Source organism: Isoptericola sp. NPDC057653 (genome assembly GCF_042799955.1).
GTDB lineage: Bacteria > Actinomycetota > Actinomycetes > Actinomycetales > Cellulomonadaceae > Isoptericola.
Genome location: NZ_JBHVHP010000002.1, coordinates 946,529 through 999,924, shown reverse-complemented (window position 1 = coordinate 999,924; position 53,396 = coordinate 946,529). Strand labels below are relative to the sequence as shown.

55 protein-coding genes and 1 pseudogene (1 of these 56 cut by a window edge) are annotated in these 53,396 nt (G+C 76.2%); 29 read left to right on the top strand and 27 right to left on the bottom strand.

The annotated features are described in order from the left end of the window. Both ACFU9A_RS15795 and ACFU9A_RS15790 read right to left on the bottom strand, forming a co-directional pair. On the bottom strand, window positions 1-531 hold the 5' portion of the coding sequence (locus tag ACFU9A_RS15795; protein ID WP_430576229.1) for a hypothetical protein. It extends 21 nt beyond the left edge of the window; the window shows 531 of its 552 coding nt (coding positions 1-531); the start codon lies at window positions 529-531; its stop codon lies off the left edge, out of view. 58 nt (window positions 532-589) lie between these two features. Continuing rightward, window positions 590-1,402, bottom strand: a complete 813-nt coding sequence (locus ACFU9A_RS15790; RefSeq protein WP_430576228.1) for an HAD hydrolase family protein — start codon at window positions 1,400-1,402, stop codon at window positions 590-592. Window positions 1,403-1,497: 95 nt separating this feature from the next. Between ACFU9A_RS15790 and ACFU9A_RS15785 the strand changes: the two genes are divergently transcribed. Then, entirely contained in the window at window positions 1,498-2,136 is a 639-nt protein-coding gene (locus ACFU9A_RS15785; protein WP_430576227.1) for a maleylpyruvate isomerase family mycothiol-dependent enzyme, read from the top strand. Here ACFU9A_RS15785 and ACFU9A_RS15780 read toward each other — a convergent pair. After that, complete coding sequence (locus ACFU9A_RS15780) at window positions 2,133-2,582, bottom strand: VOC family protein (RefSeq protein ID WP_430576226.1); 450 nt, start codon at window positions 2,580-2,582, stop codon at window positions 2,133-2,135. The two genes, ACFU9A_RS15785 and ACFU9A_RS15780, sit on opposite strands and share 4 nt — an antisense overlap. Window positions 2,583-2,674: 92 nt before the next feature. On the opposite strand from ACFU9A_RS15780, the gene ACFU9A_RS15775 reads away from it, so the two are divergent. After that, the gene (locus ACFU9A_RS15775; RefSeq protein WP_430576225.1) at window positions 2,675-3,262 is read left to right on the top strand and encodes a TetR/AcrR family transcriptional regulator; all 588 of its coding nucleotides are present in this window, start codon (window positions 2,675-2,677) and stop codon (window positions 3,260-3,262) included. Window positions 3,263-3,290: 28 nt separating this feature from the next. On the opposite strand, the gene ACFU9A_RS15770 is transcribed toward ACFU9A_RS15775, so the two are convergent. Together ACFU9A_RS15770 and ACFU9A_RS15765 are read right to left on the bottom strand one after the other, a co-directional pair. Further along, complete coding sequence (locus tag ACFU9A_RS15770; RefSeq protein ID WP_430576224.1) at window positions 3,291-4,901, bottom strand: UxaA family hydrolase; 1,611 nt, start codon at window positions 4,899-4,901, stop codon at window positions 3,291-3,293. Beyond that, the gene (locus tag ACFU9A_RS15765) at window positions 4,898-5,941 is read right to left on the bottom strand and encodes a LacI family DNA-binding transcriptional regulator (RefSeq protein WP_430576223.1); all 1,044 of its coding nucleotides are present in this window, start codon (window positions 5,939-5,941) and stop codon (window positions 4,898-4,900) included. Before ACFU9A_RS15765 ends, ACFU9A_RS15770 begins: the two co-directional genes overlap by 4 nt. 153 nt (window positions 5,942-6,094) lie before the next feature. Between ACFU9A_RS15765 and sigJ the strand changes: the two genes are divergently transcribed. Continuing rightward, window positions 6,095-7,018, top strand: a complete 924-nt coding sequence (gene sigJ, locus ACFU9A_RS15760; protein ID WP_430576222.1) for an RNA polymerase sigma factor SigJ — start codon at window positions 6,095-6,097, stop codon at window positions 7,016-7,018. Between the two features lie 58 nt (window positions 7,019-7,076). After that, on the top strand, window positions 7,077-7,994 hold the full coding sequence (locus tag ACFU9A_RS15755; protein ID WP_430576221.1) for an NADP-dependent oxidoreductase: 918 nt from the start codon (window positions 7,077-7,079) through the stop codon (window positions 7,992-7,994). A gap of 2 nt (window positions 7,995-7,996) precedes the next feature. Here ACFU9A_RS15755 and ACFU9A_RS15750 read toward each other — a convergent pair whose 3' ends face one another. Further along, window positions 7,997-8,707, bottom strand: a complete 711-nt coding sequence (locus tag ACFU9A_RS15750) for a rhamnogalacturonan acetylesterase (RefSeq protein ID WP_430576220.1) — start codon at window positions 8,705-8,707, stop codon at window positions 7,997-7,999. 175 nt (window positions 8,708-8,882) lie between these two features. Here ACFU9A_RS15750 and ACFU9A_RS15745 point away from each other — a divergent pair, with 175 nt between their 5' ends. The 3 genes from ACFU9A_RS15745 to pntB are packed head-to-tail and all read left to right on the top strand — an operon-like array spanning window position 8,883 to window position 12,269. After that, entirely contained in the window at window positions 8,883-9,305 is a 423-nt protein-coding gene (locus ACFU9A_RS15745; protein WP_430576219.1) for a pyridoxamine 5'-phosphate oxidase family protein, read from the top strand. A 10-nt stretch (window positions 9,306-9,315) separates the two neighbouring features. Continuing rightward, window positions 9,316-10,869: a Re/Si-specific NAD(P)(+) transhydrogenase subunit alpha gene (locus ACFU9A_RS15740; protein WP_430576218.1), complete on the top strand. Its 1,554-nt coding sequence runs from the start codon at window positions 9,316-9,318 to the stop codon at window positions 10,867-10,869. Next, window positions 10,866-12,269, top strand: coding sequence for a Re/Si-specific NAD(P)(+) transhydrogenase subunit beta (gene pntB / locus ACFU9A_RS15735; protein WP_430576217.1), 1,404 nt, complete (start codon window positions 10,866-10,868; stop codon window positions 12,267-12,269). The genes ACFU9A_RS15740 and pntB overlap by 4 nt, the downstream gene beginning before the upstream one ends. A gap of 31 nt (window positions 12,270-12,300) precedes the next feature. Here pntB and mqo read toward each other — a convergent pair. From mqo to eis, 5 genes and pseudogenes are all read right to left on the bottom strand, one after another. Beyond that, window positions 12,301-13,869: pseudogene (gene mqo, locus ACFU9A_RS15730) on the bottom strand (malate dehydrogenase (quinone)); the annotation flags it as partial. A 106-nt stretch (window positions 13,870-13,975) separates the two neighbouring features. Then, window positions 13,976-14,704, bottom strand: coding sequence for a maleylpyruvate isomerase family mycothiol-dependent enzyme (locus tag ACFU9A_RS15725; protein WP_430576216.1), 729 nt, complete (start codon window positions 14,702-14,704; stop codon window positions 13,976-13,978). Next, window positions 14,695-15,378, bottom strand: a complete 684-nt coding sequence (locus ACFU9A_RS15720; protein WP_430576215.1) for a pyridoxal 5'-phosphate synthase — start codon at window positions 15,376-15,378, stop codon at window positions 14,695-14,697. Before ACFU9A_RS15720 ends, ACFU9A_RS15725 begins: the two co-directional genes overlap by 10 nt. Beyond that, the gene (locus tag ACFU9A_RS15715) at window positions 15,375-15,971 is read right to left on the bottom strand and encodes a TetR/AcrR family transcriptional regulator (protein ID WP_430576214.1); all 597 of its coding nucleotides are present in this window, start codon (window positions 15,969-15,971) and stop codon (window positions 15,375-15,377) included. Before ACFU9A_RS15715 ends, ACFU9A_RS15720 begins: the two co-directional genes overlap by 4 nt. A gap of 94 nt (window positions 15,972-16,065) precedes the next feature. Then, entirely contained in the window at window positions 16,066-17,304 is a 1,239-nt protein-coding gene (gene eis / locus ACFU9A_RS15710; protein WP_430576213.1) for an enhanced intracellular survival protein Eis, read from the bottom strand. Between the two features lie 61 nt (window positions 17,305-17,365). On the opposite strand from eis, the gene ACFU9A_RS15705 reads away from it, so the two are divergent. Then, window positions 17,366-18,778 carry an MFS transporter gene (locus ACFU9A_RS15705; protein WP_430576212.1) on the top strand — a complete coding sequence of 471 codons (1,413 nt, stop codon included), beginning with the start codon at window positions 17,366-17,368 and terminating at the stop codon, window positions 18,776-18,778. On the opposite strand, the gene ACFU9A_RS15700 is transcribed toward ACFU9A_RS15705, so the two are convergent. After that, window positions 18,762-19,226 carry a GNAT family N-acetyltransferase gene (locus ACFU9A_RS15700; RefSeq protein ID WP_430576211.1) on the bottom strand — a complete coding sequence of 155 codons (465 nt, stop codon included), beginning with the start codon at window positions 19,224-19,226 and terminating at the stop codon, window positions 18,762-18,764. The two genes, ACFU9A_RS15705 and ACFU9A_RS15700, sit on opposite strands and share 17 nt — an antisense overlap. Window positions 19,227-19,261: 35 nt before the next feature. Here ACFU9A_RS15700 and ACFU9A_RS15695 point away from each other — a divergent pair, with 35 nt between their 5' ends. From ACFU9A_RS15695 to ACFU9A_RS15685, 3 genes are all read left to right on the top strand, one after another. After that, window positions 19,262-20,290, top strand: a complete 1,029-nt coding sequence (locus ACFU9A_RS15695; protein ID WP_430576210.1) for a DUF2804 domain-containing protein — start codon at window positions 19,262-19,264, stop codon at window positions 20,288-20,290. 66 nt (window positions 20,291-20,356) lie between these two features. After that, window positions 20,357-21,352 carry an NAD-dependent epimerase/dehydratase family protein gene (locus tag ACFU9A_RS15690; protein ID WP_430576209.1) on the top strand — a complete coding sequence of 332 codons (996 nt, stop codon included), beginning with the start codon at window positions 20,357-20,359 and terminating at the stop codon, window positions 21,350-21,352. 202 nt (window positions 21,353-21,554) lie between these two features. Next, complete coding sequence (locus ACFU9A_RS15685; RefSeq protein WP_430576208.1) at window positions 21,555-22,322, top strand: SDR family NAD(P)-dependent oxidoreductase; 768 nt, start codon at window positions 21,555-21,557, stop codon at window positions 22,320-22,322. 86 nt (window positions 22,323-22,408) lie between these two features. On the opposite strand, the gene ACFU9A_RS15680 is transcribed toward ACFU9A_RS15685, so the two are convergent. From ACFU9A_RS15680 to ACFU9A_RS15670, 3 genes are read right to left on the bottom strand one after another with little or no spacing between them, the layout of a single operon-like run. Beyond that, a complete protein-coding gene (locus ACFU9A_RS15680) occupies window positions 22,409-22,918 on the bottom strand; it encodes an SRPBCC family protein (protein ID WP_430576207.1) in 510 nt (169 codons plus the stop codon). Beyond that, window positions 22,915-23,295: an ArsR/SmtB family transcription factor gene (locus ACFU9A_RS15675; RefSeq protein ID WP_430576206.1), complete on the bottom strand. Its 381-nt coding sequence runs from the start codon at window positions 23,293-23,295 to the stop codon at window positions 22,915-22,917. The genes ACFU9A_RS15680 and ACFU9A_RS15675 overlap by 4 nt, the downstream gene beginning before the upstream one ends. Before the next feature lie 30 nt (window positions 23,296-23,325). Continuing rightward, complete coding sequence (locus ACFU9A_RS15670) at window positions 23,326-24,126, bottom strand: DUF2599 domain-containing protein (protein ID WP_430576205.1); 801 nt, start codon at window positions 24,124-24,126, stop codon at window positions 23,326-23,328. 74 nt (window positions 24,127-24,200) lie between these two features. Between ACFU9A_RS15670 and ACFU9A_RS15665 the strand changes: the two genes are divergently transcribed. Then, the gene (locus ACFU9A_RS15665; RefSeq protein WP_430576204.1) at window positions 24,201-25,058 is read left to right on the top strand and encodes a siderophore-interacting protein; all 858 of its coding nucleotides are present in this window, start codon (window positions 24,201-24,203) and stop codon (window positions 25,056-25,058) included. Between the two features lie 23 nt (window positions 25,059-25,081). Here ACFU9A_RS15665 and ACFU9A_RS15660 read toward each other — a convergent pair whose 3' ends face one another. The 3 genes from ACFU9A_RS15660 to ACFU9A_RS15650 form a co-directional block, all read right to left on the bottom strand. After that, entirely contained in the window at window positions 25,082-26,224 is a 1,143-nt protein-coding gene (locus ACFU9A_RS15660) for a M24 family metallopeptidase (protein WP_430576203.1), read from the bottom strand. A gap of 62 nt (window positions 26,225-26,286) precedes the next feature. Beyond that, on the bottom strand, window positions 26,287-27,210 hold the full coding sequence (locus ACFU9A_RS15655; protein ID WP_430576202.1) for an NADP-dependent oxidoreductase: 924 nt from the start codon (window positions 27,208-27,210) through the stop codon (window positions 26,287-26,289). 68 nt (window positions 27,211-27,278) lie between these two features. After that, window positions 27,279-27,989: a DUF981 domain-containing protein gene (locus tag ACFU9A_RS15650; protein WP_430576201.1), complete on the bottom strand. Its 711-nt coding sequence runs from the start codon at window positions 27,987-27,989 to the stop codon at window positions 27,279-27,281. Window positions 27,990-28,103: 114 nt separating this feature from the next. Here ACFU9A_RS15650 and ACFU9A_RS15645 point away from each other — a divergent pair, with 114 nt between their 5' ends. Continuing rightward, window positions 28,104-28,745, top strand: a complete 642-nt coding sequence (locus ACFU9A_RS15645) for a TetR/AcrR family transcriptional regulator (protein WP_430576200.1) — start codon at window positions 28,104-28,106, stop codon at window positions 28,743-28,745. A gap of 28 nt (window positions 28,746-28,773) precedes the next feature. Here the strand turns inward: ACFU9A_RS15645 and ACFU9A_RS15640 are convergent, their stop codons facing one another. Beyond that, complete coding sequence (locus ACFU9A_RS15640) at window positions 28,774-29,781, bottom strand: GlxA family transcriptional regulator (protein WP_430576199.1); 1,008 nt, start codon at window positions 29,779-29,781, stop codon at window positions 28,774-28,776. Window positions 29,782-29,862: 81 nt separating this feature from the next. Between ACFU9A_RS15640 and ACFU9A_RS15635 the strand changes: the two genes are divergently transcribed. Further along, entirely contained in the window at window positions 29,863-30,480 is a 618-nt protein-coding gene (locus ACFU9A_RS15635) for an isochorismatase family protein (protein WP_430576198.1), read from the top strand. Window positions 30,481-30,489: 9 nt separating this feature from the next. On the opposite strand, the gene ACFU9A_RS15630 is transcribed toward ACFU9A_RS15635, so the two are convergent. Both ACFU9A_RS15630 and ACFU9A_RS15625 read right to left on the bottom strand, forming a co-directional pair. Further along, window positions 30,490-31,701, bottom strand: coding sequence for an amidohydrolase (locus ACFU9A_RS15630; RefSeq protein ID WP_430576197.1), 1,212 nt, complete (start codon window positions 31,699-31,701; stop codon window positions 30,490-30,492). Then, window positions 31,698-32,933: a hypothetical protein gene (locus ACFU9A_RS15625; RefSeq protein WP_430576196.1), complete on the bottom strand. Its 1,236-nt coding sequence runs from the start codon at window positions 32,931-32,933 to the stop codon at window positions 31,698-31,700. The genes ACFU9A_RS15630 and ACFU9A_RS15625 overlap by 4 nt, the downstream gene beginning before the upstream one ends. 50 nt (window positions 32,934-32,983) lie before the next feature. Between ACFU9A_RS15625 and ACFU9A_RS15620 the strand changes: the two genes are divergently transcribed. The 3 genes from ACFU9A_RS15620 to ACFU9A_RS15610 all read left to right on the top strand — a co-directional run bounded on the left by ACFU9A_RS15620 (window position 32,984) and on the right by ACFU9A_RS15610 (window position 35,556). Then, the gene (locus tag ACFU9A_RS15620) at window positions 32,984-33,628 is read left to right on the top strand and encodes a GntR family transcriptional regulator (RefSeq protein ID WP_430576195.1); all 645 of its coding nucleotides are present in this window, start codon (window positions 32,984-32,986) and stop codon (window positions 33,626-33,628) included. A 117-nt stretch (window positions 33,629-33,745) separates the two neighbouring features. After that, window positions 33,746-34,930: a sensor histidine kinase gene (locus ACFU9A_RS15615; RefSeq protein WP_430576194.1), complete on the top strand. Its 1,185-nt coding sequence runs from the start codon at window positions 33,746-33,748 to the stop codon at window positions 34,928-34,930. Continuing rightward, a complete protein-coding gene (locus ACFU9A_RS15610) occupies window positions 34,927-35,556 on the top strand; it encodes a response regulator (protein ID WP_430576193.1) in 630 nt (209 codons plus the stop codon). The genes ACFU9A_RS15615 and ACFU9A_RS15610 overlap by 4 nt, the downstream gene beginning before the upstream one ends. Before the next feature lie 15 nt (window positions 35,557-35,571). Here the strand turns inward: ACFU9A_RS15610 and ACFU9A_RS15605 are convergent, their stop codons facing one another. Then, the gene (locus ACFU9A_RS15605) at window positions 35,572-38,196 is read right to left on the bottom strand and encodes an ATP-dependent DNA ligase (protein ID WP_430576192.1); all 2,625 of its coding nucleotides are present in this window, start codon (window positions 38,194-38,196) and stop codon (window positions 35,572-35,574) included. 154 nt (window positions 38,197-38,350) lie between these two features. Then, complete coding sequence (locus tag ACFU9A_RS15600) at window positions 38,351-38,905, bottom strand: DUF402 domain-containing protein (RefSeq protein WP_430576191.1); 555 nt, start codon at window positions 38,903-38,905, stop codon at window positions 38,351-38,353. A gap of 131 nt (window positions 38,906-39,036) precedes the next feature. On the opposite strand from ACFU9A_RS15600, the gene ACFU9A_RS15595 reads away from it, so the two are divergent. Genes ACFU9A_RS15595 through ACFU9A_RS15570 form a run of 6 tightly spaced genes read left to right on the top strand, consistent with a single transcriptional unit; the run spans window position 39,037 to window position 43,769 of the window. Then, entirely contained in the window at window positions 39,037-39,951 is a 915-nt protein-coding gene (locus ACFU9A_RS15595) for an ABC transporter ATP-binding protein (protein ID WP_430576190.1), read from the top strand. Then, on the top strand, window positions 39,951-40,724 hold the full coding sequence (locus tag ACFU9A_RS15590; RefSeq protein ID WP_430576189.1) for a hypothetical protein: 774 nt from the start codon (window positions 39,951-39,953) through the stop codon (window positions 40,722-40,724). Before ACFU9A_RS15595 ends, ACFU9A_RS15590 begins: the two co-directional genes overlap by 1 nt. A gap of 10 nt (window positions 40,725-40,734) precedes the next feature. Then, entirely contained in the window at window positions 40,735-41,952 is a 1,218-nt protein-coding gene (locus tag ACFU9A_RS15585; RefSeq protein WP_430576188.1) for a sensor histidine kinase, read from the top strand. 5 nt (window positions 41,953-41,957) lie between these two features. Next, window positions 41,958-42,653, top strand: a complete 696-nt coding sequence (locus ACFU9A_RS15580) for a response regulator (RefSeq protein ID WP_430576187.1) — start codon at window positions 41,958-41,960, stop codon at window positions 42,651-42,653. Window positions 42,654-42,701: 48 nt separating this feature from the next. Then, on the top strand, window positions 42,702-43,478 hold the full coding sequence (locus tag ACFU9A_RS15575; RefSeq protein WP_430576186.1) for an SDR family NAD(P)-dependent oxidoreductase: 777 nt from the start codon (window positions 42,702-42,704) through the stop codon (window positions 43,476-43,478). A 24-nt stretch (window positions 43,479-43,502) separates the two neighbouring features. Continuing rightward, window positions 43,503-43,769, top strand: a complete 267-nt coding sequence (locus ACFU9A_RS15570; protein ID WP_430576185.1) for a glutaredoxin family protein — start codon at window positions 43,503-43,505, stop codon at window positions 43,767-43,769. 42 nt (window positions 43,770-43,811) lie between these two features. Here ACFU9A_RS15570 and ACFU9A_RS15565 read toward each other — a convergent pair whose 3' ends face one another. Both ACFU9A_RS15565 and ACFU9A_RS15560 read right to left on the bottom strand, forming a co-directional pair. Then, the gene (locus ACFU9A_RS15565; RefSeq protein ID WP_430576184.1) at window positions 43,812-44,660 is read right to left on the bottom strand and encodes an ABC transporter permease; all 849 of its coding nucleotides are present in this window, start codon (window positions 44,658-44,660) and stop codon (window positions 43,812-43,814) included. Beyond that, window positions 44,657-45,631 (bottom strand): ABC transporter ATP-binding protein, encoded by a 975-nt coding sequence (locus ACFU9A_RS15560; RefSeq protein WP_430576183.1) that lies wholly within the window; start codon window positions 45,629-45,631, stop codon window positions 44,657-44,659. Before ACFU9A_RS15560 ends, ACFU9A_RS15565 begins: the two co-directional genes overlap by 4 nt. Before the next feature lie 112 nt (window positions 45,632-45,743). Between ACFU9A_RS15560 and ACFU9A_RS15555 the strand changes: the two genes are divergently transcribed. Genes ACFU9A_RS15555 through ACFU9A_RS15545 form a run of 3 tightly spaced genes read left to right on the top strand, consistent with a single transcriptional unit; the run spans window position 45,744 to window position 47,775 of the window. Continuing rightward, on the top strand, window positions 45,744-46,874 hold the full coding sequence (locus tag ACFU9A_RS15555; RefSeq protein ID WP_430576182.1) for a sensor histidine kinase: 1,131 nt from the start codon (window positions 45,744-45,746) through the stop codon (window positions 46,872-46,874). Beyond that, on the top strand, window positions 46,871-47,527 hold the full coding sequence (locus ACFU9A_RS15550; RefSeq protein ID WP_430576181.1) for a response regulator: 657 nt from the start codon (window positions 46,871-46,873) through the stop codon (window positions 47,525-47,527). Before ACFU9A_RS15555 ends, ACFU9A_RS15550 begins: the two co-directional genes overlap by 4 nt. Before the next feature lie 26 nt (window positions 47,528-47,553). Beyond that, on the top strand, window positions 47,554-47,775 hold the full coding sequence (locus ACFU9A_RS15545) for an SCO4848 family membrane protein (protein WP_430576180.1): 222 nt from the start codon (window positions 47,554-47,556) through the stop codon (window positions 47,773-47,775). Between the two features lie 23 nt (window positions 47,776-47,798). Here ACFU9A_RS15545 and ACFU9A_RS15540 read toward each other — a convergent pair whose 3' ends face one another. After that, window positions 47,799-48,188: a nuclear transport factor 2 family protein gene (locus ACFU9A_RS15540; RefSeq protein WP_430576179.1), complete on the bottom strand. Its 390-nt coding sequence runs from the start codon at window positions 48,186-48,188 to the stop codon at window positions 47,799-47,801. A gap of 89 nt (window positions 48,189-48,277) precedes the next feature. Here ACFU9A_RS15540 and ACFU9A_RS15535 point away from each other — a divergent pair, with 89 nt between their 5' ends. After that, window positions 48,278-49,207 (top strand): Ku protein, encoded by a 930-nt coding sequence (locus tag ACFU9A_RS15535; RefSeq protein WP_430576178.1) that lies wholly within the window; start codon window positions 48,278-48,280, stop codon window positions 49,205-49,207. Between the two features lie 7 nt (window positions 49,208-49,214). On the opposite strand, the gene ACFU9A_RS15530 is transcribed toward ACFU9A_RS15535, so the two are convergent. Beyond that, complete coding sequence (locus tag ACFU9A_RS15530) at window positions 49,215-49,766, bottom strand: TetR/AcrR family transcriptional regulator (protein WP_430576177.1); 552 nt, start codon at window positions 49,764-49,766, stop codon at window positions 49,215-49,217. A gap of 103 nt (window positions 49,767-49,869) precedes the next feature. Between ACFU9A_RS15530 and ACFU9A_RS15525 the strand changes: the two genes are divergently transcribed. Then, on the top strand, window positions 49,870-51,438 hold the full coding sequence (locus tag ACFU9A_RS15525; protein ID WP_430576176.1) for an MFS transporter: 1,569 nt from the start codon (window positions 49,870-49,872) through the stop codon (window positions 51,436-51,438). Window positions 51,439-51,510: 72 nt separating this feature from the next. After that, window positions 51,511-53,256: a metallophosphoesterase family protein gene (locus ACFU9A_RS15520; protein ID WP_430576175.1), complete on the top strand. Its 1,746-nt coding sequence runs from the start codon at window positions 51,511-51,513 to the stop codon at window positions 53,254-53,256. Window positions 53,257-53,396: the final 140 nt, after the last annotated feature.

Here is a 53,396-nt window from a genome sequence, read left to right as displayed (position 1 = left end):
GACGTCGGCGATCATGTCCCCGGCTCCGTCGCCGCCGGTGAAGAGGCTCAGCCGGTGCTCCCCGGGCGGGCCGTCGACGCGGACCTGCCACCAGCCGTCGCCGAGGCGCTCGGTCGCCGCCTCGACCTCGGTGGCGGTGCTCCCGTCGGGCTCGACCACGTCGGCGAGGTCCGCGGGGACCTCGGTGACGGTCAGCTCGGCGTCGCCGTCGAGCGGGACGTGCACGAACAGCTCGGAGACGTCGCCCACGGACGGCGGGTGGTCGTCGAACCCGTCGGCGCAGCCCTGGTCGGCGCAGAACGTGAACGGGTAGAGCACCAGCGCCCGGTCGTCGTACCGCACCTCGTACGGGCGGGGCTGCTCGATCCCCTCGGCGTCGGGGGGCCACAGGCCGTGCGTCGCCGTCGCGGTGGGGGACGGGACCCCCGGCGGTGGGCCGGCCGCCCCGGCCGGCGCGCACGCCGCCAGCCCGCCGGTCAGCGCGGCGGAGAGTGCGGCGAGCGCCAGGGCGCGCGGTGCGGTGCTCCTCATGCCCTTCCCGTGTCGCGGGGCGGCGCCGGCTTGCAGCTCCGGGCCGACGGGCCTCCGGTCAGCCGCGGGCGGGGACCATCCCGAGCCGGGCGAACGCCTCGGCGACGCCGCCGCCGGCCGGGCCGGGCACGACGAGGTCGGCCTCGGCGAGCACGGCGGGCGGCGCGCCCTCGACGGCGACCGCGGTGCCCGCGTAGGCGAGCATCTCGACGTCGTTGTACCCGTCGCCGATCCCGACCACCTGCGCGGGCGTGATGCCCAGGTGCTCCACGACGGCCGCCATCCCGACGGCCTTGTGCACGCCGGCCAGGTGGATCTCGCCGGCGTTGTCGCCCGTGTTCGCGTACGAGGACGGGAGGATGCCGACCTCCGGGCCCAGCTCCTCGCGCAGCGCCGCGATGGGCACGCGGGAGTCGAAGTAGCTGATCTTCGCGTAGCGGACGCCGGCGAGGTCGCCGGGCATCCGCAGCACGTCGAGGATCTCGTGGGGCGCCGCGTCGCCGCGGACGCCGAGCCGGGCGTCGAGCCCCACCGGGCCGTAGACGGCGTCCGGGGTCTCCAGCAGGTAGGCGACGTCGTGCGCGTCGAGCACGTGCCGCACGCGGTCGGCCAGGTCCTCGGGGAAGCGCAGGTCGGAGACGACCTCGCCGTCGAGCCGGACGAACGCGCCGGCGGCCGCGACCACGCCGTCGAACCCTGCCGCCAGCAGCGACGGCGGGAGCATCGACTCGGGCCGGCCCGTGCACAGCAGCACGCGGTGCCCCGCGCTCCGGGCCGCGCGGACCGCCTCCGCGTGGACCTCCGGCACGGAGCCGTGGTCGGCGTACGTGCCGTCCACGTCCAGGAACGCCACCCGCGCCCCGTCATTCATCGAACCCGACACGTGGGCAGACCTCCAGCACTCGGCGTCGTCGTGGGCACCGTCGAGCCTAACCGCGCGTCGGTGCCCCGTGGTTGGCTGCGCACGTGACGACGAGCACCCCGCGCGCCGAGACCTGGTCCATGATCCACGCCGAGCGGGAGGCCCTGGCGGGCGAGCTCGCCGGCCTCGACGACGCGGCGTGGGCCACTCCGTCGCTGTGCGGGGAGTGGGCGGTGCAGGACGTCGTCGCCCACCTCACGGCGGGCGCGAGCACCGGCCGCTGGGCGTGGCTGCGCAGCATCGTCGGGGCGCGGTTCGACGCCGACCTGCACAACGCGCGCCGCCTGGCCGAGCACCGTGGCGCGACGCCCGCCGAGACGCTGGAGCGCTTCCGCGCGGTCGCGACCAGCACCGTCGCGCCCAGCGGGCACACCGCCGCATGGCTGGGCGAGGTCGTGGTGCACGGGCAGGACGTGCGCACCCCGCTCGGCCTCCCGCGCGTCCCGCCCGTGGCCACGACCACCGAGGTGGCGCGCTTCTTCGCCGCCCGGGACTTCACCGTCTCCGGCCGGACGGTCGCGCGCGGCCTGCGCCTGGAGGCGACCGACGGGCCGTTCGTCCACGGCGACGGGCCGGCGGTGCGCGGCTCCACCCTGGCGCTCGTCATGGTGCTGGCGGGCCGGCCGGTGTTCTGCGACGAGCTCGCCGGCGACGGCGTGGCCCGGGTGCGCGAGCGCGTCTAGGCCCCGGCGTCCGTGCCCGTCGTCGCGCCGGTCGTCGCGCCCGGCCCGGCATAGAGGGCGGCGAACTCCGCGGACGGCGGGATCGGGGTGACCACGTCGACCAGCGCGCCGTCCGGCCCGGCGACGATGAAGTGCCGCTGGCCGAACTCCTCGTCGCGCAGCGGCAGCAGCACGTCGTGGGCGCCGTCGGCGAGCACGCGGGCGTGCACGGCGTCGACGTCCTCCACCTCGACGGTCACGAGGACGCCGGCCGCCCGGGCCCCGCGGGCGGCCTCGGGGATCGTGGCGTGGTCGGCGTCGAGGACGGCGAGCTCCGCCGTGCCCGCGCGCAGGCTGACGTACCAGTCGGAGGTGAACGTGGGCGCCATGCCCAGCAGCCCGGTGAAGAACCGGGCGGCGGTCGGGACGTCGGAGACGGCGAGGACGGGGTAGAGGCTCGTGATCATCGTGGCTCCCGGTCGGTGACGGCCTGCGGGTGCAGGTGATACATACAGCGTGTACGTAACTATACATTCACGGTGTCGGTAACCTGTCGACCATGCCCCGGAGGACGAAGGCCCAGAGCGAGGCGACGGCGGCCGCGATCCTGGCCGCCGCGCGCGACCTCTACGCGCGGCGCGGCTACGCGGCGGTGTCGGTGGAGGAGGTGGCGGCGGCCTGCGGCGTCACCCGCGGCGCCGTCTACCACCACTTCGGCAGCGGCCCCGGGCTGTTCGCGGCCGTGCACGCGGACGTGACCGCGGCCGTCGGCGCCGAGATCGAGCGTGCCACGGACGGCGTGGTGGACCCGTGGGAGAGCCTCGAGTCGGGGTGCCGCGCGTTCCTCGCGGCCGTCGTCGCCGACGACGCCCGGCAGGTGGTGCTGGTCGACGGGCCCGCCGTGCTCGGCTGGGCCCGCTGGCGCGAGGACGACGCGCGCAGCTCGGGGCGGCTGCTGGACGACGTGCTCGCCGAGCTCGCCGAGGCCGGGAGGGTCCGCGCGGAGGACGTCGCGGCGACGTCCGCCCTGCTGTCGGGCGCGATGAACGAGGCCGCCCTGTGGGTCGCGGCGGCGCCGGACCGCGACCGCGCCCTCGCGCAGGCGTGGGAGGCGCTGCGCCGCCTGTTGCGGGGGATCGCGGCCTGACGGGCCCGAGCGGCCCCGCGTCAGCGCGTCAGGTGACCGCGCCCAGCTGCCAGGGCACGAACTCGTCCGCGCCGAGGTCCAGCTCCTCGGAGACGGTCTGCTCGCCGGAGGCGACGGCGAGGATCTTCTCGAACAGCTCGTCGCCCACCTCTTCCACGGACAGGCCCGTCTCCACGATCCGCCCGGCGTCGAGGTCCATGTCCTCGCGCATGCGGCGGTAGGTGTCGGAGTTGGTGGCCACCTTGATCGACGGCGCCGGCTTGCACCCCAGCACGGACCCGCGGCCCGTGGTGAAGACCACCACGGTGGCGCCGCCCGCCACGATCCCGGTCACGGACACGGGGTCGTAGCCGGGGGTGTCCATGAAGGTCATGCCGCGCTCGGTGACCGGCTCGGCGTACTCGTGCACGGCGACGAGGTCCGCGGTGCCCGCCTTGGCGACGGCGCCGAGGGACTTCTCGAGGATGGTCGTGAGGCCGCCGGCCTTGTTGCCGGGCGACGGGTTGTTGTCGAGGGTGCCGCCGCCGGCCGCCGCGTACCCCTGCCACCAGTCGAGGCGGTCCAGCAGGCGCCGGCCCACCTCCTCGGAGACGGCCCGGCGCAGCAGCAGGTGCTCGGCGCCGAAGACCTCGGGCGTCTCGGCGAGGATCGACGTGCCCCCCTGGGCGACGAGCCGGTCGGACGCGTGCCCGAGAGCGGGGTTGGCGGTGATCCCGGAGAAGCCGTCGGACCCCCCGCAGTTGAGGCCGAGCACCAGCGCGGACGCGGGCGCCTCCTCGCGCCGCAGCGCGTCGATCTCGGGCAGCATCGCGGTGATCGCCGCGACGCCGGCGCGCACGGTGGCACGGATGCCGCCGGTGTCCTGGATGGTCAGGGTGCGCACGGGCAGGTCGTCGCGCAGCTCCAGCCCGTCGAGGACGGACTCGGCGGGCAGCATCTCGCAGCCCAGCCCGACCACCAGCAGCCCGGCCATGTTGGCGTGCGACGCGTACCCGCGCAGCGTGCGCAGCGTGACCTGCGCGCCCTCGGAGGTGGGGACCAGCCCGCAGCCGGTGTCGTGGGTGAGCGCGACGACGCCGTCGACGTGCGGGTGGGCGTCGAGCACCGGGCCGCGGAACTGGTCCGCGATCATCCGCGCCGTCGACGCCGAGCAGTTCACGGAGGTGAGGATGCCGACGTAGTTGCGGGTGCCCCAGCGGCCGTCCGAGCGGCGGTAGCCCTGGAACGTGCGCCGCGCGGCGGGGGCGGGCAGCGTGGTGCGCGCGGTGCCGAACTCGTGGGCGCGGGCGCCGTCGTCCATGCCGAGGTTGTGCGTGTGCACGTGGTCGCCCGGCGCGACGTCGCGCGTCGCCCGCCCGATGGACTGACCGTACTTGCGCACCTCCGTGCCCGCCCCGACCGCCCGGACGGCGAGCTTGTGGCCGCGGGGGAGCGTCGAGCGGGTGGTCGCCTCGTGCCCGCCGGGCAGCCGCACCGTAGTGCCCGCGGGGACCTGCCGGGTCGTCACGGCGACGTCGTCCGCCGGGCGCAGCAGCAGCGCGACGTCGGCGAGGTCGACCACGTCGGGGAGCGGCGGCTCGGCGGCGGCCGACGGCGCGGCAGCGAGCGGCAGCAGGGGGTGGTGCGGGGCGGTGCTCATCGGATCACGACCTCGGGATCGGTGCTGGTGGTGGGGGTGCTCGTGGGGGCGACGGCGCGGGCGGCGGTGCCGAGTGGCGCCGTGGACGCGCGGACGACGAGCTCGACGGGCAGGCGCCGGTGTTCGGGGGAGCCGCCGGCGGGGTCGGGCGCGAGCAGGTCGACCGCCTCCCGGCCGGCGCGCGCCAGCGGGACGGCGACCGTGGTGAGCGCGGGCGTCACGAGCGAGGCGGCGGGGACGTCGTCGAACCCGACCACGGAGACGTCGTCGGGGGCGGCGACGCCGCGCGCGTGCAGGCGGGCGAGGACGCCGAGGGCGACGAGGTCGTTGAAGCACAGCACGGCCGTGCTGCCGGCCGCGAGCGCGAGGTCGGCGGCCTGGACGCCGCCGCCGTGGGTGGGGCGGAAGGCGCCCAGGTCGGTGACCGGCGGAACGCCGTGGGCGGCCGCGCCCCCGGCCAGCGCCCGGCGGCGCTCGCCGTCGGACCAGGAGGTGGCCGGGCCGCCCACGTAGGCGACGCGCTCGTGCCCGAGGGCGCGCAGGTGGTCGAGCGCCTGCCGCACGCCGTCGGCGAGGTCGAACGACACCGAGGGCGCGAACGGCGTCTCGCGGTTGACCAGCGCCACCCGGCCGCCGCCGACGAGCGCGCCGAGGTCGTCCACGGGCATGCGGGGCGAGCAGAGCACGAGGCCGTCCACGCGGTCGCCGAGGCGGGTGATGACGTCCGGCTCGGCGGTGACGTCCTCGTCGGTGTCGGCGACCAGCACGTCGCGCCCGGTCTCGTGCGCCCGCGCCTGCACGCCCTTGGCGACGGCGGCGAAGAACGGGTTGGCGAGGTCGGGCACCACCAGGCCCAGGGTGCCGGTGCTGCCGGTGGTCAGGGCGCGGGCCGCGGGGTGCGGGCGGTACCCGAGCGACGCCGCTGCCCGGGCCACCTGCTCGCGGTTGGCGGGCGAGACGTGCGGCGCGTCGCTGAGGGCGCGCGACGCGGTGGCGGGGGAGACGCCCGCCGCACGCGCGACGTCGCGGAGCGTGACCACGCGGACCTCCAGGGCTGGTGTCGACGCTGGAATCGGTTCCAGCGTGTTTCAGCCTACCGCGTGACGCCGTGCCCTCCTGACGATGCACCGGAGCCGGACGTGGGGCGAGGCGCCCGGGCATAGGCTCGCGGTGCCGAAGCGGGAGGGGTCGCGGTGGAGGAACGAGTTCCGACGGGCGACGTGCGCGACGGCGCGGCCCTCGAGGGCGAGCGGGGCCGGCTCGTCGGGCTGGCGTACCGGATGCTGGGCACGACGGCCGAGGCCGAGGACGCGGTCCAGGAGGCGTTCGTCCGCTGGTACCGGCTCGACGACGCCGCACGGTCGGCGATCACGAACCCGGCCGGCTGGCTGACCCGGGTCACCAGCCGCGTGTGCCTGGACGTGCTGGGCAGCGCGCGGGTGCGCCGCGAGCGGTACGTGGGCCCCTGGCTCCCCGAGCCGGTGCCCGGCGACCTCTTCGCCCGGGACGGCGGGGCGGACGTCGCCGACCCCGCGGACCGGGTCGTGCGCGACGAGTCGGTGAGCACCGCGCTCCTGGTGGTGCTGGAGGCGATGACGCCCGCCGAGCGCGTGGCCTTCGTGCTCCACGACGTGTTCGGGCACACCTTCGCCGACGTCGCCGAGGTGCTGGGCCGCACGCCGGCCGCGGCACGCCAGCTGGCCAGCTCCGCGCGGGCGCACGCGCGGGCCGGCCGGTCGGGGGAGGTGGCCGCCGGGGAGCACGACCGCGTGGTCGCGGCGTTCGCGCGGGCCGCCGGCGGGGACGACCTGGCCGCCCTCACGGCGCTGCTCGACCCGTCCGTCGAGCTGCGGTCGGACGGCGGAGGCGTGGCACGCGCCGCCCTCAACCCGGTCCACGGGGCGTCGAAGGTGGCGCGGTTCCTGCTCGGCGTGCTGCACCGGCAGGCGGACGCCCGGCTGGAGCCCCGCAGCACGGCGGACGGGGCGGCGCTCGCGTTCGTCCGCGGCGGGCGGGTCACGGGCGTGGTGAACGTCGCCGTCGTCGCGGGGCGCGTCACCGCGGTCTGGGTGCAGTGGAACCCCGACAAGCTCACCCGCTGGAACCCGCCGGTCTGACGTTCCGCGGGGCTGCGTCGTCGACCTACCGACAACCCGTCGACCGAAGGAGCAGACCATGCAGGCTGTCGTCGTGGAGGACCAGGAGGCCGGCGTCGCCGGGATGAGGCTCGCGGAGCGACCCGCGCCGCACGCCGCGGAGAACGACGTCGTCGTCCAGGTGCACGCCTCCGGGTTCACGCCCGGGGAGCTCACCTGGCCCGGGACGTGGACCGACCGGGCCGGCCGGGACCGCACCCCGAGCGTCCCCGGGCACGAGCTGTCCGGTGTCGTCGCGGAGCTCGGCTACGGCACCACCGGGCTGACGGTGGGGCAGCGCGTGTTCGGCCTGGCGGACTGGACCCGCGACGGCACCCTCGCCGAGCAGGTCGCGGTCGAGGCGCGCAACCTGGCCCCCCTGCCGGCCGACGTCGAGCACACCGTGGCGGCGAGCCTGCCCGTCTCCGGCCTCACCGCCTGGCAGGGCCTGTTCGTGCACGGGAACCTCCAGGCCGGGCAGAGCGTGCTGGTGCACGGGGCGGCCGGGGGCGTGGGCTCCGTCGTCACGCAGCTCGCCCGCGAGGCCGGCGCGCACGTCGTCGGCACCGGCCGCGCCCGCGACCGGGACGCCGCGTTCGAGCTCGGCGCGCACGAGTTCCTCGACCTCGAGCGGGAGGACCTCGCGGCCGTCGGCGGGGTCGACCTCGTCTTCGACGTGATCGGCGGGGACGTCGCGGTCCGCTCCGCCGCGCTCGTGCGCGCGGGCGGCACCCTGGTGACCATCGCGGGGCCGCCCGAGGCGCGGCCGGCCGACGGGCGCGCCGTGTTCTTCGTCGTCGAGCCCGACCGGGGGCAGCTGGCACACCTCGCCCAGCGCGTGCGGGAGGGCCGGCTGCGGACCGTCATCGGCACGGTCGTGCCGCTGACGGAGGCCCCGGCGGCGTTCGGGGCGCCGCGCCTGGCCCCCGGCAAGACGATCGTGCGGGTCGTCGACTGAGCTTACGCCGGCTCGTCGTCGAGCCAGCGGAACCAGGCGTCGGGCACGTCCTCGTCCAGGCGCCGCACCTCGTGGTCGGCGAGGACCCCGGCCTCGAGGAGGCCGGCGGCGACGAGGCGCGCGACGGCGGCCGCGCCGGGCGGGTTGAAGTGCGTGTCGTCGCGGCGGCCGTCGTCGGCGTGGAAGAAGTAGTGCAGCGTGCGCTCGGGCCCGAGGTCCTGCCACAGGGCCAGGGACGCGCGCTGCACGTCGACGAGCGGCACGCCCTCCTGCTCGGCGAGGGCGCGCATCGCAGCGGGGTAGTCGCCGTGGCCCGCGACGGCGTCGCCCGCGTCGTCGAAACGGCGCCGCTCGACGGAGGTCGCGAGGACCGGCCGCGCGCCCGCGGTGCGGGCGGCGTCGAGGTAGCGGCGCAGGTGCTCGGTGTAGCTGGTCCAGGGCTCGGTGTGCCGCTCGGGGTCGTCGACCTTCGCGTCGTTGTGGCCGAACTGCACGAGCAGCAGGTCGCCGGGCCGCAGGTCGCGCGCCACGTCTTCGAGGCGCCCCTGGACGACGAAGCTGCGCGTGCTGCGCCCGTTGCGCGCGTGGTTCGCGACCGCGACGTCGTCGGCGAGGTAGTAGGGCAGGGCCATGCCCCAGCCGGTCTCGGGGGCGGCGGCGCGGGACTTCGGCCCCGCGGTCGAGTCGCCGGCGAGGTGGACGGTGCGGGGCATGCGGACCTCCGGGAGGGCGCGGGCGGGGTCGGGGCGCGCTCGGCGAGCGCAGGCGTCACCCTAGCGAGCGCCCTTCCGCCGCGCCGCGCCGGAATCGCGTGCGTCCCTGCACGTCCAGGGCGTAGCGTCGGCGCCGAGCGACCGCACACCCGCCCGTCCCCCGGAGGAGTCAGCGATGCCCCGTCCGCCGTTCCCGGCCCCCGTGCTCGACCTGCTGCGTGGCCCCCAGGTCGCCGTGATCGGGGTGGTGCGCCCCGACGGCAGCCCCGTGACCGCGGCGACGTGGTACCTGCTCGAGGAGGACGGCGCCGGGGGGTGGCACGTGCTCGTCAACCTCGACGCCACGCGCAAGCGGGTGCAGCACCTGCGCGCGAACCCGCAGGTGAGCCTCACCGTGCTGGGCGACAGCTGGTACACGCACGTCACGCTGCTCGGTCGCGTCGCCGCGTGGCGCGACGACCCGGACCTCGCCGACACCGACCGGATCTCCCGGCACTACAACGGCGACCCGTACCCGGTGCGGGACAGGGCCCGGGTGACCGCCGTCGTCGAGGTCGACCGCTGGACGGCCTGGGGCGCCCTGCGCGACGCCCGCTGAGGAGACGGTCATGCGCATCGGTGCCCCCCGCACGGCCGGCGCGGACCCGCGCCTCGTCGCCGTCACCCCCGACGCGGCGCGCCGCCTCGCCGACCTGGGCCACGACGTCGTCGTGGAGCCCGGCGTCGGCGACGGCGCGCGGCTGCCCGCGCACGACTACGTCGCCGCGGGCGCCCGCGTGGCCGACCGCGCCGACGTGTGGGCGGCGGACGTCGTGGTCACGCTGCACCCGCCGGGCCCCGCGGAGCTCGGCCTGCTGCGCCCCGGCGCGGTCCTGGTGTCCCAGCTCGCGCCCGCGACGAGCCCCGGCCTGCTCGAGGAGCTCGCCGCGCGCGGCGTGACGGCCCTGGCCCTCGACGCGGTGCCGCGGATCTCCCGCGCCCAGTCCCTCGACGTGCTCTCGGCGCTGTCGAACGTGGCGGGCTACCGCGCGGTGGTCGAGGCGGCCGAGGAGTTCGGCGGCATGTTCGCCGGGCAGGTGACGGCCGCGGGCAGCACGCCCCCGGCGCGCGTGTTCGTCATCGGCGCCGGCGTGGCCGGGCTCGCCGCGATCGGCACGGCCGTGAGCCTCGGCGCGGAGGTCTACGCCTTCGACGTGCGGCCCGAGGCGGCCGAGCAGATCGAGTCGCTCGGCGCGCGCGTGGTGCGGGCCGACGACGCGGTGCAGCAGGTCAGCGCCGACGGGTACGCGAGCGCGCAGAGCGCCGACCAGGAGGCCGCCGCCCTGCGCGCGTACGCGGAGCAGTCCGCGCAGGCCGACGTCGTGGTGACCACGGCCCTCGTACGCGGCACCGCCCCGACGACCATCACCCGCGCGATGGTGGACGCGATGCGCCCCGGCTCGGTGGTGGTCGACCTCGCCGCGCCGGGCGGCGGCAACTGCGAGGCCACGGTGCCCGGGCAGCGGGTGGTCACCGGCCGCGGCGTCGTGGTCCTCGGCTGGACCGACCTGGCCGCGCGCCTGCCGCAGCACAGCTCGCGCCTGCTGGGCACGGTGGTGGTCAACCTCCTCACGCTGCTCACGCCCGGCAAGGACGGGCGCCTGGTGCTCGACCTCGACGACGCGGTGGTCCGCGGCATGACCGTGACCCACGGGTCCGAGGTGACCTGGCCGCCCCCGCCCGTGCCGGTGTCGGCCGCGCCGCCCCCGCCCGAGCCGGAGCCCGTCGCGGCCCCGGTCGTCGACCCCGCGGCCGAGCGCCGCCGGCGCTCGATGCGGCGGACGGTGCTGGGCGCGCTCGGCGCCGTCGCGTTCGGGCTGCTGATCGCGGCGTCCCCGCCCGACGCCGTCGCGCACCTCACCGTCTTCGCGCTCGCGGTGGTGGTGGGCTTCTACGTGATCTCGAACGTCACGCACGCCCTGCACACGCCGCTCATGGCCCAGACCAACGCGATCAGCGGCATCATCATGGTCGGCGCGCTGCTGCAGATCGGCGACGCGTCGCCCCTGGTCACGACGCTCGCCGTCGTCGCCGCGGCGCTGGCGAGCGTCAACGTGTTCGGCGGCTTCCTCGTGACCCGGCGCATGCTCGGCATGTTCCGCCGCGACGGAGGTGTCTCGTGAGCGTGGAGTCCGTGGCGCAGGCCGCGTACGTCGTGGCGGGGCTGCTGTTCGTGCTGTCGCTGGCGGGGCTGTCCGCCCAGGAGTCCGCCCGGCGGGGCACCGTGCTCGGCATGGTGGGGATGGGGCTCGCGATCGTCGCGACGATCGCGCTGGCCCTCTCCCGCTCGGAGCGCCCGTGGCCGGTGACGGCCGGGCTGATCCTGCTGGTGCTCGTGGTCGGCGCCGCCGTCGGGTCGTGGCGGGCCCGCCGCGTCGAGATGACGCAGATGCCGGAGCTCATCGCGCTGCTGCACTCGTTCGTGGGGCTGTCCGCGGTGCTGGTGGGCTACGGCTCGTTCCTCGCGGCCCCCGCCGCGGGCGGGGACACCGTGCACCGCGTGGAGGTGTTCCTCGGCGTGCTCATCGGGGCGGTGACGTTCACCGGGTCCGTGGTGGCGTTCGGCAAGCTGTCGGGCCGCCTGGCGTCCGCGCCGCTGACGCTGCCGGGCCGGCACCTGCTCAACCTCCTGGCACTGGTCGCGTGCGCCGCGCTGCTCGCCTGGTTCCTGGCGGGCGGGGGCGTGGTGGCCCTGGCGCTCATGACGCTCGTCGCCCTCGCCCTGGGCTGGCACCTCGTGGCCGCGATCGGCGGCGGCGACATGCCCGTCGTGGTGTCGATGCTCAACTCTTACTCCGGCTGGGCCGCGGCCGCCGCGGGCTTCACCCTCGGCAACGACCTGCTCATCGTCACCGGGGCGCTCGTCGGCGCGTCCGGCGCCATCCTCAGCTACCTCATGTGCCGCGCCATGAACCGGTCGTTCTGGTCCGTCGTCCTCGGCGGGTTCGGCGCCGGGGCGTCCGGCGGCCCGGCGGGCGGGGCCTGGGCGGCGGAGGCGGGGGAGGTCCACGAGACGTCGCCGGACGAGGTGGCGGCGCTGCTCGCCGCCGCGCGGTCGGTCGTCGTCGTGCCCGGCTACGGGATGGCGGTCGCGAAGGCGCAGCACCCCGTCGCGGACCTGGCCGAGCGGCTGCGGGCCCGGGGCGTCACGGTCCGGTTCGGCGTGCACCCGGTGGCCGGACGCCTTCCGGGGCACATGAACGTGCTCCTCGCGGAGGCGCGCGTGCCCTACGACCTGGTGCTCGAGATGGACGAGGTCAACCGCGACCTCCCCGACACCGACGTCGTGCTCGTCATCGGCGCGAACGACACGGTGAACCCGGCCGCGCAGGACGACCCGTCCTCGCCGATCGCGGGGATGCCGGTGATCGAGGCGTGGCAGGCGCGCGACGTCGTGGTCTTCAAGCGCTCGCTCGCCACGGGCTACGCGGGCGTGCAGAACCCGCTGTTCTTCCGCGACAACACCCGGATGCTCTTCGGCGACGCCAGGGAGCAGGTGGACAAGATCGTCCAGGCTCTCTGACGCCGCCGTCGAGGGGGTCGTGCGCGCGGGCTCAGATCCGGGAGTCGGCCTGCGACTCGTAGACCGCCGCGTCCAGGACGCCGTCCGCGTGCAGGTACGCGGGGCGCTCCGGGATCGCGGTGCCGGCGGCGTCGATCGTGCTGGCGTCGGCGGGCACCCCGTCGAGGCTCGGCATGACCGAGGCGAGCTCGGGGCGCCACTTGGTGAACCGGAACGGGAAGCACTGCTCCAGCAGGTCCACCATCGCGGAGGCGGCCGTCGAGGCGCCCGGGGAGGCGCCGAGCAGGCCGGCGATGGAGCCCTCGGCGCCGGTGACGATCTCGGTGCCGAACTGCAGCACGCCCTTGCCGTCGGCGTCGCGCTTGATGACCTGCACCCGCTGTCCGGCGGTGATCCGGTCCCAGTCCTTGGGGTGCGCGGTCGGCATGAACTGCTGCAGCGCCTGGAACTTGGTCTCCGGCGCGGCCATGAGCTGGCCGACGAGGTACTGGGTCAGGTCGAGGTTCTTCAGGCCCGCGCCGAGCATCGACGTGACGTTGTTCGCCCGCAGGGAGGTGATCAGGCCCAGGTACTTGCCCTTCTTGAGGTACTTGGGGCTGAACCCGGCGTAGGGGCCGAACATGAGGTACGTCTTGCCGTCGACCACGCGGGTGTCCAGGTGCGGCACCGACATCGGCGGGGCGCCGACGTCGGCCTTGCCGTAGACCTTGGCCTGGTGCTGCGCGACGAGCTCCGGGTCGGAGGTGCGCAGGAACTCGCCCGAGATCGGGAAGCCGCCGAAGCCCTTGATCTCCGGGATGCCGGCCGACTGGAGCAGGGGGAGCGCGCCGCCGCCCGCGCCGACGAAGACGAACTTCGCGGTCACGGTGCTGGTGCGGTTCCGCGCGTTCCAGGAGCGGTCCTTGACGCGCAGGCGCCAGCGGCCGTCCTTGGTGCGCTTGAGGCTCTTCACCTCGTGCTGCAGCTTGAGCTCGGCGCCGTTCGCGACGAGGCCGTCGACGAGCTGGCGGGTGAGGTTGCCGAAGTCGACGTCGGTGCCCGAGGTCGCGCGGGTGGCGGCGATCGGCTCGTCGGCGTCGCGCTCGGTGGTCAGCAGCGGGGCCCAGCGGCCGATGGCGGCGCGGTCGGTGCTGTACTCGAGGTCGCGGAACAGGGGGTGCACGCGCAGCGTCTCGTAGCGGCGGCGCAGGTAGTCCACGTTCTTGGCGCCGCGCACGAACGTCATGTGCGGGGTGTTGCTGAGGAACGAGTCGTCCTGGAGCCGGCCGGTGGCCAGCAGGTGCTGCCACAGCTCGCGCGAGATCTCGAACTGCTCGTTGATCGCCACCGCCTTGGTGATGTCGATCGAGCCGTCCTTGCGCTCGGGCGTGTAGTTCAGCTCGCAGAGCGCCGCGTGGCCGGTGCCCGCGTTGTTCCACGGGTTCGACGACTCCTGCGCCACGTCGTCGAGCCGCTCGTAGATCCGGATGGACCACGACGGCTCGAGCTGCTGGAGCAGCGTTCCGAGGGTCGCGCTCATGATCCCGCCGCCGATGAGGACGACGTCGACGTCGGCCCCTGTGGGGGCCCCAGCAGTCGTAGCACTCGAAGTCACCGGGCCACCATACGCCGCGCGTGAAAACTGTCACAAAGAATGAGAGCAACCTCACACAGCGCTCTGACCTGCAGTGACGTGCGTCACACCGGGGCCGCGACCGCCCCGCAGGTCAGGGCCGCGGGGCCGCCGACGAGGGCCACGGGCCGAGCTCGGGCAGCGGCACGGGCGCGCCGTCGCGGGTCGCCGAGACCGGGCCCGACGGCGCGCGGCCGGCGAGCCACGCCGCCACGTCCCGCGGGTCGCCGACCAGCGCGAGGCCCGCCCCGGCGTCCGGCAGGCGCACCGCGAGGAAGTCGCCCAGGTGGGCGCAGAACGCCTCGTCCCACGAGCCGGACCCGAGGGTCCGGTCGGCCAGCCCGGCCGTCGCGTCCGCGGCGTGGATGCGGGCCTCGCGCCACCAGGCGAGCAGCGCGTCCGCGAGCACGCCGTCGCGGTACGCCACCGGCGCGGCCCACAGCGCGTCGTCCGGCGCCGGCCAGGCCGCCGCGAGCCGGGCCCGCGTCGCCTCGAGCGCCGCGACGTGCCCGGCGACGGTGCGGGCGGCGCCCGCCTCGATGCCTGCGTCGCGCCCGGCCTGGCCGCCGTCGTACGGGGCCACCTTCTCGCCGCGGGCGGCGTACTCCGCCTGCCGGGCCAGGGCGGCGCCCACGTTCGCCACGTGCGACAGCACGTGCCCGCGGGTCCAGCCCTCCAGGGGCGACGGCGCGGAGCCCGCGTCGTCGGGCAGGGTGCGCACGACGTCGATCAGGGCGCCCAGCGCCGCGTCCGCGTCGGCGGCGGCGTGCGCCAGGGCGGCGGGCGCGGGGATGGCAGGGGTGGTCTCGGCGTTCACGGCCACAGGAGCTCCTTGGTCCAGGCGGGGTCGTTCTCGGTGGTGGTGCCGGTCGAGCGGTAGCGGAGGCGGGACTGGCCCTTGTCGTCGCTGGCCGCCCAGAACTCCACCGTCTCGGGGGCGAGCACCCAGGCGGTCCAGCCCGGGGCGACGACGGCCGGGTCCGCGCGGGTGTCGGCGAGCCGGTCGGCGAAGGCGTCCCAGTACTCGTCGCGGGAGCCGAGCGGCTCGCTCTGGTGGCCGACGAGGCCGGCCGCGCGCGACCCCTCGGGCCGGGCGCGGAAGTCGGCCGCCCCGGCGTCCGGACCGGCCGAGGCGGCGCGGCCCGTGACGCGGACCTGGCGCCCGAGGTCCCGCCAGAAGACGGTGAGCGCCGCGGACGGGTTGGCGTCCAGGTCGCGGCCCTTGGGGCTGGACGCGTGGCCGGCGAACCACCAGCCGTCGTCGGTCACGTCCTTGATCACCAGCGTGCGGGCGTGCACCCGCCCCTCGGCGTCTGCCGTCGAGAGCGTCGCCGCGTGCGGGGCGCCGACGCCGGCCGCGAGGGCGTCGTCGAACCAGCGCTCGAACAGGCCCTGGGGCGTGGCGGGCGCCGTCGCGAGGTCGTCGAGGTCGACGCTGAACGGGGGCAGGTCCGGCGGGAACGTCGGCAGGGCGCGCAGGCGCTCGCGGAAGGTCATGCGGTCTCCTTCGTGGCGGTCCGGCCGGGGGCAGGGCTGCCCGGGGTCGTGAGGATCGAGACGAAGCCGCGCACGGCGGCCCGCATCGCGTCGGGGTCGCCGGTGGCGCGGGCCAGCACGTAGCCGCCCTGCACGATGGCGACGGCGGCGTGCGCGCGGTCCCGGGCGTCGTCGTCGGGCAGGCCCGCCTCGCGCAGGGTCGTCGCGACCACGTCGAGCAGGCGCACGAAGTAGGCGGTGACGACGTCGTGCAGGCCGTCGTCGTCCATGACCGCCTGGTCGCTCGTGAGGCGCCCGATCTTGCAGCCCGCGAGCGCGTCGCGGGGCCGCTCGAGGTACGCCACGACGCGGTCGAGGGCCGGCGTCGGGCCCTCCAGGTCGCGCCGCGCGGCGGTGAGCGCGCTCTCGACCGTGGCGCCGACGGCGGCGGTCGCGAGGTCGTGCTTGGTGGGGAAGTGGTGGTAGAGGCTGCCCTGCCCCACCCCGCTGGCGGCCAGCACCTGGCGGGGGCTCGTGGCCCCCACGCCCTGGGCGGCGAACATCTCCTGCGCGGCGGCGACGAGCCGGGCGCGCGCATCGGTCGGCGTGCTCATGACGTCACCATACCTACCTCTAGGTATGGTGACCAGCCCTGGCCGCCCGACGCCCCGACCGGGGCGGGTCGGAGCGGGGCGGGGCGCGAGCGGGTCAGAAGTAGTCGCGCACGTGCACCTGGCGGCCGCCCCACAGGGCGTCCCAGACCGCGTCGTGCTCGGCGGGCCCGCTGAGCCCGCCCGCGAGCCGCACGTTCGCGGCCGACTGCGCGCCCGACCACGACTGGGCCAGGCCGCCGGAGGTGAACGTGGGCCGGTCGCCGGGGACGGCGTCGGCGTCGGGCCGCACGCGGACCGTGCCGTCGGCGGCCTCCAGCGTCCACGTGCCCTCGAGGTCCGGCGTGCCGGGGTCGGCCACGGCGAACGGCACGCGCGCGGTCACCGGGGCCACGCGCGCCGCACCGAGCGCGCCGGGGACGTCGAGCAGGCGGAGCATGTACGGGCGGGGCGCGGCCGTGGCCGCGTGGTCGGGCAGCACGAGCCGCGAGACGTCGACGCCGGACCAGCCGCCCGACGTGCCGACCTGGACCCACCCGGCGACCGACGCGAACGAGCCGAGCAGCCGCCACAGGGCGCGGGCGGCGTCGGGCGTGAGGGCGACCAGGTCGTCGACCTCGATGGTGTTGGTGCGGTCGTAGCCGGGGCCGCGCGACCAGCTCGCGAAGCCGAGGACCTCCTCCTGCGGACCCGTGCCGCGCACGGCGAGGCTGACGCCCGTGTAGTCGGCGTCGGGGCCGACCATCTCGTCCGCCTCCATCGCGAAGGGCGTCTCGGCGCGCGACAGCGGGCCGTTCTGCGCGGACGCCCACGCCTCGTAGACGCGGCGCACGGCGGGGACGTCGGCCGCGGTGGCGCGTCGCGCCCGCACCCCGCCGGCCGGCGGACGCACGGCGGCGAGCGCCGACATCGGGACGCGGACGTCCTCGAACGCCCCGACGACCTCGTAGCCCAGCCCGCGGTAGATGCCCGCGGACGACGGGTAGAGGGTCGAGACGACGTCGCCCAGCGCGCGGGCCTCCGCGAGCGCGGCGGTCATCAGCGGGCGCAGCAGGCCGGAGCCGCGACGCTCGGCCGCGACGGTGACCCCGGCGAAGCCCGCCGTGGGGAGCCGGACACCGTGGAACCACGAGGTGAACGACCGCACGCCCAGGCCGGCGACCACCTCGCCGTCGTCCGTCGCGACCCACGGCCGGACGTGGGGCAACGGCCAGGCGGCGGGGTCGGGGTCGGGCAGCGGCGTCGTCGGCGCGCCGAAGGCCTCCGCGCCGAGGCGGCGTGCCGCGGGGACGTCGGCGATGGTGCTGCGCCGGAACTCTCGGGTGTCGCTGCTCACGGCGGCGACGCTAGCGCGCCTCGCCCGGCGCGTCACCGGTATTGCGCCGTACCGTGATCCGGTGAGCCAGCCGTCCGTGCCGGACGCGACGCTGGCCCGGCTGCGCAGCCGGGTCCTCGTGGTCGCGATCCTCGCGTCGTTCGTGTCGTTCCTCGACGGGACCGTCGTCAACGTGGCGCTGCCCGCCATCGGCGACGAGCTCGGCGGGTCGGGAGAGGCGCGGCTCGGCCTGCAGCAGTGGGTGGTGGACGGCTACCTCGTGACCCTGGGGTCGCTCATCCTGCTGGCCGGCTCCCTCTCGGACCTCTACGGGCGGCGGCGCGTGCTGGTCGCCGGGCTCGTCGGCTTCGCGGCGGCCTCCGTGCTGTGCGCCCTCGCGCCGACCGGGCCGGTGCTCGTCGGCGCCCGCCTGCTCCAGGGGGTGGCGGGCGCGCTGCTGGTCCCGAGCTCGCTGGCGCTGATCATCTCCACGTTCGACGGCGAGGCGCAGGGTCGCGCCATCGGACGCTGGACCGCGTGGACCGGCACGGCGATGATCGTCGGGCCGTTCGTCGGCGGGGGGCTGGTGGACCTGCTGTCGTGGCGGTGGGTGTTCTGGATCAACCTGCCCGTGGTCGTGGTGACGCTCCTGCTGCTGCGCCCCGTCCCGGAGGTGCGCCAGACCACCGGCCGCCGCCTCGACGTGCCGGGTGCGCTGCTCGCCGCGACCGGCCTCGCGGCGGGGGTGTACGGGCTGATCGAGCAGGTGTGGGCGGCCGCCGGGCTGGGGGTCGTGCTGCTCGTGGCGTTCGTCGTCTACGAGCGCCGGGCCCGCGACCCGATGATGCCGCCACGGCTGTTCGCCGCGCGGAACTTCGCGTGGGGCAACGTGGCGACGTTCGCCGTCTACGGTGCGCTGTCGCTGGGCGGCTTCGTGCTGGGGCTGTTCCTGCAGCAGGTGGCGGGCTACTCCGCCACGGCCGCCGGGGTGGCGCAGCTGCCGTCGACGATCGCGATGCTCGCGCTGTCCACCCGGTTCGGCACCCTCGCGGCCCGGTACGGCGCGCGGTGGTTCATGACGGTCGGCCCGGTCGTGGCCGGCGTCGGCTACCTGCTGCTGCTCGCGATGGACGAGAGCGCCACCTACGTCACCCAGGTGCTGCCCGGCCTGCTCGTCTTCGGCCTGGGCCTGTCGATCACCGTGGCGCCGCTGACCGCCGCGATCCTCGGCGCGGCGCCGCCCGCGGACGCCGGCATCGCCTCGGCCGTGAACAACGCCGTCTCGCGCGTCGCCGGCCTGCTGACGGTCGCGTTCGCCGGCGTCATCCTCGGCGGCGTGCTCGACGTCGCGTCGTTCCACCGCGCGCTGCTCGTCACCGCCGGCCTGCTGGTGCTCGGCGGCCTGGTGAGCATGGTCGGGATCCGCGACGTGCGTCGGCCTCCCGCGGTCTCCGGCCCCGAGGCCGGAGGGCCGGAGGTCACAGGGGCAGCTTGAACCCCTCGTGCGACTGCGCGTAGCCCAGCGACCGGTAGAAGCGGTGCGCGTCGGGGCGCTGCTTGTCGGAGGTGAGCTGGGCGAGCGCGCAGCCGCGCTCGCGGCCGCGGTCGTGCGCGTGCTCCATGAGCGCCCGGCCCAGACCCTGGCCGCGGAGCGTCGCGTCGACGCGCACCGCCTCGACCAGCAGCCGGGTGGCGCCGTTGCGCGAGATGCCGGGCACGAACGTCAGCTGCATGACGCCCACCACCGCGCCGTCCAGCTCCGCGACGACGAGCTCGTCGTTGGGGCTGGACTCGATCGCCTCGAACCCGGCGACGTGCGCGGGACCGTACGACCCGGTGCGGGTGGCGGCGACGGCGTCGTCGGCGATGAGCTCGACGACGCGGGGCAGGTCGTCGCGGGTGGCGGTGCGGAAGAGGACGCGCGGGGCGGGGGAGTCGGGCACGCCCGGACGGTAGCAGGGCCCGCTAGCCTCGCCCCGTGACCCCGCACGTGAGCGAGCCCGAGATCACCGCGGACGTGGCCCTGTGCCTCCCCGACGGGCGCCTGGACCCGGACGCGGTCGGGTGGTCGCGCGCACCCCTGCACGACACGTCCGGCGTCGGCCGCGGGCTGCGCGGGCTCGGGCGGACCAAGCGGTGGGAGTACTGGGCCGTCGTCACGCCGGACCACGTCGTCGCGCTCACGACCTCGGCGCTCGACTACGCCGCGCTGCACCAGGTGTGGGCGTGGGACCGGGCGTCCGGGGCGGAGGTCGACGCCGTCGCGATCGCGCCGCTGAACCGGTCGGCGACGCTGCCCGGGCGGCTCGGCGCCGGGCCCGTGCGGTCGAGCACGCGCGCGGTGGCGATCGCGGTGGACGAGGAGCCCCGCGGCACGCGCCTGCGGGCCCGGACGTCTCGCGTGGACCTCGACGTGACCGTCGCCCGGCCGGCGGGCCGAGAGCTGCTCGGGGTGGTGGTGCCCTGGTCGGACCGCCGGTTCCAGTACACGGTCAAGGACGTCGGCCGGCCGGCCGCCGGCCGGCTCCGCGTGGACGGCGTGGAGCGCGCGCTGCCGGCCGGGTCGTGGGCCGTGCTGGACCACGGTCGGGGGCGGTGGCCGTACCGCGCCGCGTGGCAGTGGGGCGTGGGCCTCGGCCGCGGGGTCGACGCCGCCGGCGCGGGGCACGAGGTGGCGCTGCAGCTCGGCGGCACCTGGACCCGGCAGGGGCCGACCACCGAGAACGGCGTCTTCGTGGACGGCGTCCTCCACAAGATCCACGACGAGCTCGACTGGACCTTCGACCCGGCCGCGTACACCGCGCCGTGGCAGGTGCGGGGAGAGCGGCTGGACCTCGCCTTCGTCCCCGCGCACGACCGCGTGAGCCGCACCCAGCTCGGCGTCGTCGCGTCGTCGACCCACCAGTGCTTCGGCACCTGGTCGGGCTGGGTCGCCGCCGACGACGGGTCGCGCGTCACCGTCGACGGGCTCGACGGCTGGGCGGAGGACGTCGCGCAGCGCTGGTGACCGGCCGGTTTCTGCGGTGCGCAGAAAGGACGGGCGCCGGGCGCCGGCTCGCGCCAGGGTGGGCCCATGAAGCTCCTGGTGCTGGGTGGGTCCGTGTTCCTGTCGAAGGCCGTCGCGGCGGACGCCGTGGCGCGCGGCCACGAGGTGGTGGCCGCCAACCGCGGCCGGTCGGGCCCGGTCCCGGACGGCGCGCGGCACGTGCCGCTGGACCGGTCCGAGCCGTTCCCCGCGGCGCTCGCGGACGAGGGCTTCGACGCCGTCGTCGACGTGTCCCGCACGCCGTCGCACGTGCGCGAGGCGGTGGCCGCGCTGCCCGGCGCGCACTGGGTGTTCGTCTCCACCGTGAACGTCTACGCCGACGACTCCGACCCCGGCGGCCCGGGGGTGGGCGTGCTCCGTGCTCCCGAGACGGACGACGTCGACCCGGCGTCGGGCTCCGAGGCCTACGGCGCGATGAAGGTCGCGTGCGAGGAGGCCGTGCTGGCGGGCGCCGCGGGGGCCGCCGTCGTGCGCCCCGGCCTGATCGTCGGCCCGGACGACACGAGCGGGCGGTTCGCCTACTGGCCCGCGCGGATGGGCCGCGCGCTCGAGGGCGCCGTCGACGTGCTGGCGCCCGGCGACCCGGCCGACTCCGTGCAGGTGATCGACGTGCGCGACCTCGCGTCGTGGGTCGTCGACCTCGCCGAGCGTCGCACGACCGGGGTGTTCGACGCCGTGGGCCCGGTGACGCCGATCGGCGACCTGCTCGCGGCGGTGGCCCGCGGCGTGGGCGCGGAGCCGCGGTGGGAGTGGGCGGGGCGGGCGCGCCTGGAGGCGGCCGACGTCCGCCCGTGGTCGGGGGAGCGCTCGCTGCCGCTGTGGCTGCCGCGGCCGGAGTACGACGGGATGCCCGCCCACGACGCGGCGCCGGCGATCGCCGCGGGGCTGGCGCCGCGGCCGGTCGAGGAGACCGCCCGGGACACGCTCGCCTGGCTGGCCGCGACGCCGGGGGCCGCGGTCACGGGGCTCACCGCCGACGAGGAGGCCGAGGTGCTGGCCGGGATCCGCGCGACCTCGGCCTGACGGTCGCAGGATCTGACGCACGAGGTGCGATGCGTCACTTTCGGCCGGGATCGGGGTCCCCGGACCATCGACCGGGGTTACGGTCGAGGTGTCAGCGCCCCCGCCCTCACCAGGGCCGACGGGGCGGTCGTTCGTCCCGTCCGGGCCGTCGTCGCGCACCCCGCACCCCGCCCGCCGGGGCGTGGTGCGAAGGAGTACGGACATGGCCACAGGCGGCAGCTTCCAGGGACGGGTCGCGCTCGTGACGGGCGGCGGCTCCGGCATCGGCGAGGCGGTGAGCAAGGAGCTCGCGGCCCACGGCGCGAAGGTCGTCGTGACGGACATCCGGCTGGACGCGGCGCAGCGCGTCGCCGACGAGATCAAGGCCGCCGGGGGCGAGGCCGCGGCGTTCGAGCAGAACACCGCCGTCAAGGAGGACTCGGCCCGCGCGGTCGCGTTCGCGAAGGAGACGTTCGGCGGGCTGAACTACGCGGTGAACAACGCGGGCATCGGCGGCAAGCAGGCGCCGGCCGGCGAGACCGACCTCGACGACTGGGACCGCGTCATCGGCATCAACCTCAACGGGGTGCTGTACGGCATGCGCGCGCAGATCCCCGCGATGCTCGAGCAGGGTGCCGGCGAGAGCGCGATCGTCAACATGGCGTCGATCCACGGCACGGTGGCCGCCCTCGGCAACGGCGCCTACACCGCGGCGAAGCACGGCGTCGTCGGCGTCACGAAGAACGCCGCGGCCGAGTACGGCCCGCAGGGCCTGCGCGTCAACGCCGTCGGCCCGGCGTACATCAAGACGCCGCTGGTCGAGTCGAGCCTGCCGCCCGAGGCGCGCGAGGCCCTCGTCGCCAGGCACCCGCTCGGCCGCCTGGGCGAGCCGGAGGAGGTCGCGCGGGTGGTGCGCTTCCTGCTGTCCGACGACGCGTCGTTCGTCACCGGTGCGTACTGGCTGGTGGACGGCGGCTACACCACCGTCTGACGGCGAGCGCCGAGGTCGAGGCCGAGGGCGCGAGGTCGAGGTCCGCGACCTCGACCTCGCGCCCTCGCCTCGACCTCGCGTGCGGATCAGGCCGCGAGCCCGGCGGCCAGCTCGTCGACGAGGTCGAAGCCCTCCTGCAGGCCGCCCTCCATGCCCGACCCGACGATGGCGTCGCGGACCTCGCGGCTCGGCGCGCGCGTGACCAGCGTGAGCGTGGTGGCGCCGTCCTCCTCGACGAAGGAGTAGGTGTTGAGGGTGGCCGCGGCGTCGCCGTCGGGGATGCCCTCGAACACCTCCGTGTGCACCAGGCGCTCGGCGGGCACGATCTCGGTGAACTCGCCGTGGAACGCGACCTCGAAGCCGCCGTCGGCCTGCATGACGTAGCGGTACGCGCCGCCGACGTGCAGGTCGATCTCGACGCTCGTCACCGTGCCGCGCTGCCCGGCCCACCAGCGCGCCACGAGGTCGGGCTCGGTGAAGACCCGCCAGACGGCGGCGGCCGGCGCGGCGAAGCGGCGCACGACCTGGATGTCGGTGTCGTTCGGCAGCGTCAGGACGGCGCTGCCCCTCTGCTGTGCCGGGGTGGTGGCGGTCATGGTGTCTCCTCGGATGGTGCCCCGGGCGTGGTCCCGGTGGCGTCGGCGTCCTCGCGGGCCAGGTCGGCGAGCACCTCGTCGACCAGCGCGAATCGTTCTTCCCAGAGCCGCTCGTACCGGCCGACCCACGCGTGGATCTCCTGCAGGGGCCGGCTGTCGACGCGGTAGAGGCGACGACGGCCGTCGTCGCGGACCTCGACCAGCCCGACCTCCCGCAGCACCCTCAGGTGCTTGGAGACGACCGGCTGGGCGACGTGGAGCAGCTCGACGAGCTCGCCGACGCTGCGCTCCTGCTGCGCGAGCGCGTCGAGGATCTCGCGGCGCCGGGGTTCGGCCACCGCGTTGAAAGCGTCCGTCGTCGTCGCTGCGCGTGCCACCTTCTCAATGTATGCCTATAACGGAATGTGTCAAGGGGTCGGGTTGCAGCGCGCCGCCATCGTCGCGACGAGACCGACGTCGGGCCGCCACGGCTCCAGGTTCCAGGTGGCCTTGTCGGGGGCGCCGATCGCGTGGCACTCGAGCTGGTCGTGCATCGTCGTGGTGTCGACCTCGGGGTCCTCGGCGACCAGCTCCGCCCAGACGAGGTCGACGCCCGCCTGCCCCGCGCCGCGCGCCCACGCGGTCGCGTCGACGGCCAGGGAGCGGCCGCCCTCCCGGTCGCCCCAGTCGGCCGACCGCACGCCCTCTGTTCCGAGGACGGTCGTCGCGCCGGTCGGGTCGGACCCGGCGGGGGCGCGCACCTCGAGGTGCGTGTCGTCGACCGCGACCAGGCGTGCGCCCCGCGGCGCCGCGAGCCCGCCGGTCGCGGTGCCCCCGGCGCGCACGCCCACGCTGCCGTCCGGGCGTGGCGCGAGCGTGCCGCCCGAGGTGAGGGCGATCCGCGGCGGGCCGGCGGCGTCGTCGCCGAGCGCCGCTGCCGCGAACGTGATCGCGGCCGTCCCCGCGTCGTCATCGCGGTCGACCGTGACGCGCGGGTCGTCGTCCGACGCGCCCGGCACGGTGACCTCCAGGGTCACGTCGCCGGCCGTGACGACGACGCGCGCCCCGGCGGCCGGCGTCGGGGTCGGTCGCGGGGGCGCGGGGGAGGCGTCCGCCGTGGCCGTCGGGCCGGCGGGCACGGGGGTCGCCGGCGCGCACGCGCCGAGGGCGGTGCCGAGCGAGGCGACGACGGCGAGCGTGAGGGCGGCTCGCGACGGGCGGGGGTGCACCCGCCCAGTCTCCGTCACGTCCGCGGCCCGAACCGTCCTGGCCAAAGAAGTGAGGGTCGCCTAACCTTACTTCCGTGAGCACCCGCACCCTGTCGAAGCCCGTCGACCCGCACGTCCTCGTCGCGGAGGTCGTGACGGCCAAGCGCCTCAGCCCGCACCTGCAGCGCGTCACGCTCGGCGTCGAGGACATCGAGCAGCTGACGCTCGTCGGCCACGACCAGTGGTTCCGGCTGTTCCTGCCGCGCCCGGGCCAGGGCGCGCTGCGCCTGCCCACGCGCACCTCCAACCTCGGCTGGTACGCGCAGTACCTCGCGACACCGCGCTCGCGACGCCCGCTGGTGCGCAACTACACGATCCGGTCGGCGCGCCCCGAGCTGCGGGAGATCGACGTCGACTTCGTCCTGCACGGCCACGACGGGCCGGCCGCGGCCGACGAGCCCCTCGGGCCGGGCGCCGGCTTCGCACTGTCCGCGCAGGCCGGCGACCGCGTCGGCATCCTCGACCAGGGCGCCTACCACCGGCCCGCCGCCGAGTGCGCGTGGCGGTTGCTCGTCGCCGACGAGAGCGGCCTGCCCGCCGTCGCCGGCGTCTGCGAGTCCCTGCCCGACGACGCCCGCGGGGTCGTGGTCGTCGAGGTGCCGACCGCCGACGACCGCCAGGACTTCCGCGCCCCGGCGGGCGTCGACGTGCGCTGGGTGGAGCGGGACCGCGCCGCGGCGGGCGACCCCGCCCTCGGCGAGGTCCCCGGCCGCGCCGCCCTCGCCTTCGTGCGCGGGGAGCAGCTCCCGCCCGGCGACGGGTACGCGCTGGTCGCGGGGGAGCAGGCGCTCGCCGCGGGCGTGCGCCGCCACCTGGTGGCCGAGCGCCACTGGCCGAAGGGCCAGGTCGACTTCGTCGGGTACTGGCGGCACGGCAAGGCCTCGCCCAGCTGACCTGCTGGAACGGGGTCTGCGGGCTACTCGACGATGGTCACCTCGTGCGGCGACGTGTTGAGCCGCGCGCCGGAGCCGGGTGCGTCCGGCAGGCCGGCGACGCCCGCGGGGAACGCGACGACGATGTCCTCGATCCGGACGCCGAACTCGCCCGGCAGGTAGATCCCGGGCTCCACGGAGAAGCACATCCCCGCCTCGATCGGGGTCCCTTCGCCCTCCACCATGTACGGCGGCTCGTGCGTGGTGAGGCCGATGCCGTGGCCGGTGCGGTGCACGAAGAACTCGCCGAACCCGGCCTCCGTGATCACCCGGCGCGACGCGCGGTCCACGTCCTGGCACGCGGCGCCCGGCCGGACGGCGTCGACCCCCGCCTGCTGGGCGGCGCGCACGACGTCGTGCACCTCCTGCTCGCGGGCGGTGAGCGGCCCGACGTGCACGGTGCGCGTGGTGTCGGAGCCGTAGCCGTCCGCCAGCCCGCCGAAGTCCATGACCACCATGTCGCCCTCGCGGATCACGCGGTCGCCGGCCTCGTGGTGCGGGTCGGCGCCGTTCTCCCCGGCGCACACGAGCGTGAAGTCCACCTGCTCGTGGCCGTGGGCGCGCAGCAGCGCGTCGAGGTCGTCGGAGACCTCGCGCTCGGCGCGGCCGGCGAACGTGCGGCGCACGATCTCGCCGAAGACGGCGTCCGCCCCGGCGCCGGCGGCGGCCAGGCGGGCGATCTCCTCGGGCGACTTGGCGGCGCGGAGCATCGGCAGGGCGGTGGTCACGGCGGCGTACGACGACGAGGGCAGCGTGCGCTGCAGGCCGAGCACGTGCAGCGCCCACGCCGCGTCGCTGATCGCGTAGCGGCCGTCCGGGCGCAGCAGCCGGCCGGCGACGGCGTGCTCGTCCTCGCCGTCGGACCAGGCCACGGCGTCGATGCCGCCGACGGCGCCGACCTCGAGGTCGTGCGCCTCGAGCTTCGGCACGACGGCGACGGGGTCGGACCCGTCGGCGGGGATGGTCAGCAGCGTGAGCCGCTCGGTGTCGGCGGCCGGGGTGTAGCCGAGGAAGTAGCGCAGGTCGGGGCCCGGGGGGACGAGCACCCCGGCGAGCCCGGCGGCGGCGGCCTGCGCGGCGGCGCGGCGGCGGCGCTCGGCGTACACGGCGGGGGAGAAGGGCGTCATGTGCCCAGCGTGCCGCCCGGTGCCCCGCTCCGCACCCCGCCGTCACCGGACCCGGCGTGCGCTCAGACGCGCACGACGATCTTCCCGCGGCCGTGCCGGGACTCGCTGGCGCGGTGCGCGTCGGCGGCGTGGGCGAGGTCGAAGACCTGGCCCACCTCCACGGCGACCTTGCCGGCGTCGATCAGGGCGCCGAGCGCCTCGAGGTCCGTGCTGGACGGGCGCACCCACACGTAGTGCCCGCCGTGCTCGGTGCGGGCGGTCGCGTCCACGATCGACGTGATCGTGCCGCCGCCCGCGAGCACCTGCGCGCTCACCGCGACGGCGTCACCGCCCGCGTAGTCGAGCGCCACGTCGACGCCGCCCGGGGCGAGGGCGCGGACGCGGTCGGCCAGCCCGTCCCCGTACGTCACGGGCTCGACGCCGAGGCCGCGCAGGTAGTCGTGGTTCGCCTCGCTCGCCGTGCCGATCACGCGGGCGCCGAGGCTGCGCGCGATCTGGACGGCGAAGGACCCGACGCCTCCGGCGGCCGCGTGCACCAGCACGGTCTGGCCCTCGCGGACGCCGGAGCGCAGCACCGACTGGTAGGCGGAGAGGCCGGCGAGCGGGACGGCGGCGGCCTCCTCGAAGCTCAGCGACGCGGGCTTGCGCGCCAGCGTGCGCACGGGCGCGGCCACCAGCTCGGCGAACGTCCCGGCGTGCACCCAGTCCTTGCGGACGTAGCCGTAGACCTCGTCGCCCACCTCGTACTCCGGGGTGTCGAGGCCGACCTGCTCCACGACGCCCGCGACGTCCCAGCCCGGGATCACGGGGAACTGGGTGTCCATCAGGCCCTCGAGGTGGCCCTGGCGCACCACCCAGTCCACGGGGTTGACCGACGCCGCGCGCACGCGCACCAGCACCGCGTCGGCGCCGGGGTGCGGGTCGGGCTGGTCGGTGAGCTCGAGGACGTCGGCGCCGCCGAAGCGGGAGTAGGTGATCGCTCGCATGGTGCGCACAACACGGGCCGGGCCGCGGGGCTTCCCGCGTGCCCGGCCCGGCCGGTGTGACGTCGGCGTCAGCCCATCGTGTTGACGATGAGGCCGATGTGGGTGAAGAAGTTCATCGCGCCGAACAGCAGGAACGCGAGGCCGGCGAGGCCCCAGGCCCAGCCGATGACGACCCGGAGGCCGCGGCCGGCGCCGTCGCGCAGGGCGAGGGGGAAGAGGATCGCGCCGAGGCCCACCAGGGCGATGAGGCCGGACATGAAGATCGCCTCGACCAGCGGGTAGGCCGCGAAGGCGCCCGAGATCGGCTCCTGCGGCGGGGCGGCGAAGAGCTGGTAGGTGACGCCGGCGACCGCGATGGCGATGAGGCCGAGGCCCATGCCCAGCACGAAGACCGAGACCGGGCGGGCGACGGCGCGCAGGTGGTCGGTGGCGTCCTCGCGGGCGAGGGCCTCCTTGCCGCGGGTCCAGAGGTAGAACGCGGCGGCGAGCAGGAGCACGCCGAACGCGAGGCTCGTCTCGCCGAAGATGATGTTGTCGAACGGGAAGCCGCCCGCCGCCAGGGGCCACGTGAGCGTCATGTGCAGCCCGGTGGCGGTGAGGATCAGGCCCAGCACGCCGAACGCGAGCGCCCAGCCCTCGGCCACGACCTTGCGCGGCGAGCGCAGCAGCTCGCGCCCGAGCCAGACGAGCAGCAGCAGCCCGGCGCCCACGGCGACGGACATCACGGTGTTGTAGGTGGGCATCTGCGCCCAGTCGATCACGAGGCCTTCCGTGGCCATGTCGGTTCATCTCCTCGGTTCGTGCCGCCGGCGGCGGGTCTTTCGATCGGGCTAAACCATACGTGCGTATGAATAATTCCGGTGCAGCCGGCACCCGGCGCCTACGATGGGCCGGTGACCGAGAGCGAGCCCGCGACGGGCCCCGGGACCGGCCGTCCGCGGGGCCGCCGCATGGTCCAGGACCGCGGCGCCGACAAGCAGGACCGGATGGTCCGGGCGGCCGCGGTGCTGCTCATCGACGAGGGCTTCGGCGCGATCACGCACCGCCGGGTCGCCGAGGCGGCGGGCCTGCCGCAGGGTTCGGCGTCGTACTACTTCCCGAGCAGCGCCGCGCTCGTCGCCGCGGCCGTCGAGGCCGCCGAGGAGCTGCGCGGCGCGTCCGCGCAGGCCGCGGCCGACGCGCTCCCGCGCCGCCGCCGGTCCGCGGCCACGACGGCGCGGCTGCTCGTCGAGGTCCTGTACGCCCCGCACGTCGACGACGCGGTCGTGGCCCGGCGGCTCGACCCGATGATGACGGCGATGCGCGACCCCGCCCTGCAGCCGATCATGCGGCGCTCGCGGCCCAGGCTGCTGGCCGCCGCCCGCACGGTGCTGGCGGCCTCCGGGTTCGAGGACGCGTGCGCCGACCCGCGCGACGTCGACCTCGTGGCGCACCTCGTCGACGCGGCGCTGCTGACGGCGGCCTCCTCCGGCGCGGACGGCGTGCTGGACCGCGCGACGGCGACCGTCGCGCGGCTGCTCGAGCGCTGGCGCTGAGGCGGGCCGCGCCGCGCCGGCCGAGGCGTCAGGCGGTGATCCGGAAGCGCTCGCGGTACTGCGCGGGCGTGGTGTCGAGCTGCCGCCGGAAGGCCCGGGCGAGCGTGTCGGTGGTGCCCAGCCCGCACGACGTGGCGACGCGCGCCAGGGAGTGGTCGGTGGTCTCCAGGAGCTGGCGGGCCCGCTCCACCCGCGCCCGCTCGACGTAGGCAGCCGGGGTGGTGCCCAGCTCGGCGCGGAACAGCCGGGCGAGCTGGCGCTCGCTCAGGTGGGCGTGCGCCGCGAGGTCGGGGACGGTCAGCGGGTCGGTGAGGTGACGCGCGACGTGCTGCCGCAGCCCGGCCATCCGACGGGTGGCGGAGGCGGGCTCCACCGACACGGAGAACTGGCTCTGCCCGCCCGGGCGCTGCAGGAACATCACCAGCTGGCGGGCCACGCGCAGCGCCACCTCCTGCCCGTGGTCGTCGGCCACGAGCGCCAGGGTGAGGTCGAGGCAGGCGGTGAGGCCGGCCCCGGTCCAGACGTCGCCGTCGCGCACGAAGATCGGGTCGGCGTCGACGCGGACGCCCGGGTGCTCGGCGGCGAGCTGGGGTGCGGTGGACCAGTGCGTCGTGACGCGGCGGCCCTCCAGCAGCCCGGCGGCCGCCAGCACGTGCGCTCCCACGCAGACCGACGCCACGCGGCGGGCGCCGTCGGCCAGCGCCTGCACGCGGGGCACCAGGGCCGGGTCGACGAGGGCCCGGACGCGGCGGGCGTCGTCGACCTCGACGGCGCCCGGCACGACGAGGGTGTCGACCCGCCGCCCGGCCAGGTCGTCGAAGGTGGCGTCGGGCAGCACGCGCACGCCCGCGGACGTGCGCACGGGGCCGGCGGTCTCGGCGGCGAGGACCACCTCGTACCCCGTGGGGCCGTCGAGCTCCCGGGCCAGAAGCGCGAAGACCTCGGCCGGGCCGGTGACGTCGAGCAGGTCGACGCCCTCGAACAGCGTGACGACCACGAGCCGCTCGATCATGATGTCCGGATCTGCAGGTTGCACGACATTGCCGACACGATAGCCGCTTCGTAGCGTGGAGGGGCGGCGTCCGACGACGCCCGCCCGCTCTCGAAAGGACCCCCGATGACCGGCACGACCAGCACGACGCTGCGCGACCTCTCCGGCCTGGACCAGGCCCCCGCGTCGCTCGCCCGATCGACCCTGATCTTGGTCGACTACCAGAACACCTACACGCGGGGCGTGATGGAGCTCGACGGCTGGGAGCCGGCCCTCGACGCCGCGGCCGACCTCCTCGCCCGGGCCCGCGCGGCCGGCACCACCGTGATCCACGTGCGGCACGACGGCGGCGCCGGGTCGCCCTACGACCTGGACGGCGAGCTCGGGCAGATCCACTCCCGCGTCGCGCCGGCGCCCGGCGAGTCCGTGGTGACCAAGACCGCGCCGGACTCCTTCGTCCGGACCGAGCTGGGCGACCTCGTCGCCGCCGCCGGGCACGACGACGTCGTGGTGGTCGGGTTCATGACCCACATGTGCGTGACGTTCACCGCCCAGGGCGCGTTCCTGCGCGGGCTGCGGCCCACCGTCGTCGCCGCGGCGTGCGCGACGCGGCCCCTGGCGAGCGCGGCGGGCGAGGCCCCCGCGGCGCAGCTGCACCGCGGGGCCCTCGCCACCGTCGCGGACCTGTACGGGGTGGTCGTGGCCACCGCCGACGACCTCACGGGCGAGGCCGCGGCCGCCTGACGCGACGCGTCAGACCAGCACCTCGTCGTCGCGGGCCACCACGCGGCCGCCCGCGACGACGAGGGCGCGTCGCGGCGCGCGCACCACGGCGTCCGGCACGTTCTCGGCGTCCACGAGCAGCACGTCCGCGGGCGCGCCGGCCACCAGGTCGTGGACGTCGCGACCCACGAACCGTGCCGCGTCCGCCGAGGCGACGCGGGCCGCGGTCACGAGGTCCTCGTCATGGCGCAGGCCGGACAGCCGGGCGAGCTGCGTGGTGAGCGCCAGCAGGTCGCCGGTGCCGTACGGGGACCACAGGTCGCGGATGCCGTCGGTGCCGAGCCCGACGGCCACCCCGGCCTCCCGCAGGCGCAGCAGCGGCAGGGGCGCGGCCCCGATCGGGGCCACCGTCGTCATCGTGATGCCGGCCTCGCCCATCGCGGCGACCAGGTCCGCCTGCCGCGCGGCCGGCAGCTGGCCGACGGCGAAGCCGTGCGCCACGTTGACCCTGCCCTGCAGGCCCGCCCGCAGCGTGCGGTCGATCATCAGCTCGATCTGGAACGCGCCCAGGTCGCCGCCGTCGTGCAGGTGCACGTCGATGCCGACGCCGCGCTTCTCGGCGATCGCGAAGAGGCCGTCGAGCTGGCCCACCGGGTCGCGGTCGATCGACGCCGGGTCCAGGCCGCCGACGTGCTCCGCGCCCGCGGCCGCCGCCTGGTCCAGCAGCTCCAGGACGCCCGGTCGGCGCAGCACGCCGTCCTGCGGGAACGCGACGATCTCCGCGTGCACGGCGCCGCCCAGCGCGGCCACGGCCTCTCGCACCACCTCGATGCCCCGCAGCCCGACGCCGAGGTCGACGTCGACGTGCGTCCGCACCGCCGTCGTCCCCGTGCGCACCGACTCGCGCAGCACGGCCAGCGTGACGTCCACGCCGGGGATGCCGAGCTCGTCCCGGTGCGCGCGCTCGTGCGCGATGCGGCCCTGCGTGCCGCCCTCGCCGCCGTAGCTCACCCACGGCTTGCCCCACCACGACTTGTCGACGTGCGCGTGCGCGTTGACCAGGCCGGGCAGCGCGAGCAGCCCGCCGCCGTCCACCACGCCGTCCGTGCCCGCGGCGGGCGCCGCCGCGTCGTGCGGCACGACGGCGGTGATCACGCCGTCCGCCACGTGCAGGTCGGAGCGCTCGCCGCCCCAGGGCCGCACGTCGCGCAGCACGGTGACGGTGGTGGGTGAGCTGGTCATCGGGGTTCCTCCTCGAAAGGGGCGACCGTCTGCGGCCGCCCGGGGATCGTGATCTCGTAGCTCGCGTCGGCGCCGTCCAGCGCCTCGGCGAGCGGGACGACGGTGGCGCCGTCCCAGGCGCCCTGCTGCGTGTACCCGCCGGCCAGGACGGCGTGCTCGGCCCCGTCGGGCCCGCGCCACACCGCCACCGTCTCGTGCCGGCGCTCCGTGGGCAGCACGACGTCCGTGCCGTCCGCGCCGACCACCTCGATGCTCGGCCCCGACGCGGCGTTGCCGAACGGGCCGTTCCCGGCGACGACGAGCGTGCCGTCGTCGGCCCGGGCCACGCCGTGCTGGTGGGTGTCGGCGGCCAGGTCGGTGGTCGTGACGCGGCCGGTGCCCGGGTCCACCCGCGCGAGGGCGCGGCCCTGGTACGGCAGGAGCAGGTCCCCGTTCGCGTCCAGGACGGCGTAGTGCGGCTTCTCGAACGACGCGAGGCCGCCCTCACGACCGAACGGCGCGACCTCGATCGCGCGGGTGCGCCCGCGCTCGGGGTCGACGATGGTCACGGTGAAGCCGTCGTGGTCGACCGTGTAGACCTCGTCGCCGTCGTCGCTCACCAGCACGTCGAACGGGCGCAGGCCCACCGGCACGGAGGAGACGACCTCGCCGCTGGTGGCGTCGAGCGTCTCGAGGAACGCGCCGTCCCCGGTGCTCACGGCGACGTGCACGCGCTCGCCGTCGGGGGAGACGGCCAGGCCGAGCCCGCCGCGGCGGTACTCGCCGAAGGCCACGGCGGCGGGCCGGTGGTCGTAGGGGAAGAGGTCGGTGCGGACGCGGGAGTCCAGGTCCACGACGGCGACGCCCTCGGCGGTGGAGACGAACGCGCGCCGGGAGCCCTCGTCGACGGCGACGTCCCACGGCGCGGCGCCCACGGCGATCTCGTCCACGACGGCGGAGCCGCGGCGTGCGGCCGGGTCGACGACGGCGAGGGTGTCGCTCTCGGCCTGCGTGGCCAGGAGCAGCTGCGCGGGCCCGGGCTCGGTGGCGGGCTCGGCGGCGGGCTCGGCGGCGGGCGCGGTGGGTGCGGGTGACGCGGTGGGTGAAGTCTCCGCCGGGCCCGCGGGGCCCGGCCCGGCACCGGGCGCGGCGCACGCGGCGAGGGTGAGCAGGGCGGCGGTCGTGGCTGCCGCCGAGCCCGCGAGCCGTCCCGTGCGCGCGGGGTGGCGCGCGGCTCGGGAGCGGGAAGTCACCACGGGATGGTATGCCATTTTTCCTCCGGATGGGCTGGCAGGATGAGCGCATGACCTCCGAGCACGCCGCGGTCTTCGAACCCGAGTCCGTCCGGGTGGCGCGGGCCGTCCGCGAGCAGATCGTCGACGGCACGCGGGAACCCGGCAGCAGGCTCGTCGAGCGCGACCTGGCCGCCGAGCTGGGCGTGAGCCGCATCCCGGTGCGCGACGCGCTCCGCACCCTCGTGGCGGAGGGCCTCGTGACCCCGCGACCGCGCACGTGGGCCGTGGTGCGGGAGTTCACGGACGCCGACGTCGCCCAGCTCCAGGAGGTGCGGGAGGCGACCGAGCCGCTGCAGTTCCGGCTCGCCGCGCGGCGCCGCACCGAGGCGCAGCTCGCCGAGCTCGCCGAGGCGTGGCAGCGCGAGGACGCGGCCGCCCGGGCCGGCGACGCGCCCGCCGCACGACGGGCGGGCGCCGACTTCCACGAGCGGGTGGTGGACGCCGCGGGCAACCCGGTGCTCGCCGAGCTGCACGTCGTGACCGCCAGCCGTGTGCGCTGGCTGCTGGGCCAGCACACCGACCTCGCGGCCATGGCCGACGAGCACCGGACCCTCCTGGACGCCGTCCGCGGCGGCGACGAGGAGTCCGCGGCCCGGCTGGCGGCCGAGCACCTGGGCACCAGCCGCACCGCGGTGACGGAGCGTCGCGCCTGAGGTCATGCCGCCAGCCTCGCGGCGACCACGGCGGGCGCGCATCGGGCCTCCGGGGCGCGCGGGATCGTCCGAACGGATGAGGTGCGCACCGCCCCCGCCCGGCTAGCGTGGCTGACCGTGCCCGGATCACTCACCCGCGGGGTGCACCTCGCCTTCGCCGCCCTCGTCGCGACGTCGGCGGTGCGCTACCTCACCAACCACGGCCTGGACGGCCGGTGGTGGCTGGTGGTCGCCCTCCTGCTGGGCGTCGTCGCGGCCTACGCCGGTCTCGTCCTGCTCACCCGCCGCCCGGCGCCGGAGGGCGCGGGGCCGGGCGCCGTCGCGGGCACCGTGCTCGGTGTCCTGCTGGTCGCGTGGGCCGCGCTGGTGCTCGTCGCGCCGAGCTTCGCCTGGTCGGCCGTCCCGCTGTTCTTCGTGTGCCGCAGCCTGGTGCCCGTGCCGACGGCGCACGTGCTGGTGGGCGCCGTCGCGGTCGTCACCGGAGTCGCGCTCTTCGACCTGTCGGGCCGCAGCGACTGGGCCGCAGCCGTCGCGCCGCTCGTCGTCGCGGTGCTCCTCAGCCTCGCCTACGACGCGATCGTGCGGCAGGCGGGCGAGCGCGTGCGCCTCCAGCGCGAGGTCGCCGTCCTCGCGGAGCGCGAGCGCGTGGCGCGCGAGATCCACGACACCGTGGCGCAGTCGCTCTCCTCCGCCGTGCTCCGGCTGGAGGCCGCCGACCAGCGCTGGGACGTCGACCCCGACGCGGCCCGCGACGACGCGCGGCAGGCCGCGGTCGCCGTCCGGGCCAGCCTCGGGCAGACCCGCGAGCTCGTCCACGACCTCGTCGACCCGTCCCCGGCGACCGGGGGCGTGGCGCCGGCCGACGTCGAGGCCGCGATCCGCGCGGCCGCGCGGCGCCACGTGCCCGACGCCGCGCTCACCGTGGTGGGCGACCCGGTGCCGGTGGGGCCCGAGGTGGCGCACGCGCTCGCGCGCATCGCCCAGAGCGCCGTCACGAACGTGCACCGGCACGCCGGCCCCGCCCGGCTCGGGCTCACCCTCACCTACCTGCCCGACGCCGTCGCGCTGGACGTCTTCGACGACGGGCGGGGCTTCGACGTCGACGCCGTGGCCTCGCGCGCCGCCGGGCCGGCCGGCGGGTTCGGCCTGCGGGCCATGCGCCAGCGCGTGGAGCAGCTCGGTGGCACGATCACGGTGGAGAGCGCGCCCGGGGACGGCACCGTCGTCGGGGTGCAGCTCCCCGCGCCGCGCCCGACGTCCGCGGGCCCCGCGACCGAGCCGACGAGCCAGGAGGACGCATGAGCGACCCGATCACCGTGCTGCTCGTCGACGACCACCACGTGGTCCGCGCCGGGCTGCGCGCCCTGCTCGACTCGCAGCCCGACATCAGCGTGGTCGGCGAGGCCGGCACCGCGGACGAGGCGCTCGACGCCGTCGGACGGCTCGCGCCCGCGGTCGTCGTCATGGACCTCGAGCTCGGGGCGGCCGAGGACGGCGTGGCCGCCACCCGCCGCATCCGCACCACCCGCCCGGACGTGCCGGTGCTCGTGTTCAGCGCCTACGACACGGATGCCGACGTGGTGCGCGTGGTCGACGCCGGCGCCATCGGCTACGTGCTCAAGGACGCCCCGCCCGCCGAGATCTTCGCGGCGGTGCGCGGCGCCGCCGTCGGGCGCAGCGTGCTGTCCCCGCCCGTCGCGTCCCGCCTCCTGCAGCAGGCGCAGAACCCCGGCAGCGCGCTCACCCCGCGCGAGGCCGAGCTGCTCACGCTGCTCGCCCAGGGGCTGAGCAACCGCGAGCTCGGGCGGCGCCTGTTCATCTCCGAGGCGACCGTCAAGACCCACCTCGCCCACGTGTACGCCAAGCTCGGCGTGGAGTCGCGCGCCGCCGCCGTGGCGCACGCCCTGCGCGGGCAGACGGTGCGCTGAGGTCCCGCCGCCGGCTCAGCCCTCGACCTGCACGTCCGCGGGCCGCTTGTCGTCGCGCCACCCGCGCCACACGGAGTGCCGCAGCCGCGGGCCCTCGTCGTCGGGGAGGTCGTCGTCGGCCTCGCCCAGGTCGCCCGGGTCGCGAGTCCAGTCGCCGTACTCGACCTCGGCCACCTGCTCGGGGGCGGCCCACCGCGCGTGCACGGCCTCGGCCCGCGGCACGCCGTCGAGCGGTGCGTCGTCCACCGGCCGCAGCCGCCGCACGACCTGGCGCCGCTCCGCCTCCTTGAAGCCGGTGCCGACCTTGCCCACGTAGCGCAGCGCGCCGCCGTCGTCCGGCACCGCCAGCAGCAGCGACCCGGCGACCGTCGCGTCCTCCCGGCCCGTGCCCGCGTGCAGGGGTCGCCAGCCGACCACCACCACCTCCTGCGTGCGCGCGTGCTTGATCTTCAGCCAGTCGCGGGAGCGGCGGCCCGGCGTGTACGGCGCGCCCCGCCGCTTCGCGACGACGCCCTCGAGCCGCATGAGGCGGGACGTCTCCAGGGCCTCGTCGAGCGTGCCGTCCAGCGCGTCCGGCACGTGCACCGGGCGGCGCGGCCTCACGACGCGCGCCAGCTCGGCCCGGCGTTCCTCGTACGGCAGGTCGGTGACGGCGCGGCCGCCGACGGACAGCGCGTCGAACAGCACGAGGTCGACCCCCACGCGGCGGCGCGCCTTCTCCACGTCGCGCGGCTTGGCGAGGTTCGCCCGCTGCTGGAGGCGGTGGAACGACGGGCGGCCGTCGGCGTCGAGCGCCACGATCTCGCCGTCGAGCGCCATGGGCAGGTCGTCGGCGGACACCATGCCGCCGAGCGCCTGCAGCTCCGGGAACGTCGGCGTGAGGTCCTGCCCCGAGCGCGACGTGAGCCGCACCCGCGGGGCGTCGTCGGCCTCCTGCCGTGCGTCGACCTGCACCACCGCGCGGAAGCCGTCCCACTTCACCTCGAACGCCCAGTCGTCCGGGTCCAGGCGGGCCAGCTCCGCCGGCGGCGCGGTCGACGCCAGCATCGGGCGGGGCGCCTCGGCCGGGGCCGGGGGAGCGGCGTCCGACGCCGCCGCGGCGCGCGGTGGCGGGGCGCCGTCCCCGCGCTCCGCGGTCCCGGTGGCCTGCCCGGTGGCCTGCCCGGGGTCCTGGCCGGGGTCCTGCCCGGCGTCCGGCGCGCCGTCGTCGCCCGGCTGGGCCTTGGTGCGGTGGATGAGCCACGAGTTCTGGTCGTCCCCGCCGCGCCCGCCCGTGCGGATGAGCGCGAGGCGCCGCGAGCCGCGCCGGTCGCTGTGCAGGGTGACGATCACCTCGCCCTCGCGCCACTTCTCCAGGTCGTACGTGCCGGCGTCCCAGATCGTCACCTCGCCGCCGCCGTACTCGCCGGCGGGGATGCTGCCCTCGAACGACCCGTACTCGAGCGGGTGGTCCTCCGTCTGCACCGCGAGGTGGTTCTGCTTCGGGTCGGTGGGCTCGCCCCGCGGCAGCGCCCAGCTCACGAGGACGCCCTCGTGCTCCAGCCGGAAGTCCCAGTGCAGGCGGCGGGCGTGGTGCTCCTGGATCACGAACGTCGGGGCGCCGTCCCGCTCGCCCGGCACCTCGGGGCCGAAGGGCTCGGGCGTCCTGCCGGGGTCGCGCTTGGCGCGGTAGGTCTCGAGCCTCTCGGCGGGGGTGCGCTCGAACGTGGCCATCCGCTCCGGCGTCGGCTCGAGCTGCGCGAGGTGCCCGGCCGCGAGGGGCTCCAGGAGGTCGCCGTCGCGCTCCAGCCGCTCCAGCACCTCGGTGAACGACAGCTGGCGCAGGCCCGGGTCGTCGAGCTCCGCCCACGAGCGCGGCGCGGCGACCGTGGGCTCGTCGCGCCCGCGCAGCGAGTACGGCGCGATGGTCGTCTTGGCGCCGTTGTTCTGCGACCAGTCCACGAGCACCTTGCCCGCGCGCAGCGACTTCTTCATGTCGCTGACCACGAGGTCGGGGTGCTCGGACTCCAGGTGCCGCGCGAGCTCGTGCGCCACGGCGGACACCGCGTCCGTGGTCAGCGACTCGTCGTGGCCGGTCAGCGCCGCGTACAGGTGGATGCCCTTGGAGCCGCTCGTCACCGGCAGCGGGTCCAGGTCCATCCCGCGCAGGATGTCGCGGGCCAGCCGCGCCACCTCCGCGCACTCCGCCAGGCCCGCGCCCGGCCCCGGGTCGAGGTCGAGCACCAGGCGGTCCGGCGGCATCGGCGCGCCGGTGCGCCCGAACCGCCACTGCGGCACGTGGATCTCCAGCGTCGCCGTCTGCCCCAGCCACGTGAGCGTGGCCAGGTCGTTGACCAGGACGTAGTCGTTGGTCGACGTGCGGTGGCGGATGGCGTGCCGCGGCACCCACGACGGCGTCGACGCGTCCAGGTTCTTCTGGAAGAACATCTGCCCGGAGACGCCGTCCGGCCACCGCTTGCGCGTCGCGGGCCGGTACGCCGCGTGCCGCAGCAGCGCCGGCGCCACCTGGGCCAGGTACGCCAGCACCTCGCCCTTCGTCGTCCCCGTGGCGGGGAAGTACACCTTCTCCAGGTTGGTCAGCTGCAGGCGCCGGCCCTCGACGGTGACCGTCTGGGGCTTGCTCGACGACGCGCGTGCCATGGGCACATCGTCGCGCGCGCTTCGACCGCGCGCGCCCGGGAGGGCGCGCCGGTCGGCCAGTCGACGACCTCGGACGTCGGCATACGGGGTAGGTGTCGTCGGCGAGGTCGCGCAGGAGCTGGGGCTCGTTCAGCCGTCGCGCGGGTCCGCGAGGTCAGGCCGGCCGACGGTCCTCGGCTCCGGCGACCTCGGCCAGCCGGTCGAGCCACGTCCGGTAGCGGCTGCCGAACGGCTCGACGCCGTCGCGCAGGGCCACCGTCAGCCACGCGGACGCGGCCTCCGCCCGCTCGACGACGTCGGCCGGATAGCCGTAGCGCACCTGGTGGTCGGCGAACTCGTCCTCGTCGTCGACGTAGACGGACATGTCGTCGCGGACGCGGCAGACGTCGAGGTCCAGGTCGACCATCGTCACCTCGCCCGGGTGGGGCCACGAGGCCGGGGTCGCGACGTCGCAGTACGCGTCGAGCCGTGCCGGGTCCGCCTGGAACTCGGCGGTCCACCAGTCGTCGCGGGGGATCAGCAGCACCCGGTCGTCCTCGACCGCCACGACGGCGGTCTCCCGCCCCGGCTCGCCCCGGCGGTAGACCGTGCCGGCCGGCGCCCCGAGCCACACGCCGAACTCGTCCTCGCCGAGTCGTGTCATGGGGTGGCGCCAGTGCAGGCCGCCGTCGAACTTGCGCCACACCACGCGGACCTCGTCGTCGCTCATCGCCCGAGGCTATCGGCGCGACGGCACGGGGTGGTCGCCCGGCGGCCACGGGAGGCCGACGCGCACGCCGGCCGGCGTTCCGTACTTTCGTCGGTACCGGGCGCGAGAGCGGAACCGCCATCGTGTGGCCCATGCTCCAGTTCGCAGAGGTCAGCAAGCGCTACGGGCCGGTGCCGGCCCTGGACCACGTCTCCTTCGGCGTCGAGGAGGGGACGGTCACCGGGCTGCTCGGGCCCAACGGCGCGGGCAAGTCGACGCTCATGCGGCTGCTGGTGGGTCTCGACCGTCCGACGAACGGGTCCGCGACCGTGGCCGGCCACCGCTACCGGGACCTGCGCTGGCCGTTGCGGGTGATCGGCACCCACCTGGGCGGCCGTCCGGTGCACCGCCGTCGTTCGGCCCGTGCCCACCTGACGAGCGTGGCGCAGACCCACGGCCTGGCGCGGGCGCGCGTCGACGAGGTGCTGGAGCTGACCGGCCTCGCGGAGGTCGGGCACCGCGCGGCGGGCGGCTTCTCCCTGGGCATGGGGCAGCGTCTGGGCCTCGCCGGCGCCCTGCTGGGCGACCCGGCGGCCCTGGTGCTGGACGAGCCCGTGAACGGGCTGGACACCGACGGCGTCCGGTGGATCCGGCGGCTGTTGCGGCTGCTCGCCGACGAGGGCCGGACCGTGCTGGTCTCCAGCCACCTGATGAGCGAGGTCCAGCTGGTGGCGGACCGGGTCGTCGTGCTCGGCGCCGGGCGCCTGCTCGCCGACACGACGGTCGCCGAGCTCGCGGGTCGGGCGCGCGACGAGGTGGTGCTGCGGACGGCGGAGCACGGCGCCGACGACCGGCTGCGGGCGCTGCTGCCCGGCGCCGCGATCCGGCCCGGTGACGACGGGGCGTGGCGGGTCACCGGCGCGTCCGAGCGGGAGGTGGGGCTCGCGGCGCGCGGCGCCGACCTCACGGTGCTGCACCTGGCACGGGAGATGGCGGACCTCGAGGCGGGGTACCTGACGCTGGTCGGCGACCGGGTGCCGCAGGTCGACGGCGTGGAGGCCCGCTGATGCCCGGGCGGAACGCCACCATCGAGGTGGGAGCCACGCCCGCGGCACTGGTCGGCCTGGTCCGCTCGGAGTGGGGAAAGGCATGGTCGGTGCGCGCGCCGGCCGCGGGCCTGGCGGGGGCGGTGCTGCTCGCCGTGGCCACGGCGTTCACCCTGGCGAACGACCAGGTCCGCGCCGTGCAGACCGGGGAGCTCCCGGTCGGCACCCTGGTGCCCGTCCCGGAGGTCCTGGCGTCGTCCGTCGTGTTCGCGCAGTTGGTCGTCGTGCTGGCGGCCCTCCAGCTCGTGACGCCCGAGTACGCCGGCGGTCAGATCGCCACCACGTTCCTGTCCCATCCGCGCCGGTGGGCGGTGGTGCTCACCAAGGCCGCCGTCGCGGGGGTCCTCGGCGGGCTCACCGGCCTGCTGACCGGCCCCCTGGGCGTCGCGGCGACGGAGCTCGCCCTGGGCGACGCGCCACGGGCCACGGTCCCGGTGGCGGAGGCGGCCGTCGTGACGGCGGGCGTGTTCGCGTGCGCCGCGATCGTCGCCGTGGCCCTCGGCTTCCTCACCCGGAGCGGGGTGGCCGCGCTGAGCGTCGCCTTCGTGCTGCTGGTCCTCACGCTGGCCGCCCCCGCGGCGACAGGTCAGGTCTTCCCGGGGGTGGCGGGCAGCGCGCTCGTCTCCGGCACCGGCGACCCGTACGCGCGGTGGGCCGCCCTGCTGGTGCTCCTCGCCTGGGTCGTCGCGAGCGTGGGCGCGGCCGTGGTGAGCGTCGAGCGGCGTGACGCCTAACCTCGTCCCCATGGCTCGCTCGGGTGCAGCACGCTGGCTGCCGGTGCTCCTGGTCGCGGCACAGGTGGTCGTGGGCGCGATGGCCTGGCAGTCCCGGAGCTGGATCCTGCTCGCGTTCGGCGAGCTCGCCCTGCTGGTCGGCGGGGTCGGTCTGTACGGCGTGGTCCGCTACCGCGACCTCCGCGACCGGTACCGGCGCGAGCAGGAGTCGGCGCGCCAGGTCGCCGAACGCCGGCAGCTCGCCGACGAGGTGCACGACCTGGTCGGCCACGAGCTGAGCGTGATCGGGATGCGGGCCGCCCTGCTGCAGCTCCGCACCACCGGCGACGAGGCGGTGCTCGCCGGCCAGGTGCGCAGCGACGCGGAGCGCGCCGTCGTGATGCTGCACGAGACGGTGGCCACGCTGCACCGCACGCCCTGGAGCGACCCGGCCGACGCCGACGTCGCCGCGGTGGTCGAGCGGTTCCGCCGCGCGGGCGCTGACGTGCGCCTCGTCGGCGACCCGGACGTGCTCACCCGGGCCTCGGTGCCGACGCGCGTCACCGCGCACCGGGTGGTGCGGGAGGCCCTGACGAACGCTGCCCGGCACGCACCCGGCGACGCGGTGACCGTCGTGGTCCGGCGCGCGGACGACATGGTGACCCTCGAGGTCCGGACGCACGGCTCCGGCGGGCCCGCGCCCGCCGTCGACCGCGACGAGCGGGAGGGCCGTGGCCTCGACTCCCTGCGCCGCCGGGTCGAGGCGATCGGGGGAACCTGGCAGGCGGCCACGTGCGCGGACGGGCACCGGGTCGTCGCGCGGCTGCCGGCGCGGGCCGTGCTCGAGCAGGAGCCCGAGGCCCCTCGAGGGCGGGCTCCCGAGGCCTCCCGTGCCCGCTCCCGCGCACGTCTGCCGTTCGCGGCGCTCGTCGGGCCGCTCGTGCTCCCCGCGGTCCTGGTGCTGCTGGGCGGGGCCGGCTACTGGGCGTGGGCGTCGCACGACGCCACCGTCGAACCGGTGGACGCGGCCGCCCTCCGGGTCGGCATGCGCGCGGCCGACGCGGCGGAGCTCCTGCCCGGCCGCGAGGCGCCGGTCCGGCTCGCCCGCGCGCCGGGACCCGGACCCGGCTGGGAGTGCCGGCAGTACACGGACGGCAACGTGCCGCTCGCGATGGCCACGCTCGAGGTGTGCACGGAGGACGGGATCGTCGTGCGGGTGACCGACCTGAGGGAGATGCCTCTCCTGTGACACCTGTGGCTCCTGCGACGACCGCTGCTGCCGGCGCCCGCCCCGTCCGGGTCGCCATCGTCGACGACGACCCCCGGGTCCGCCAGACCCTGCGCGAGATCCTGGCCAGCGACCCGAGCCTCTCCGTCGTCGGCGAGGCGGGCGACGGCCGGGAGGCGCTGGCGCTGCTCGACCGCTGGGCCACGGAGGTCGTCGTCCTGGACGTGCGCATGCCGGTCCTGGACGGCATCGCCACCCTCCGCCGGCTCCGGGCCCGACCGGACGCCCCCCGGGTGCTCATCCTGACCAGCTTCGGGGAGTCCGAGTACGTCCGCGCCGCCATCGATCTGGGCGTGGACGGGTTCCTCCTCAAGTCGGGCGACCCCCACGAGCTGCTGCGTGCGGTCCACGGCCGGTCCGACGCGGAGACCTACCTCTCGCCCGGCGTCGCGCACATGGCGGCCGCCGAGCTCAGGCGGGGCCGTGCCAGGCGCCAGGCCGGTGCGGACGCCGCACGACGGCTCGACGCCCTGACGCCGCGTGAACGTGAGGTCGTCGCGGCGCTGGCGGAGGGCGCCACCAACGCCGAGATCGCCCGGCGGCTCCACCTGGCCGAGTCCACGGTCAAGGCCTACGTGAGCGCGGCGATCGACCGTGCGGGCGTGCGCAACCGGGTCGAGCTCGCGTGGCTCCTGTGGGTGTCGGCCGCGGCGGAGGCCTGAGGCTCGGCGCGGGCCGACCCGGGGGCCGCGGGATGGCAGAGTGTCCGCGTGACCGACGCGTACCTGTCCTCCCTGTTCGCCCTCGACGGCCGCGTCGCGCTGGTGACCGGCGGAAGCTCCGGCATCGGCCGGGCGATCGCCGGCGCACTGGCGCGGGTGGGCGCACGCGTCGTGGTCGTGGCCCGGAGGGAGGCCGAGCTGGACGACACGGTCGCCGAGCTGCGCGCCGACGGGTGCACCGCCGACCGCGTCAGCGCCGACCTGGGCACGCGCGCCGGCGTGCGCGCCGCGGCCGAGGAGGCCGCCGCCGTCTTCGGCGAGCCGGACGTCGTGGTCAGCTCCGCGGGCATCAACCTGCGCCCGCCGCTGGGGGAGACGGATGACGCCACCTGGGACGCGACGATGGCGGTGAACCTCGAGGCGCCGTACCTGCTGGGCCAGCGGTTCGGGCCCGGGATGGCCGAGCGCGGTTTCGGGCGCCTGATCCACGTGTCGTCCCAGCAGGCGCACCGCGCGTTCGTCCAGTCCGGCGTGTACGGGGTGTCCAAGGGCGGGCTGGAGTCCCTGGCGCGCTCGCAGGCAGAGGCCTGGTCGGGCCGCGGCGTCACGGCGAACACCCTGGTGCCCGGCTTCGTCCTCACGCCCCTGAACGCGCGGCTGCAGTCGGACCCGGCGCGGGTCGAGGCGCTCGCGGCGCGCACGATGGTGGGGCGCAACGGCCTCGCGGAGGACTTCGCGGGCGCGGCCGTCTTCCTGGCGAGCGGCGCCTCCGCCTACGTCACGGGGCAGTCGATCCACGTCGACGGCGGATTCTCGGTGCACTAACCCTCGGGGGGTATGGTGCTGCGCATGACCGACGACATCAAGCGCCCCCAGACCCTCACGATGTACGGGGCGCAGTGGTGCGGCGACTGCCGCCGCGCCAAGCGCGTGCTCGACACCCGCGGCGTGGAGTACGTGAACGTGGATCTCGTGGTCGACCCGACGCGCGCCGACGACGCCGAGGCGATCAGCGGCCGCAAGAACATCCCCGTCGTGGTGTTCCCCGACGGCGAGTTCTTCGTCGAGCCCACGGACGCCGAGCTCAGCGCGAAGCTGGACGCCGTCGGCCTCTGACCGACGTCTCCCTGAGGCGCACCCCGCCCGGGTCGGGGTGCGTCACTCCCACCGGAACCACAGCGCCGCCGCGCCGCCGGCCAGGACGGTGCTCGCGCCCAGGCCGACCAGGGCGGACGCCGGCACCGCGACCCCGGCCCACGCCGCCCCGAGGCCGTCGACGGCGGCGCCGAACGGCAGCCAGCCGCCCAGCGCGGCGAGCGACTCCGGCAGGTTCTCGCGCGGGCCGAACATCCCGCCGAGCGCGGCGAGCCCGAAGAACGCGACGAGGCCGATCGCCACGGCCGACCCCGGCGTCGGCGCGACCGCCGCCACGAGCATCCCCACCGCGTACATCGCGGTGATGGTCAGCGCCAGCACCCCCGCCGCCGCTCCCGGGTCGGCCGGCGGGGACGCGCCCCTCCACGCGAACGCGACGCCGAGCGCCAGGGCGACGCCGACCAGGATCTGCGCCACGCCGACGAACGCCTGCGCGCCGAGCACCATCGCCGGCGACGCGGGGGTGACGCCCAGGCGCCGCAGCACCCCGGTGCGCCGATAGGTCGCGAGGAAGCTCGGCATGTTGATCACCCCGACCGTCGCGACCACCATCGTCAGCGTCAGGGGCAGCACGTAGACGTCGAGCGCGGTGCGCCCCCCGGTGCCGGGGACCACCTGGTCCAGGCCCGGCGCCAGGCCGTTCATCACGAGGACGAGCAGCGGCATGCCGAGCGGGATCACGAGGCCCGCGGTGTCGCGGGCCACCATCCGCGCCTCGGCGACGGTGAGGGCCAGCCAGGCGCCCGCGCCCGGCCGCGCCACGCGCGGGGGCACGCCCGGTTCCGGCAGCTCCAGCACCCGCGGCAGGTCGTCGCGGGTCGCGCTGTCGCGCATCGTGCGGTGGGCGGTCATGGTGCCTCCAGGGCGCTGCCGGTGAGGGTGAGGAACGCGTCGTCCAGCGTGGGACGCCGCAGCCGGGTCTCGGTGGCGACGACTCCCGCGGCGGCCAGCGCCGCGCCGACCTCGTGCAGCAGGTCGCCGTGCCGGGGGAGGGCCGTGCCGCTCGCCCCGGGCGCGGGGTCGGCGCCGGTGACGGTGAGCCGTGGGCCCGCCGCGTCGACGCGCCCGACGGCGGGCAGCCGGGCCAGCAGGTCGGCGGCGGCCGGGTCGTCGGTGCGCAGCGTCACGGTGGGGCGCAGCCCCGCCCGGTCGACGAGCTGGGCAGGCGTCCCCCGCGCGACGACGCGGCCGGAGTCGAGGATCGTCACGTGGTCGCACAGCCGCTCCACCTCCTCCATGAGGTGGCTGACGAGCAGCACGGTCACGCCGTCGGCGCGCAGGTCCTCCACCAGCGCCCACATGCTGCGCCGGGCCTCGGGGTCGAGCCCGGTGGTGAGCTCGTCGAGGATGACGACGCGCGGCGCGCCCACGAGGGCGAGGGCGATCGACACCCGCTGCTGCTGGCCGCCCGACAGCTTCTCGAAGCGGGTGTCCCGGGACGCCCCCAGGCCGACCCGCTCCACGAGCCGGTCCGGGTCGACGCCGCGCGCGTAGAACGACCGGTACAGGTGGACCAGCTCGCGCACCGTCAGCGCGCCGTGCAGGTCCGCGCCCTGCAGTTGCACGCCGAGCACCGCGCGCACCCGCCGCCGGTCGGCGCGCGGGTCGAGCCCCAGCACCCGCGCGCGGCCGCCGTCCGGTGCGCGGGCGCCGGCGAGGAGCTGCACGGCGGTGGACTTCCCGGCCCCGTTGCGGCCCAGCACCCCCGCCACCTCGCCCGGCGCCACCGAGAGGCTCACGTCGTCGAGCGCGACCACCGGTGGGCGGCCGCGCCCCCGGGTGCGGTACGTCTTGCGCAGGTGCTGCGCCACGAGTGCGGTCATGGCGGCGACGCTACGGACGGGCCGGGCGCCGTCGCGCGTGCCGCCCGTCACGACCCGCACCCATGACCATCGGCACGGTCCCCGCGGCGCCCGGGCCGGTTAGCGTGGTGCCGTGCGCCGGCTGGGACCCGAGGAGACGTCCGGGCTGACGATCCTGGTCGTCTGCCTGGCGATCGTCGTGCCCGTGCCCTTCGTGGCCGGGCCGGACCGCATGCTCGTGCCCCTCGCGGTGTGGGTGGCGCTCGCGGTCGCCTGGCTCGCCACGACGGTCGTCACCGTCGTGCGGCCGCCGCGCACCGGGGCCGCGTACCTGGCGCTCGCGGCGCAGATCCTGCTGACGGCGGCACTCGTCGTGACGGTGCCCGGCATCGGTTGGCTGCCCATCCTGCTCGTCTTCGGCGCGGCGCTGAGCACCTACGTGGGCCCCACCCGCGTGACCGCGGCGGTGATCGCGGTCAACACCGTGGCCCTGCTCGTCGCGTTCCTGCTCGCGCCGGGCCCGGCGCACGGCTTCGAGGTGGCGCTGTCCCTCGGCCTGTACCTGCTGCTGCAGGTGGCGAGCGCGGCCGTGAGCGTCGCGCTGCAGCGCGAGCAGCGGATGCGCACCGAGCTGACGGTCGCGCACGCCGAGCTCGCGGCGGCGGCGGTGCTGGACCAGGAGGCGACCCGTGCGTCCGAGCGGCTGCGCATCTCGCGCGAGCTGCACGACCTCATCGGCCACCAGCTCACGGTGCTCACGCTCGAGCTCGAGTCCGCCGCCCACCTGCCGGGCGACCGCGCGGCCGAGCACGTCGAGCGCGCCCGGACGGTGGCGCGCGAGCTGCTCGGCGACGTCCGTGCCACGGTCGGCGAGCTGCGCCGCCGCGCCCCCGACCTGCGCGAGGCCCTCGGCGCGGTGGCCGCCGCCGTCCCCGCCCCGCGCGTGGAGGTCCACGTCGCGCCGGACGTCGTGGCCGACGAGGAGCAGACGGCCGCCCTGGTGCGCGTCACCCAGGAGGTCGTGACCAACGCGGTGCGGCACGCCGAGATGGCCACGGTGCTGCGGATCGAGGTGGCCACGGACGACGACGGCGCGCTGACGCTGGTGGCGCGCGACGACGGCCTCGCGTCCGGGCCGGTGCGGCTGGGCCACGGGCTGTCCGGGATCGTCGAGCGCGCCGAGGCGCTGGGGGGCGGCGCCACCTTCGACGCGTCCGCCGGGTTCACCGTCGAGGCGCGGCTCGCCGGGCGGGCGGCGTCGTGACGGCCGCGGCGGACCGCGTGCGCCTCGTGCTGGCCGACGACCAGACGCTGGTGCGGCACGGCATCCGCAGCCTGCTCGAGATCGCGGGCGGCATGGACGTCGTGGCGGAGGCGGACGACGGCGCCGCGGCGGTGGACGCGGTGCGCGAGCACGACCCCGACGTGCTGCTGCTCGACCTCCGCATGCCCGGCCGTGACGGGATCTGGGCGCTCGAGACGCTGCAGGCCGAGGGGCGCGACGTCGCGGTCCTGGTCCTCACGACCTTCGACGACGACGAGCTCGTGCTGCGGGCGCTGCGGGCGGGGGCGCGCGGTTACCTGCTCAAGGACGTGACGCTGGAGCAGCTCGCGGACGCGGTGCGCACCCTGGCCGCGGGCGCCACGCTCGTGCAGCCCGCCGTGACCGCGCGGCTCCTGCGCGCCGTCCGCTCCGGTCCGGCGCTGCACGACGCGGCGCGGGCCGACCTCACCGAGCGCGAGCTGGAGGTGCTGCGCCTCATGGCCCAGGGCTGGTCCAACCGGCAGATCGCCCGCGCCCTCTACCTCGCGGAGGGCACCGTGAAGAACCACGTCTCGGCCGTGCTGCTCAAGCTCGGCGCCAAGGACCGCACCCGCGCGGTGCTCCTGGCGCTGCAGACCGGCCGCCTGGGCTGAGCGGCGGCCGGGGGATACTCGACGGCGTGGAGATCCCCGTCGTCTGGTCCGTCGTCCTGCTCGTCGCCGCCGTGTGGAACCTCATGGTGTGGCCCTCGTTCTGGCGGCGGGTGACCAAGGACCCGCGGGCCCGCGACGAGGCCGGCCGCCCCACCCGCTTCTTCACCGTGCACGCCGTGCTGGTGGGCGTGTCGATGCTGCTCGCCGTGCTGGTCGGCGTCGTGGGGGTGCTCGGCCTCGTCGGCTGACGCCGGGCGGTCGGCCCGGCCGGTCAGCCCGCGTCGTACCGCTCGACCAGGTGCTCGCGCCCGGCGGGCGGCTCGAACGGCTCGGGCCAGACGTCGGTGACGCGCCGGACCAGGCCGTCGTCGGAGACGTCGAGCCAGACGTTCGCGATCATCGGCTCGTCGCCCACGCGCGCCTCGAGCCACAGGGCGGCGCGGGCGCCGTCCGCGACGACGTGCCGCACCGACAGGTGCCAGTCGCCCGGGTACTCCTGGTTGAAGCGGAGGTACGCGTCGCGGCCGCGGATGCGCTCGCGGCTCTGCGGCATCTCGTAGACGACGTCGGGGTCGAGGAGCGCGCCGAAGGCCGCCCAGTCACGGCGCTCGAGCGTTCCGACGTAGGCGTGCGCGACGTCGCGCGTCGTGGCGGTGTCCATGCCGTGACGGTAGGCACCGCCTCCGACAGGCGCCCGGCCGGCGCGGGCGCACGCTGGCGGGGTCTGCCGGCTCGCGTGACGATGGTCACATGAGGGCGATCTGGAAGGGCGCTGTCACCTTCGGCCTGGTCAACGTGCCGGTCAAGCTGTACAGCGCGACCGAGGACCACGACGTGCCGCTGCACCAGGTGCACGACGCGGACGGCGGACGCATCCGCTACCGGCGCGTGTGCGAGCTGGACGGCGAGGAGGTGGCGTACCAGCACATCGACCGCGCCTACGACGACGGCGAGCGCACGGTGGTGCTGACCAAGCAGGACCTCGGGGCGCTGCCGGCGGAGGCGAACCGCGAGATCGAGGTGGTCGAGTTCGTGCCGAGCGACCAGATCGACCCGATCATGCTGGACCGCACCTACTACCTGGAGCCGGACTCGAACAGCCCGAAGGCGTACGTGCTGCTGCGCCGCACGCTGGAGGAGACGGACCGCACGGCGATCGTGAAGTTCGCGCTGCGCCAGCGCACGCGGCTCGCGGCGCTGCGGGTGCGCGACGAGGTGCTCGTCATCCAGACGCTGCTGTGGGCCGACGAGGTGCGCGAGGCGGCGTTCCCGTCCCTCGACGGGTCGGTCACCGTCTCGGACAAGGAGCTCGCGATGTCGGGCCAGCTCGTCGCGAGCTACGAGGCGGACTTCGCGCCCGAGGACTACGAGGACGAGTACCAGGTGCAGCTGCGCCAGCTCATCGACGCCAAGATCGAGCAGGGCGAGGCGCTCGACACCTCCGAGACGTTCGGCGAGCAGCCGGAGAAGGAGGAGGCCGACGTCATCGACCTCATGGAGGCCCTGCGGCGGAGCGTCTCCGGCTCGAAGGGCGCGAAGGCGTCGAAGGACGAGGCGCCGGCGAAGAAGCCGGCCGCGAAGAAGGCGCCCGCGACGAAGGCTCCTGCCAAACAGGCCTCAGCGAAGAAGAGCCCGGCGAAGAAGCCGGCGGCGAAGACGGCGGAGCGGAAGACGGGCTGAGCCCGGCTCAGGCCCCGGCGCCCGCGCCGCGGGCCGCGGCGACCTCGCGCACCAGCGAAAGCAGCTCGTCGATCTCGTGGTCGGAGGGGCCGCTGGCGCCGACGGAGGCGAGCGCGTACAGGCCCTCGCCCATGAGGGACACGGCGCGGGCGAGCACGGGGTCGCCGAGCTCGTCGCGCACGGCCTCGGTCCAGGCGGCCTGGGCGTCGTCGAGGACGGCGCGGGCGCGGGGGGACGCGCCCTGCGCCACGCGCGAGGCCGCGAGGTAGACGACCTCGAACTCGCCGCCGATGACGGTCGACGTGCGCAGCAGGTAGTCGGACGCGCCCTCGGGCGCGGTGCGCATGGCCTCGACGTCGGCGGCCGTGAGGACGCCCAGGTGGTCGAGGAGGCCGTCGACGAGGGCGTCCTTGGAGGGGAAGTGGTAGAGCAGGCCGCCCTTGGAGACGCCGGCCCGCTCGGCGACTGCCTCGAGGGTCGCGGAGCGCTCCCCGGACTCGACGAGGAGCTCGGCGAACGCGCGCAGGACCTTGGCTCGGGCGGCGGGGGGAGGCGGCATGTCGACAGCCTAGTGGCGAGGTGTTACTGTACCGGCTGGACGGTACGGAAGTTCGGCATCACCATGTCGCCCCGGCCGTCCCGCAGTGTGTGAAAGGCACCTCATGGTCTCCACCCAGGTGACGACGCACCGCGCCCCTTCCGCCGCGCGACGCCCCGCCGTCCCCGCGCGCCCCCGCGGTCTCCGGACCGCCGGGCGTCGCTGGGCGGCCCTCGCCGTGCTGATGCTGCCGGTGCTCCTCGTCTCGATCGACAACACGGTCCTCAGCTTCGCCCTGCCGCAGATCTCGGAGGCCCTGGCCCCCGGCGGCACGCAGCTGCTCTGGATCGTCGACGTCTACCCCCTCGTCCTCGCCGGCCTGCTCGTGCCGATGGGGTCGGTCGCCGACCGCGTCGGCCGCCGCCGGCTGCTCCTGATCGGGGCCGTCGGCTTCGCCGCCGTGTCCGCGGTCGCCGCGTTCGCGCCCACCGCGGGCGCGCTGATCGCCGCCCGCGCCGGCCTCGGCTTCTTCGGCGCGATGCTGATGCCGTCCACGCTGTCGCTGCTGCGCAACGTGTTCACCGACCGCGACGAGCGCCGCCTCGCCATCGCGATCTGGGCGGCCGGCTTCGCCGCGGGCTCGGCCGTGGGGCCGATCGTCGGCGGCCTGCTGCTCGAGCACTTCTGGTGGGGCTCCGTGTTCCTCCTCGCGGTGCCCGTGCTGGCGCTGCTCCTCGTGCTCGCGCCGATCTTCGTGCCGGAGTCGCGCGACCCCGCCCCGGGGCGCCTCGACCCGGTCTCGATCGTCCTCGTGATGGCCGCCATGACGCCGGTCGTGTTCGGCATCAAGACGCTCGCCAAGGGCGGGCTGCCGTCGCTGGGCCTGGCCGCGATCGCCGTCGGCCTGCTCATGGGCGTGCTCTTCGTGCGCCGCCAGCTGCGCCGCCCCGACCCCATGCTCGACGTGCGACTGTTCGCCGTCCCGGCCTTCACCGGCAGCGTGCTGGTGAACCTGCTGTCCGTGTTCTCGCTGGTCGGCTTCCTGTTCTTCGTCTCGCAGGACCTGCAGCTCGTCATCGGGCTGTCTCCCGTGCAGGCGGGCATGGTGCTGCTGCCGGGCACCGTCGCGATGGTCGTCGCGGGCCTCGCGGTGGTGAAGGTCGTGCGTCACGTGCGGCCGTCGCACGTGGTCGCCGCGGGCCTGGCGATGTCGGCCGTGGGCTACCTCGTCACGGCGCTCGTCGCCGGGCGCGGCGAGTCCGGGTGGCTCGGCCTCGCGTTCGTCGTCCTCGCGATCGGTGTCGGCTCGGCCGAGACCGTGTCGAACGACCTCATCGTCTCGACCGTGCCCGCGGCCAAGGCCGGCGCGGCCTCGGCGATCTCCGAGACGGCGTACGAGGTCGGCGCGGTGCTGGGCACCGCCGTCCTCGGCGGGATCCTCACCGGGTCGTACCACGCCAACGTCGTGGTGCCGGCCGGGCTGTCCGCCGCGGACACCGGCGCGGCGGCGGAGACCCTCGGCGGCGCCACGAGCGTCGCGGCCGACCTGCCCGCCGGGCAGGCGCAGGCCCTGCTCGACTCCGCGCACGCGGCGTTCGGCAGCGGCGTGGTCGTGACGTCCGTGATCGGCTTCGTCGCGGTGCTCGTCGCCGCCGGGATCGCCCTGACGACGTTGCGCGACGCGCGGTCCTGACCTGCGGGCACGACGGCGCCACCCGGTGAGCAGGGTGGCGCCGTCGCCCGTGTTCCGCGAAGGTGGGACGCGATGAGCGACCAGCACGACGAGAAGCCCGGCCCCGACGCCCCTGCCCGCCCCGCCACCCCTTCCGGCCCTGCCAGCCCGCCCGACGACGACGCACCCGTCGCGCACGGCGCCCCCGCACGGCGCACGCCGCCGCGCTGGGTGCGGTGGACCCTCGTCTCCGTGGCGGCCGCGCTGGCCTGCGTCGTCGTCGGCGTCACGACGGCGCAGGCCGAGCTGAGCCTCGGCCCGCACGAGGCCGTGTACGAGGTCGACACCGACGGCCTGGTCGTCGCCGACCTGGGCCCGCTGGGCACGCTCGAGATCGACTCGCCGCTCCCGCTCGGGCTGGGGCTGGACGTCGTCGTCAAGGAGATCCCGGCGGACCTGTCCGCCGTCGACCAGGCGGGCACGCTCGACATGCTCGCCGGCGACCTCCAGAACTACCTGCAGTTCTTCTCCAGCCCGCAGGAGACGGCGAGCACCGTCGCGCGGGCCCTGCTGTGGGACGCCGGACGGCGCACCGTCGCGGCCATGGTCGTCGTCGTGGCCGTCGGCTTCGGGCTGCGGCTGCTGCTCGGCGCGGCCCGGCGGCGCGAGCTGTCGGCCCGGCTCGCCCCGCGCACGTGGGAGATCACCGCCGGCGTGGCCGTGACGAGCCTCGTGGTGGTGACCGTGGCGTCCGGGGGAGTGGTGCAGCCGGACACCCAGGGCCGGCCCGCGTCGTCGGTGTTCGCGGGCACCGCGCTCGAGGGGGCGACGATCACCGGCCGGCTGGCCGGCGTCGTGGACACCTACGGCGGGCAGCTCGTGGGCCTCTACAAGCAGAACGAGGAGTTCTACGCCGCCGCGGACGACGACCTCGTCGCCGCCTGGGACGCGTGGGACGCCACCCACGCCGACGCGGCGGACGCCTCCGGCTCGCCGTCGCCGTCGGGCACGCCCGACGAGGCGGTGGCGCCGCCCGACGGGTCGGCCACGCCGTCGCCCTCGCCGTCGGACGACGACCTCGTGACCCTGCTGGTCGTCTCCGACCTGCACTGCAACACCGGCATGACCCCGCTGATCCGCACCACCGCGGAGCGCGCGGGTGTCGACGTCGTCCTCAACGCGGGCGACACGACCATGAACGGCACGTCGGTGGAGAAGGTCTGCGTCGACTCGTTCGCGACGGCCCCGCCGCGGGGCGTCCCGATGGTCGTCTCCGACGGCAACCACGACTCGCAGCTCACCTCCAACATGGAGGCCGCGCGCGGGCAGACGGTCCTCGACGGCAAGGTCGTCGAGGTCAAGGGCGTGCGCATCCTCGGCGACCGCGACGCCCTGGAGACCCGCGTGGGCGGGGGCACCAACGTGGCGCGCGAGCGGACCCCGGAGGAGCAGGCGGCCGACCTCGCCGCCACCGCCTGCGAGGACGGCGGCGTGGACCTGCTGCTGATCCACACCCCGGCCGTGGGGCTCGACGCCCTCGACACCGGCTGCGTGCCGTTCCAGGTCTCCGGCCACACCCACAAGCGGTCCGGGCCCGAGCAGGTGGGCCAGGGCATCCGCTACGTCAACGGCTCCACGGCGGGCGCGGCCCCGAGCCAGCCCACGGTCGGTCCGCTGCACGGCACCGCGCAGATGACCCTGCTGCGCTTCGACCCCGAGGCGCGGCGCATGGTGGACGTCCAGGTGGTGAGCGTCACGCCCGACGGGGACGCGACGATCGGCGACCGGGAGCCCGTGCCCGAGATCGTGCCGCCGTCGGACGACGCGCTGCCCTCGTGACCGCATCATCGCGATCGATGCGGCAGTTCGGGTTGGGGGGGGGCGGGAGGAAAGCGGCCCCCCACACCCAAAGCCCCCCGCGGGTAGCGGCGCCCCCCCCGGGCGGGGGCGGCAAGCCCCCCGGGGGGGGGGGGGGTGGC

Excerpts from the sequence above, each read along its gene's own strand:
- ACFU9A_RS15745 (WP_430576219.1), top strand. The coding sequence starts at position 8,883 with ATGCCCCGTCCGCCGTTCCCGGCCCCCGTGCTCGACCTGCTGCGTGGC.
- ACFU9A_RS15655 (WP_430576202.1), bottom strand. The coding sequence starts at position 27,210 with ATGCGAGCGATCACCTACTCCCGCTTCGGCGGCGCCGACGTCCTCGAG.
- ACFU9A_RS15775 (WP_430576225.1), top strand. The coding sequence starts at position 2,675 with ATGCCCCGGAGGACGAAGGCCCAGAGCGAGGCGACGGCGGCCGCGATC.
- ACFU9A_RS15525 (WP_430576176.1), top strand. The coding sequence starts at position 49,870 with ATGGTCTCCACCCAGGTGACGACGCACCGCGCCCCTTCCGCCGCGCGA.
- ACFU9A_RS15685 (WP_430576208.1), top strand. The coding sequence starts at position 21,555 with ATGGCCACAGGCGGCAGCTTCCAGGGACGGGTCGCGCTCGTGACGGGC.
- ACFU9A_RS15570 (WP_430576185.1), top strand. The coding sequence starts at position 43,503 with ATGACCGACGACATCAAGCGCCCCCAGACCCTCACGATGTACGGGGCG.
- ACFU9A_RS15630 (WP_430576197.1), bottom strand. The coding sequence starts at position 31,701 with ATGACCAGCTCACCCACCACCGTCACCGTGCTGCGCGACGTGCGGCCC.
- ACFU9A_RS15600 (WP_430576191.1), bottom strand. The coding sequence starts at position 38,905 with ATGAGCGACGACGAGGTCCGCGTGGTGTGGCGCAAGTTCGACGGCGGC.
- ACFU9A_RS15755 (WP_430576221.1), top strand. The coding sequence starts at position 7,077 with ATGCAGGCTGTCGTCGTGGAGGACCAGGAGGCCGGCGTCGCCGGGATG.
- ACFU9A_RS15605 (WP_430576192.1), bottom strand. The coding sequence starts at position 38,196 with ATGGCACGCGCGTCGTCGAGCAAGCCCCAGACGGTCACCGTCGAGGGC.
- ACFU9A_RS15590 (WP_430576189.1), top strand. The coding sequence starts at position 39,951 with ATGCCCGGGCGGAACGCCACCATCGAGGTGGGAGCCACGCCCGCGGCA.
- ACFU9A_RS15780 (WP_430576226.1), bottom strand. The coding sequence starts at position 2,582 with ATGATCACGAGCCTCTACCCCGTCCTCGCCGTCTCCGACGTCCCGACC.
- ACFU9A_RS15715 (WP_430576214.1), bottom strand. The coding sequence starts at position 15,971 with ATGAGCACGCCGACCGATGCGCGCGCCCGGCTCGTCGCCGCCGCGCAG.
- ACFU9A_RS15635 (WP_430576198.1), top strand. The coding sequence starts at position 29,863 with ATGACCGGCACGACCAGCACGACGCTGCGCGACCTCTCCGGCCTGGAC.
- ACFU9A_RS15520 (WP_430576175.1), top strand. The coding sequence starts at position 51,511 with ATGAGCGACCAGCACGACGAGAAGCCCGGCCCCGACGCCCCTGCCCGC.
- ACFU9A_RS15565 (WP_430576184.1), bottom strand. The coding sequence starts at position 44,660 with ATGACCGCCCACCGCACGATGCGCGACAGCGCGACCCGCGACGACCTG.
- ACFU9A_RS15650 (WP_430576201.1), bottom strand. The coding sequence starts at position 27,989 with ATGGCCACGGAAGGCCTCGTGATCGACTGGGCGCAGATGCCCACCTAC.
- ACFU9A_RS15535 (WP_430576178.1), top strand. The coding sequence starts at position 48,278 with ATGAGGGCGATCTGGAAGGGCGCTGTCACCTTCGGCCTGGTCAACGTG.
- ACFU9A_RS15740 (WP_430576218.1), top strand. The coding sequence starts at position 9,316 with ATGCGCATCGGTGCCCCCCGCACGGCCGGCGCGGACCCGCGCCTCGTC.
- ACFU9A_RS15560 (WP_430576183.1), bottom strand. The coding sequence starts at position 45,631 with ATGACCGCACTCGTGGCGCAGCACCTGCGCAAGACGTACCGCACCCGG.
- ACFU9A_RS15585 (WP_430576188.1), top strand. The coding sequence starts at position 40,735 with ATGGCTCGCTCGGGTGCAGCACGCTGGCTGCCGGTGCTCCTGGTCGCG.
- ACFU9A_RS15660 (WP_430576203.1), bottom strand. The coding sequence starts at position 26,224 with ATGACGCCCTTCTCCCCCGCCGTGTACGCCGAGCGCCGCCGCCGCGCC.
- ACFU9A_RS15720 (WP_430576215.1), bottom strand. The coding sequence starts at position 15,378 with ATGACCTTCCGCGAGCGCCTGCGCGCCCTGCCGACGTTCCCGCCGGAC.
- ACFU9A_RS15595 (WP_430576190.1), top strand. The coding sequence starts at position 39,037 with ATGCTCCAGTTCGCAGAGGTCAGCAAGCGCTACGGGCCGGTGCCGGCC.
- ACFU9A_RS15540 (WP_430576179.1), bottom strand. The coding sequence starts at position 48,188 with ATGGACACCGCCACGACGCGCGACGTCGCGCACGCCTACGTCGGAACG.
- ACFU9A_RS15690 (WP_430576209.1), top strand. The coding sequence starts at position 20,357 with ATGAAGCTCCTGGTGCTGGGTGGGTCCGTGTTCCTGTCGAAGGCCGTC.
- ACFU9A_RS15610 (WP_430576193.1), top strand. The coding sequence starts at position 34,927 with ATGAGCGACCCGATCACCGTGCTGCTCGTCGACGACCACCACGTGGTC.
- ACFU9A_RS15530 (WP_430576177.1), bottom strand. The coding sequence starts at position 49,766 with ATGCCGCCTCCCCCCGCCGCCCGAGCCAAGGTCCTGCGCGCGTTCGCC.
- ACFU9A_RS15790 (WP_430576228.1), bottom strand. The coding sequence starts at position 1,402 with ATGAATGACGGGGCGCGGGTGGCGTTCCTGGACGTGGACGGCACGTAC.
- ACFU9A_RS15750 (WP_430576220.1), bottom strand. The coding sequence starts at position 8,707 with ATGCCCCGCACCGTCCACCTCGCCGGCGACTCGACCGCGGGGCCGAAG.
- ACFU9A_RS15680 (WP_430576207.1), bottom strand. The coding sequence starts at position 22,918 with ATGACCGCCACCACCCCGGCACAGCAGAGGGGCAGCGCCGTCCTGACG.
- ACFU9A_RS15620 (WP_430576195.1), top strand. The coding sequence starts at position 32,984 with ATGACCTCCGAGCACGCCGCGGTCTTCGAACCCGAGTCCGTCCGGGTG.
- ACFU9A_RS15770 (WP_430576224.1), bottom strand. The coding sequence starts at position 4,901 with ATGAGCACCGCCCCGCACCACCCCCTGCTGCCGCTCGCTGCCGCGCCG.